At 72.5% G+C, this 43,646-nt stretch carries 42 protein-coding genes; 15 read left to right on the top strand and 27 right to left on the bottom strand.

The genetic code is table 11. From position 1 onward, the window contains the following. Positions 1-81: 81 nt before the first annotated feature. Positions 82-1,578, bottom strand: coding sequence for an MFS transporter (locus ACWGR4_RS41445; protein ID WP_380009242.1), 1,497 nt, complete (start codon positions 1,576-1,578; stop codon positions 82-84). Between the two features lie 100 nt (positions 1,579-1,678). On the opposite strand from ACWGR4_RS41445, the gene ACWGR4_RS41440 reads away from it, so the two are divergent. Together ACWGR4_RS41440 and ACWGR4_RS41435 are read left to right on the top strand one after the other, a co-directional pair. Next, positions 1,679-2,050, top strand: coding sequence for a MarR family winged helix-turn-helix transcriptional regulator (locus ACWGR4_RS41440; RefSeq protein WP_380009245.1), 372 nt, complete (start codon positions 1,679-1,681; stop codon positions 2,048-2,050). A gap of 202 nt (positions 2,051-2,252) precedes the next feature. Then, positions 2,253-2,909: an FMN-dependent NADH-azoreductase gene (locus tag ACWGR4_RS41435; RefSeq protein ID WP_452129091.1), complete on the top strand. Its 657-nt coding sequence runs from the start codon at positions 2,253-2,255 to the stop codon at positions 2,907-2,909. Positions 2,910-2,917: 8 nt separating this feature from the next. On the opposite strand, the gene ACWGR4_RS41430 is transcribed toward ACWGR4_RS41435, so the two are convergent. The 4 genes from ACWGR4_RS41430 to ACWGR4_RS41415 form a co-directional block, all read right to left on the bottom strand. Next, complete coding sequence (locus ACWGR4_RS41430; protein ID WP_452129092.1) at positions 2,918-3,904, bottom strand: L-tyrosine/L-tryptophan isonitrile synthase family protein; 987 nt, start codon at positions 3,902-3,904, stop codon at positions 2,918-2,920. 7 nt (positions 3,905-3,911) lie between these two features. Then, entirely contained in the window at positions 3,912-5,183 is a 1,272-nt protein-coding gene (locus ACWGR4_RS41425) for a cytochrome P450 family protein (RefSeq protein WP_452129093.1), read from the bottom strand. A gap of 81 nt (positions 5,184-5,264) precedes the next feature. Then, entirely contained in the window at positions 5,265-7,106 is a 1,842-nt protein-coding gene (gene asnB, locus ACWGR4_RS41420; protein WP_452129094.1) for an asparagine synthase (glutamine-hydrolyzing), read from the bottom strand. Between the two features lie 185 nt (positions 7,107-7,291). Then, complete coding sequence (locus tag ACWGR4_RS41415; protein WP_452129095.1) at positions 7,292-8,710, bottom strand: MFS transporter; 1,419 nt, start codon at positions 8,708-8,710, stop codon at positions 7,292-7,294. 107 nt (positions 8,711-8,817) lie between these two features. On the opposite strand from ACWGR4_RS41415, the gene ACWGR4_RS41410 reads away from it, so the two are divergent. Continuing rightward, a complete protein-coding gene (locus ACWGR4_RS41410) occupies positions 8,818-9,420 on the top strand; it encodes a helix-turn-helix domain-containing protein (protein ID WP_452129096.1) in 603 nt (200 codons plus the stop codon). A 235-nt stretch (positions 9,421-9,655) separates the two neighbouring features. Continuing rightward, on the top strand, positions 9,656-10,645 hold the full coding sequence (locus ACWGR4_RS41405) for a hypothetical protein (protein WP_452129097.1): 990 nt from the start codon (positions 9,656-9,658) through the stop codon (positions 10,643-10,645). A 75-nt stretch (positions 10,646-10,720) separates the two neighbouring features. On the opposite strand, the gene ACWGR4_RS41400 is transcribed toward ACWGR4_RS41405, so the two are convergent. The 4 genes from ACWGR4_RS41400 to ACWGR4_RS41385 form a co-directional block, all read right to left on the bottom strand. Then, positions 10,721-11,134: a DUF3052 domain-containing protein gene (locus tag ACWGR4_RS41400; RefSeq protein ID WP_380009273.1), complete on the bottom strand. Its 414-nt coding sequence runs from the start codon at positions 11,132-11,134 to the stop codon at positions 10,721-10,723. A gap of 122 nt (positions 11,135-11,256) precedes the next feature. Further along, a complete protein-coding gene (locus tag ACWGR4_RS41395) occupies positions 11,257-12,297 on the bottom strand; it encodes a TolB-like translocation protein (RefSeq protein ID WP_452129098.1) in 1,041 nt (346 codons plus the stop codon). Next, positions 12,294-13,658 (bottom strand): MFS transporter, encoded by a 1,365-nt coding sequence (locus ACWGR4_RS41390; RefSeq protein WP_452129099.1) that lies wholly within the window; start codon positions 13,656-13,658, stop codon positions 12,294-12,296. The genes ACWGR4_RS41395 and ACWGR4_RS41390 overlap by 4 nt, the downstream gene beginning before the upstream one ends. A 2-nt stretch (positions 13,659-13,660) precedes the next feature. Further along, positions 13,661-14,506, bottom strand: coding sequence for an alkaline phosphatase family protein (locus ACWGR4_RS41385; RefSeq protein ID WP_380009282.1), 846 nt, complete (start codon positions 14,504-14,506; stop codon positions 13,661-13,663). 721 nt (positions 14,507-15,227) lie between these two features. Between ACWGR4_RS41385 and ACWGR4_RS41380 the strand changes: the two genes are divergently transcribed. From ACWGR4_RS41380 to ACWGR4_RS41370, 3 genes are all read left to right on the top strand, one after another. Next, a complete protein-coding gene (locus tag ACWGR4_RS41380; RefSeq protein WP_452129100.1) occupies positions 15,228-15,989 on the top strand; it encodes a G1 family glutamic endopeptidase in 762 nt (253 codons plus the stop codon). A 238-nt stretch (positions 15,990-16,227) separates the two neighbouring features. Then, positions 16,228-16,995 carry a hypothetical protein gene (locus tag ACWGR4_RS41375; protein WP_380009288.1) on the top strand — a complete coding sequence of 256 codons (768 nt, stop codon included), beginning with the start codon at positions 16,228-16,230 and terminating at the stop codon, positions 16,993-16,995. Further along, positions 16,988-17,722 (top strand): class F sortase, encoded by a 735-nt coding sequence (locus tag ACWGR4_RS41370; protein ID WP_452129101.1) that lies wholly within the window; start codon positions 16,988-16,990, stop codon positions 17,720-17,722. Before ACWGR4_RS41375 ends, ACWGR4_RS41370 begins: the two co-directional genes overlap by 8 nt. A gap of 65 nt (positions 17,723-17,787) precedes the next feature. Here ACWGR4_RS41370 and ACWGR4_RS41365 read toward each other — a convergent pair whose 3' ends face one another. The 3 genes from ACWGR4_RS41365 to ACWGR4_RS41355 form a co-directional block, all read right to left on the bottom strand. After that, entirely contained in the window at positions 17,788-19,191 is a 1,404-nt protein-coding gene (locus ACWGR4_RS41365) for an NtaA/DmoA family FMN-dependent monooxygenase (protein ID WP_380009294.1), read from the bottom strand. Positions 19,192-19,252: 61 nt separating this feature from the next. Continuing rightward, a complete protein-coding gene (locus ACWGR4_RS41360; RefSeq protein ID WP_452129102.1) occupies positions 19,253-20,485 on the bottom strand; it encodes an LLM class flavin-dependent oxidoreductase in 1,233 nt (410 codons plus the stop codon). 264 nt (positions 20,486-20,749) lie between these two features. Beyond that, a complete protein-coding gene (locus ACWGR4_RS41355) occupies positions 20,750-20,884 on the bottom strand; it encodes a hypothetical protein (RefSeq protein ID WP_268812566.1) in 135 nt (44 codons plus the stop codon). A 194-nt stretch (positions 20,885-21,078) separates the two neighbouring features. Here ACWGR4_RS41355 and ACWGR4_RS41350 point away from each other — a divergent pair, with 194 nt between their 5' ends. Continuing rightward, positions 21,079-21,795, top strand: coding sequence for a GNAT family N-acetyltransferase (locus ACWGR4_RS41350; RefSeq protein ID WP_380009300.1), 717 nt, complete (start codon positions 21,079-21,081; stop codon positions 21,793-21,795). 175 nt (positions 21,796-21,970) lie between these two features. Here ACWGR4_RS41350 and ACWGR4_RS41345 read toward each other — a convergent pair whose 3' ends face one another. The 5 genes from ACWGR4_RS41345 to ACWGR4_RS41325 all read right to left on the bottom strand — a co-directional run bounded on the left by ACWGR4_RS41345 (position 21,971) and on the right by ACWGR4_RS41325 (position 26,334). Next, positions 21,971-22,204 (bottom strand): hypothetical protein, encoded by a 234-nt coding sequence (locus tag ACWGR4_RS41345; protein WP_380009303.1) that lies wholly within the window; start codon positions 22,202-22,204, stop codon positions 21,971-21,973. Next, positions 22,201-22,620, bottom strand: coding sequence for a hypothetical protein (locus ACWGR4_RS41340; RefSeq protein ID WP_380009306.1), 420 nt, complete (start codon positions 22,618-22,620; stop codon positions 22,201-22,203). Before ACWGR4_RS41340 ends, ACWGR4_RS41345 begins: the two co-directional genes overlap by 4 nt. 190 nt (positions 22,621-22,810) lie before the next feature. Further along, entirely contained in the window at positions 22,811-24,385 is a 1,575-nt protein-coding gene (locus ACWGR4_RS41335; RefSeq protein WP_452129149.1) for a sensor histidine kinase, read from the bottom strand. Between the two features lie 20 nt (positions 24,386-24,405). Continuing rightward, positions 24,406-25,101: a response regulator transcription factor gene (locus ACWGR4_RS41330; protein WP_452129103.1), complete on the bottom strand. Its 696-nt coding sequence runs from the start codon at positions 25,099-25,101 to the stop codon at positions 24,406-24,408. Positions 25,102-25,950: 849 nt separating this feature from the next. Next, the gene (locus ACWGR4_RS41325; RefSeq protein ID WP_380009315.1) at positions 25,951-26,334 is read right to left on the bottom strand and encodes a hypothetical protein; all 384 of its coding nucleotides are present in this window, start codon (positions 26,332-26,334) and stop codon (positions 25,951-25,953) included. A 452-nt stretch (positions 26,335-26,786) separates the two neighbouring features. Here ACWGR4_RS41325 and ACWGR4_RS41320 point away from each other — a divergent pair, with 452 nt between their 5' ends. From ACWGR4_RS41320 to ACWGR4_RS41310, 3 genes are all read left to right on the top strand, one after another. Then, on the top strand, positions 26,787-27,632 hold the full coding sequence (locus ACWGR4_RS41320) for an SAM-dependent methyltransferase (RefSeq protein ID WP_452129104.1): 846 nt from the start codon (positions 26,787-26,789) through the stop codon (positions 27,630-27,632). A 106-nt stretch (positions 27,633-27,738) separates the two neighbouring features. Continuing rightward, a complete protein-coding gene (locus tag ACWGR4_RS41315) occupies positions 27,739-28,242 on the top strand; it encodes a PH domain-containing protein (protein WP_452129105.1) in 504 nt (167 codons plus the stop codon). A 205-nt stretch (positions 28,243-28,447) separates the two neighbouring features. Next, positions 28,448-29,230 (top strand): SAM-dependent methyltransferase, encoded by a 783-nt coding sequence (locus ACWGR4_RS41310; protein ID WP_380009327.1) that lies wholly within the window; start codon positions 28,448-28,450, stop codon positions 29,228-29,230. 23 nt (positions 29,231-29,253) lie between these two features. Here ACWGR4_RS41310 and ACWGR4_RS41305 read toward each other — a convergent pair whose 3' ends face one another. The 4 genes from ACWGR4_RS41305 to ACWGR4_RS41290 all read right to left on the bottom strand — a co-directional run bounded on the left by ACWGR4_RS41305 (position 29,254) and on the right by ACWGR4_RS41290 (position 31,937). Then, positions 29,254-29,661 carry a VOC family protein gene (locus ACWGR4_RS41305; RefSeq protein WP_380009330.1) on the bottom strand — a complete coding sequence of 136 codons (408 nt, stop codon included), beginning with the start codon at positions 29,659-29,661 and terminating at the stop codon, positions 29,254-29,256. A 10-nt stretch (positions 29,662-29,671) separates the two neighbouring features. After that, positions 29,672-30,112, bottom strand: a complete 441-nt coding sequence (locus ACWGR4_RS41300) for a helix-turn-helix transcriptional regulator (protein WP_380009333.1) — start codon at positions 30,110-30,112, stop codon at positions 29,672-29,674. A gap of 191 nt (positions 30,113-30,303) precedes the next feature. Beyond that, entirely contained in the window at positions 30,304-30,630 is a 327-nt protein-coding gene (locus tag ACWGR4_RS41295) for a hypothetical protein (protein WP_452129106.1), read from the bottom strand. A 131-nt stretch (positions 30,631-30,761) separates the two neighbouring features. Next, positions 30,762-31,937 carry an isochorismate synthase gene (locus ACWGR4_RS41290; protein ID WP_380009339.1) on the bottom strand — a complete coding sequence of 392 codons (1,176 nt, stop codon included), beginning with the start codon at positions 31,935-31,937 and terminating at the stop codon, positions 30,762-30,764. A 503-nt stretch (positions 31,938-32,440) separates the two neighbouring features. On the opposite strand from ACWGR4_RS41290, the gene ACWGR4_RS41285 reads away from it, so the two are divergent. Then, positions 32,441-32,569: a hypothetical protein gene (locus tag ACWGR4_RS41285; RefSeq protein WP_452129107.1), complete on the top strand. Its 129-nt coding sequence runs from the start codon at positions 32,441-32,443 to the stop codon at positions 32,567-32,569. 231 nt (positions 32,570-32,800) lie between these two features. Here the strand turns inward: ACWGR4_RS41285 and ACWGR4_RS41280 are convergent, their stop codons facing one another. Then, positions 32,801-33,703, bottom strand: a complete 903-nt coding sequence (locus ACWGR4_RS41280) for an SAM-dependent methyltransferase (RefSeq protein ID WP_452129108.1) — start codon at positions 33,701-33,703, stop codon at positions 32,801-32,803. A gap of 51 nt (positions 33,704-33,754) precedes the next feature. Beyond that, positions 33,755-34,558, bottom strand: coding sequence for an RNA polymerase sigma factor (locus ACWGR4_RS41275; protein WP_452129109.1), 804 nt, complete (start codon positions 34,556-34,558; stop codon positions 33,755-33,757). A 666-nt stretch (positions 34,559-35,224) separates the two neighbouring features. On the opposite strand from ACWGR4_RS41275, the gene ACWGR4_RS41270 reads away from it, so the two are divergent. Together ACWGR4_RS41270 and ACWGR4_RS41265 are read left to right on the top strand one after the other, a co-directional pair. After that, positions 35,225-35,701 carry a hypothetical protein gene (locus ACWGR4_RS41270; RefSeq protein WP_452129110.1) on the top strand — a complete coding sequence of 159 codons (477 nt, stop codon included), beginning with the start codon at positions 35,225-35,227 and terminating at the stop codon, positions 35,699-35,701. Then, positions 35,698-36,435 carry a hypothetical protein gene (locus ACWGR4_RS41265; protein WP_452129111.1) on the top strand — a complete coding sequence of 246 codons (738 nt, stop codon included), beginning with the start codon at positions 35,698-35,700 and terminating at the stop codon, positions 36,433-36,435. The genes ACWGR4_RS41270 and ACWGR4_RS41265 overlap by 4 nt, the downstream gene beginning before the upstream one ends. 42 nt (positions 36,436-36,477) lie before the next feature. Here the strand turns inward: ACWGR4_RS41265 and ACWGR4_RS41260 are convergent, their stop codons facing one another. Together ACWGR4_RS41260 and ACWGR4_RS41255 are read right to left on the bottom strand one after the other, a co-directional pair. After that, complete coding sequence (locus ACWGR4_RS41260) at positions 36,478-37,131, bottom strand: GNAT family N-acetyltransferase (RefSeq protein ID WP_380009354.1); 654 nt, start codon at positions 37,129-37,131, stop codon at positions 36,478-36,480. A 170-nt stretch (positions 37,132-37,301) separates the two neighbouring features. Then, complete coding sequence (locus tag ACWGR4_RS41255; RefSeq protein ID WP_452129112.1) at positions 37,302-38,681, bottom strand: salicylate synthase; 1,380 nt, start codon at positions 38,679-38,681, stop codon at positions 37,302-37,304. A gap of 388 nt (positions 38,682-39,069) precedes the next feature. Here ACWGR4_RS41255 and ACWGR4_RS41250 point away from each other — a divergent pair, with 388 nt between their 5' ends. Further along, the gene (locus ACWGR4_RS41250; RefSeq protein WP_452129113.1) at positions 39,070-42,381 is read left to right on the top strand and encodes an amidohydrolase family protein; all 3,312 of its coding nucleotides are present in this window, start codon (positions 39,070-39,072) and stop codon (positions 42,379-42,381) included. Positions 42,382-42,418: 37 nt separating this feature from the next. Here ACWGR4_RS41250 and ACWGR4_RS41245 read toward each other — a convergent pair whose 3' ends face one another. Both ACWGR4_RS41245 and ACWGR4_RS41240 read right to left on the bottom strand, forming a co-directional pair. Beyond that, positions 42,419-42,769 (bottom strand): STAS domain-containing protein, encoded by a 351-nt coding sequence (locus tag ACWGR4_RS41245; protein ID WP_452129114.1) that lies wholly within the window; start codon positions 42,767-42,769, stop codon positions 42,419-42,421. A 226-nt stretch (positions 42,770-42,995) separates the two neighbouring features. Continuing rightward, complete coding sequence (locus ACWGR4_RS41240) at positions 42,996-43,595, bottom strand: TetR/AcrR family transcriptional regulator (protein WP_452129150.1); 600 nt, start codon at positions 43,593-43,595, stop codon at positions 42,996-42,998. Positions 43,596-43,646 lie beyond the last annotated feature (51 nt).

Here is a 43,646-nt window from a genome sequence, read left to right as displayed (position 1 = left end):
GCCCCGGATTCGTGTTTTCGAATCCGGGGCCGGCACCCGCCTCCCCGTTGCGGACGTCGAGCCGTCCGCGCGCCGTCCGGGCTACCGGACGTTCGCGATGGAATCGTCCTTGTCGATGCCGCGACGCTTGGCGCCGAGCAGCGGGACCAGGTTGAGCAGGAGTCCGACCACAGCCACGGCGGTGACCAGGTTGGCGCCGGGGCGGTAGGAGCCGAAGTCGGCGTCGCCGGCCTTGGCGCCGGTGGTCAGCGCGGTGACCACGGCGAGCACGAGGGCCGCGCCGACCTGGCCGGAGGTCTGCACCAGGCCGGAGGCGAGACCCTGTTCGGAGTCCTCGATGCCCTCGGTGGCCTGGGCCATGATCGCGCTGAACCCGAAGGCGAAGCCGCCGCCCAGGAGCAGCATGGTGGGCAGCACCGCGAACGCGTAGTTCGGCGTGGTGCCGGCGGTGGCGAGGAACCACACGTAGCCGAGGCTCATCGAGGCCATCGAGGCGATCAGCAGCGGCGCGGTGCCGTAGCGGTTGATCAGCTTGCCGGTGAACGGCGACCCGAAGGCCACGACCAGGCCGGCGGGCAGCAGCGCGAGCGCCATCCGCAGCGCGGACCAGCCCAGTCCGTCCTGGAGGTAGAGGGTCATCATGAACTGGAAGCTCATGTAGGAGCCCATCAGCGCGACCATGCTCAGGTTGGCCCGGACCACGGTGCCGACACGCAGGATGCCGAACCGCACGAGCGGGTGCGCGATGCGCTTCTCGACCAGGACGAACGCGGTGAGCAGGGCGGCGGCCAGGACTATCGAACCGAGGGTCAGCGGTGCGCCCCAGCCGCGTTCGGGAGCGGAGACGACGGTGTAGACGGCCAGCAACATGCCGCCGCTGAGGGTGATCGCGCCGACCACGTCGTGGCCGCCGGAGTCGGCGGGACGGTCGCGCGGGATCAGGAACCAGCCGCCGATCAGCGCCAGGATGGCGAGCGGCACGGGGATCAGGAAGGTCCAGCGCCAGCCGAACTCGGTGAGCAGGCCGCCGAGGATCAGGCCGGAGGAGTAGCCGCTGGCGCCGAAGACGGAGAAGACGGACAGCGCCCGGTTGCGGGCGGGGCCCTCGGGGAACGTCGTGGTGAGGATGGACAGGGCGGTGGGCGCGGTGAACGCGGCGGCCAGGCCCTTGATGAAGCGGGTGGCGATCAGCAGGCCGCCGCTGTCGACCATGCCGCCGAGCAGCGAGGCGCCGGCGAACACGGCGAGCGCGATCAGGAAGACCCGGCGGCGGCCGAGCAGGTCGGCGGTGCGACCGCCGAGCATGAGCAGCCCGCCGTAGCCGAGGATGTAGCCGTTGACGATCCATTGCAGGGATGTCGCCGACAGACCGAGTTCGTGGCCGATCGACGGCAGCGCGACGCCGACCATCGAGACATCGAGGCCATCCAGGAAGAGCACGAGGCACAGCACGGCCAGGACGCCCCAGAGTCTGGGGGTCCAGTGCGAACCGGACGGTGTTTCGGCCGACGAGGAGGACGAGGGGACGGAGTGCTCGCGGGAGGACGGTCCCGCGTAGGTCTCGACTGTTGAAGCCATGGGCAAGAACGTACATGCGCACGCATTGAATGTCTACGCATTAAATGTGGGTGCAATAAATTTGCTTGCATGTTACGACGGGCGGCGCTACCGTGACGCAATGAAGACGAAGGACCCGCTGATCGAGAGCTGGCGCGAGCTGTTGTCGCAGTACAGCCGGGTGGCGCACGAACTCGATCGCGCCCTTCAGGCCCGGCATGGCCTCACGATGAGTGACTACGAGGTCCTCGATCGCCTGGTCGACGCCGAGGGCTGCAAGTCCCGCATCCACGACCTCGTCGTCGATCTGCATTTGAGCCAGAGTGCCTCCTCACGCGCCGTGGCCCGCCTCGAGAAGTGCGGCCTGGTCCAGCGCGCGATGTGCGAGAGCGACCGCCGGGGCGTTTTCGTCATCGCCACCGACAAGGGCCGCGCCCTCCACGAGCAGGCCCGGGTGACCCAACTCGCCGTGCTCGGCGAACACCTGGTCTGAGACACCGGGTCCGCACACCGGGTCTGCACGCCTGGTCTGCACGCCTGGTCGGAGGGCGCCGGGCATGCTTGCCTTCACGCCGGCGTCAATGTCTACGGTCGTCATCGCCGGCCGCCGTGGGGCCGATCCCGGAATCGGATCGGCCGCGCGACGGCGTCCGGCACCGTGCCGAACCGACACCGCGACGATTCGAGGCCCGAGCGTGCCCTCCCTCCTGCATCTCGACGCGAGCATGCGTCGGACCGGATCCGTATCCCGGCTCCTGTCCGCCCACTTCGCCGCCCGTTGGCGCGAACGCCACCCGAGCGGCGCGTACACCTACCGGGACCTGGCCGCCCAGCCGATCCCGCACCTGACCCACGCGGTGCGCGAAGCGCTCGTCGACCCGGGCGCCGAACACGGCGCGCCGGCGGACGAATGGGCGCTGACCACCGCGCTCAACGCCGAGTTGCGCGCGGCGAGCACGGTCGTGATGGGTGTGCCGATGTACAACTACTCGATCCCGTCCACGATCAAGACCTGGTTGGACCGGGTCGTCTCCCCGGCCACCATGGCGGTGCCCGGCGGCGAACCCGGCCCCCTGGCGGGCACGTCCGTGATCGTGATCAGCCCTCGTGGCGGTTCGTACGCCCCGGGCACGCCGCGTGCGGGTTGGGACCACCAGGAGCCCTACCTGCGCGCCGTCCTGGGGGCCATCGGCCGCACCGACGACCTGACCACCTTCGTACCCGCCGAGTTGACGCTCGCCGCGGTCGTGCCGCAGATGGCCGCCCTGAAGCCGCTCGCCGAGCAGTCCCTCGAACGGGCCTACCGGACCCTGGAAACACTCGCCGGCCGGGATCCGGCGACGGCGGGGTAGCCCGTCGCTCAGTGGGCGGCCTGGTGGAAGTGGCTGGGTCGGCCGTCGTGGTGGACCAGGGTACCCAGGCGTGCGGCCTCGGCGCGGTGCAGTAGACGCGCGCGACCGTCCGCGCGGCGCAGCACGGTGGCATGCCACGGGGTGGCCCAAACATCGGGGGCATCCAAGAGGCGGATCCCGAACTTGTCGGCGCCGCGCCGTTGCGGGTGGATGGACAGGCGCACCGCGCGCGGGTGGTGTTCGGCGATCAGGTCGCTCCAGGCCCGGCTGCGCTGGATGACGCCGTAGGCCCGGTCGCGGCAGTCGCGTTGCAGCGCGGATCGGGTGCCGGGGAAGTCGGCGGTGTCCTCGAACAGGAACCGGGTAATGCCCCGGTACAGCCGCAACGTGTCCTCGTCGGACCGGACTTGGGCGCGTAGTTCGGCCAGGGTCGGGGCGTGGCGCGCGTGCAGCCAGGCACGTTTGTCCGCGTGTGTGCAGGGGCCGGCCGGGCCGGTCGGGTCGTCGCCGAGCACGTCGCGCAGGTCGAACACGCTCAGCCGGTCCAAGGCGTTGTCGGCGATGACGGCGCGCAGTTCGTCGGTGTAGGCGTCGACGTGCGCGTCCGGGACGCGGACGAGGTCGGCGAAGACGTGGCCGTCGGAGCAGATCAACATCCGGGCGCCGGGCGGGTGTACGGCCGCCACCGACGCGCACAGCCCGTCCAGGAAGGCCAGGCTCAGCCGTTCGCCCTCGTCGGGCAGATGTCCCAGGACCTTGGCGGGGTTGGGCGATTTGCAGGGGAATCCCGGCAGCGCGAACACGACGGGTTCGCCCCGGGCGACGAAGTCGGCCACTCGGTCAAGTTGTTCGGGGAAGTCGGCGACCGATTCGCGGCCCGGTTCGAGGTCGCGTTCGGCCGCACGGCGGTGTGGCAGGAGCAGTTCCAGGATCGCGGCACTGATCGCGGCGGTCTGCGCGGGACCCGGGCGGTCTCGGCGCTCGATGGCGTGCATGGCGTGGTCACGCCCGCTCGGTGTAGGTAACCGGCAGCGTGTCGACGCCGCGCGCGAGCACGGCGGGGATCCACTCGACGTCGTCGACCGGGACGGCCGGGGCCAAGCCCGGCAGGCGGGCGAGGAGCGTGCCGAGCGCGACTTGGAGTTCGACCCGGGCCAGCGCGGCGGCCGGGCAGAAGTGGATGCCGTGGCCGAAGGCGAGGTGCGGGTTGGGGCTGCGGTCGAAGTCGAGGATGTCCGGGTCGGGGAAACGTTTCGGGTCCCGGTTGGCCGCGCACAGCGAGACGATCACCGAGTCCCCTGCAGGGACGGCGGTGCCGTGCAGGTCGTCGTCCGCGGCGAGGAAGCGCCAGGTGGTGAGTTCGAAGGCGCTGTCGTAGCGCAGCAGTTCCTCCACGGCGGTGGGCAGGAGCGTGGGGTCCTCGTGGAGTCGGTCCAGGTGTCCGGGGTGTCGCAGGAGGGTGATCAGGGCGGTGCTGATCTGGTTGGTCACGGGTTCTTGGCCGGCGACCAGGAGTTGGAAGATCATCGAGTCCAGCTCGGCCCGGATCAGCCGGCCGGCGGCGTGCGCGGCAACCAGTCGGCCGAGCAGGCCGTCGTCGTCCGGGTCGGCCCGGCGATCGGCGACCAGGTCGGCGATGTAGCCCTGGAGTTCGCGTAGCAGCGCCTCGTATCCGGCCCGGCGCGGGTCCCCGGGACCGACGGGCTGCACCACCTTGCACCACTCGCGCCGGAACCGGGCCGCGAACTCCGCGGGCAGGCCGATGACTTCGGCGAGGACCCGGAGCGGGAAGCGGGCCGCGAAGCAGGCCACGACGTCCGCTCCCCCGCCGGCCGGCATGGCGTCGACGAGGTCGTCGGCGATCTTCTGGATCCGAGGTCGCAGCGCGTCGACCCGACGCGGTGCGAAGGCGTCGGTGACCAGGCGGCGCATGGTGGTGTGCCTGGGCGGGTCCTGGTGGAGCAAATGCACCTGGAGTTCGGTGTGTTGCGGCTCGGGCATGATCGAGGCGAGGGCCCGCCAACGGTCGTTGCCCAGGTCGTGGTTCTTGCCCAGTCGGGGATCGTTGAGGGTGGCGTGCGCCGCGTCGTATCCGGTGACCAGCCAGGCGCCCACCCCGCTGGGGAAGCGCACCCGATGGATCGGGCCGGCGTCGCGGAGCTTGGCGTAGAGGGGGTAGGGGTCGCGTTTGTACTCGCGCCCGTACAGCTCGACGGCGTGCGGGTCGTTCGTGGTGCAGTCGGGGCGGTTCGTACCGGGTTCGATCCGGGTCACGGGGTGTATCTCCCTGGCGGTGCGGTGCAGGTGCGGGGGCGGTGGTTGGGCAGGCGGCGTGGGTCGGGCGCCGGTCGGGGCTCAGATGGTGATCTCCGGTCGGTACAGGTCCAGCCACAGGCCGAGGTCGACCAACCGTTCCAGGCGCAACCGGTGCCCCCACCGCAGTTCGTGCGCGGGCGTGTCGAGGCAGGACCTGATCACCGTCTCGTCGACGAGCGCGCGGACCCGTCCGCCGTGCCCGTCGAGGGCGTCCCGGGCCAGGTCCTGCAATCCCCGGTTGTAGTCGGGGTGATGGGTGGCCGGGTAGTGGTTCTTGGGCCGCTCCCGGATCGAGCGCGGGGCGAGCGTGTCGCCGGCCGCGCCCCGCAGCAGGCTCTTCTCCCGACCGTCGAAGGAGTGCAGCGACCACGGCACGTCGTAGGCGTACTCGACCAGCCGGTGGTCGCAGTAGGGCACCCGCACCTCCAGCCCCTGGGCCATGCTCAACCGGTCCTTGCGGTGCAGGAGTTGGCGCAGCCAGCGGGTCAGCGACAGGTGCCGCAGTTCGCGCAGCCGGTGCTCCTCGGCGCTCTCGTGTGCGGCGTGTGGCACGGCGGCGAGCGCAGTGTGGTAGGTGTCCGCCCGGTATTCACCGATGCGCAGCGTGCGGGCGACGTCGGGATGCAGCGGCATCGCGGCCTCGTCGCCGGTGACCAGGAGCCAGGGGAAGGTGTCGGCGGCGCGCGCGGCGGGACTGTGGAACCACGGGTAGCCGCCGAAGACTTCGTCGGCCGCCTCCCCCGACAACGCGACGGTGGCGTGCCGGCGGATCTCGCCGAACAGCAGGTACAGCGAGGTGTCCATGTCGCCGACGCCGATCGGCGAGTCGCGGCAGGCGACGACCGCGCGTCGGTGCTCCGGGTCGAGCAGCGAGCGCGGGTCCAGGACCACGGTGTCGTGGTCGGTGCCGATGAACCGGCCCGCCTCGGCGGCGTACGGGGTGTCGTGGCCGGTGCGCAGTATGTCGGCGGTGAACGTGTCGGCCTGGTCGGTGTAGTCGACCGCGTAGGAGCGGAGCCGGGCGTCGGGGCCCTCGCGGTGCCGCAGTTCGTCGGCGAGCAGCGCGGTGACCACGGTGGAGTCCAGGCCGCCGGACAGCAGGCTGCACACCGGTACGTCCGCCTCCAGTTGGCCGCGGGCGGCGTGTTCGACCAGGGCGCGCACCCGTTCCACGGTGGTGTCGCGGTCGTCGTGGTGTGCGCCCACCGTCAGTTGCCAGTACCGGTGTTCGCGGAACCCGGCCCGGTCGAGGGTGAGGATCGAGCCGGGTTCGAGTTCGCGGATCCCGGTCCAGACGGTGGGACCGGTGTCGAAGAGCAGCCCGTAGGCCGCACGCAGTCCGTCCGCGTCCACGCGCGGTTCGATCTCGGGATGGGCGAACAGGGCCTTGGGTTCGGAGCCGAAGGCGATGCCGTCGCGTACCCGCGCCCAGTACAGCGGCTTGACGCCGAGACGGTCGCGGATCAGGACCAGGCGGTCGTACCGCAGGTCCCAGATCGCGAACGCGTACATCCCCTCCAGGTGTTCCGCGCACTCCTCGCCCCATTCGAGGTAGGCGCGAAGCACCGTCTCGGTGTCGCTGCGGGTGCGGAACTCGTGCCCGGCGCGGCGGAGTTGGGCGCGCAGCTCGTGGTGGTTGTACACCTCGCCGCTGTACCCGAGGACCACCCGGGGGTCCTCGGGCCGATCCGCCATCGGTTGCGCGCCGCCCGCGAGGTCGAGTACGGCCAGGCGTCGATGGCCGAACGCCGCGTGTGCGTCCGCCCATACGCCCCCCGCGTCCGGGCCGCGCCGGGTCAGGGTCGAGGTCATCGCCTCGACGACCGGGCGGAGCGGGCGCCCGTCGGGGCGGAGGCACACCCAGCCGGCGATTCCACACATGCGTGATCCGTCCTTCGGTCGAGGCGTCGGCTGCGGAGGGATCGGGGCGGGGGCGATGGCACCGCTCGGGCGCCCCCGCCCTCGTCGTTCCACCCGAGCAGTCGTCCGCCCGACCGACAAAGTTCCCGGGCCGCGCGGGCGGTTCGCGCGGGCGGGTTCACGCGGCTCGGTCCACGCGGCCTGGTTCATGCGGTCGGGGCGGGGCGCACGGTGGGGCGTCGGGCGAGCAGCGTGATGGCGAGCGCCGCCACGATCAGGGCTCCCGCCACCGCGAAGGTGATCCGGGTGCCGGCCGCCACCGCGTCGGGGCGTGCCGTGGTCACGTCGTGTGCGCCCGACGCGAGCGCGAAGACCGCGCCCATCACCGATGTGCCGGTGATCAGGCCGAGGTTGCGCGACAGGTTGAGCATGCCGGAGACCACACCGCGTCGATCGGGTCGGACGTCGGCCATCACAGCGGTGTTGTTCGCGGTCTGGAACACCGCATAGCCGGCGGTCGTCACCACGATCGGCGCCAGGTAGCCGGCCGGCCCGAGGTGTCCCGAGGTCAGCGCCAGGGCGAACGCGCCGACGGATATCGCGATCAGCCCGACGACGGTCATCCGCCGTGCGCCGAAGCGGTCCGCGATCCGGCCGGCCGGAATCCCGGTGAGCGCGGCGACGACCGGGCCGACCGACATGACGAGTCCGACGAGCGCGTCGCCGAGGCCCAGCGCCCGCGCGAGGTGGAACGGCCCCACCACGAGCGTGGCCATCATCACCGTCGACACCAGCGCACTCGTGGCCAGACTCGCGCTCAGCGCCGGCTCGCGGAACATCGCCAACCGGATCAGCGGCGACGTGACCCGCGCCTCGGTCCGTACGAACAGCACGACGCCGAGCCCGGCCGCCACGAGCAGCGCCGCGTTCAGCGCGCCGAACCCGCCGCGCCCGACAGTCATCGCGAGGGCGTACGCGCCGAGCGTTCCGGCCAGCAGCAGCGTGCCCACATGGTCGAAGCGGGGTCGGTCGGCCCCGGGCTCGCGGCGGTCACTCGGCAGGTGTCGGTGCGCAAGCAGCAGGGCCAGGATCCCCAACGGCACGTTGACCAGAAAGATCGCCCGCCACCCCGGCCCGGCGATCAGCGCGCCGCCGAGCGACGGACCGAGCGCGGTCCCGATCGCGGACATCGTGCCGAGCAGGCCCATCGCGCTCCCGGTCCGCTCCCTGGGCACCGTTTCGCCGACGAACGCCATGGTGAGCGCCATCATCACGGCCGCCCCCAGGCCCTGCGCGGCACGGGCCGCGATCAGCGTCTCCAGGGTCGGTGCCAGGCCGCACGACACCGAGCCCCCGGTGAACACACCGATCCCGACCAGGAGCAGTCGGCGGCGCCCGATCAGGTCGCCGAGCCGGCCGGCGCCGACGATCACGGTGGTGATGGCGAGGAGATAGGCCAGCACGATCCACTGAACGCGGGCGAAGGAGGCGGAGAACGTATCGGCCAGTGTCGGCAGCGCCACATTGGCGACGCTCGTGCCCAGCGAGGACAACAACATGGACAGGCACAGCCCGGCGAGCGCCCACCGCACCGAGCCCGAGGCCGGCCGCACATCGTGTGTCACCGGCGCATCCCGCGAAATCTCTGAGGTCATGGCGAGGAGGCTGCACCGGCTCCCCCGCCCCGGCAACTCGTGTTGCCAAGATGGGGACGGCGCGGTGGAATGCCCGCATGACGGACGACGCACTCCCCTACCGGACGGTCCTCGACGAGGTCGCGCCCCGCCTTCGGCGGCTGCGGGCCGAGCGTGGTCTCACGCTCGCCGCGCTGTCCGAGACGACCGGCATCTCCAAGAGCACGCTGTCCCGACTGGAGTCCGGGCAACGCCGACCCACGCTGGAGTTGCTGCTGCCGCTGGCGGGCGTGTACCGGGTGCCGCTGGACGATCTGGTCGGCGCCCCGGAGGTGGGGGATCCCCGGATCCGGCTGAACCCGCACCCGCTGCCCAGCGGCGGTACGTTCATCCCCCTCACCCGGACCCCCGGCCCGCTCCAGGCGTTCAAGATGATCATCCCGTTCCGGGGCACCGAGCCCACCTTCCGTACCCACGAGGGCTACGAGTGGCTGTATGTATTGGAGGGCCGGCTGCGGCTGATCCTCGGCGAGCACGATCTGGTCCTCGGCCCGGGCGAGGCCGCCGAGTTCGACACCCGGGTCCCGCACTGGTTCAGCAGCGCGGACGAACGGCCGGTCGAGGTGCTCAGCCTCTTCGGTCGCCAGGGCGAACGTATGCACGTACGCGCCAAACCCCGCGCCGCCACCGACTCCGAGTAACGACGGTCGCCGGTCGACCCCGCGCCGGCACACGCGCGGGCCCGAACCACCCCCACCGGCGGGTCCGGGATACTTTCCCGTTCGCAAGGCCCGCGCCCACCCGGGGGTTTCCCGGTCGGCATGGCAAATCCGGGCAACGGCCGGCCCGAACCCTCGCCGAGCACAAGCGCGTCGCGGTAGATTCCGCGCAGTCACGCGGCCGTGGCCGCACAGTGCTCCCGGTGAGAGCAGGTGCATGCCGATTTCTCCCTCACTCCCCCACGCCGGTGCCGCGAAGTCGGCCGACCTTGATCGGGCGTTGCGCTCGGGCCCGTTCGAACTCGCGCTGCGGATCGCGATCCGCGAGAGCGGACTGAGCCTGGAGAGCATCCAGCGCCGACTCGCCCACCGGGGCGTCCAGGTGAGCGTGTCCAGCCTCAGCTACTGGCAGCGCGGGCGCAGTCGCCCCGAACGGGCCGATTCCCTGGCTGCCGTACGGGCGTTGGAGAACCTGCTGCACCTGCGCACCGATGCGCTGATCGTGCTGCTCGGCCCGCGCCGGCCCCGAGGCCGCTGGGTCGACCACATCCCCGGATCGCTCGACGACACCGGCACGTTCGGGGATCCCGCGGTCGAGGGGGTACTGACCGACTTCGATCCGCGGACCAACGCCCGCCTGGAGTGCCTGCACAGTCGCATCGACGTGCACATCGGCCGGGCCCGCGAGGAGCAACGCATCGATGTCGTCCAGGTGTTGCGCGCGGTCGCCACCCGGGCGGACCGACTGATCCTGCTCACCGAGGCGAAGCCGGAGATGTCCCTCGGCGCCGACCTGGGCCTGTCCCGGCTGGTCGGCTGCCGGCTCGGCCGCCGTCGGGTCGATCGTGAACACGGCTTCGCCGCAGTCGAGTTGCTTCTCGACGTGCCGTTGCAGCAGGACGAGACGACCGTCGTGGAGTACAGCTACGCCTACGCGTCGTCCGTGGTCTCCACCGGCTACGCGCGGATGGTGCGCTTCCCCGGCCGGACCATGGTGTTGTGCGCGCGATTCGACCGCCGCATGATGCCGGTGCGGTGTACGGCCGGGTGGCGGCCCCGGCACGACGCGCCCGCGCAGGATCACCGCGAGATCCGGATCGCGGCGACTGGCCACGCCTGCACGGTCTTTCCCGAGGTGATCCCCGGCATCTACGGCCTGCAATGGGAGTGGGACGACGGGCCGGCGGACGACGTGGTACAAGATTGAGGTCGTGCGGCGGGCACGCCGAAGGGGTGCGGCGGCTCGATCGTCCGCCACACCCCCGCGTCGGTACCCGGACGGCTACTTCCCGGCGACGGCCAGCCGGGTGGCCTCCCAGTCCGGGCCGACGTCGACGGCCGGGGTCCGGCTCAGGCCGGTGTTGCGCGCGGCCTCCTCGACCGCGTCGGGATCGCCCGCGCCGTCCCGGCCGGGCCTGGGCGTGAGCAGCCAGACGGCGCCGTCCTCGGGGAGCAGGCCGACGACGTCGAGCAGTGTGTCGGCGAGGTCGCCGTCCTCGGCGCGGAACCAGAGCAGCACGGCGTCGGCGATGTCGTCGTAGTCCTCGTCGACGAGGTCGTGGCCGGTCAGCCACTCGATGCCCTCGCGAAGGTCGTGGTCGACGTCGTCGTCGTAGCCCAATTCCTGGACGATCTGGCCGGGTTCGAGGTCCAGCCGGACGGCGGGGTTGGTCTGCTCGTACTCGGTTGTGCTCATCGCTGCCTCCCGAATCACGACGCGCCTGTCACGTCACACAGTAGCCAAGCAGATACATACGGTGCTCGCGGTGATCCACGCGGGAGGTCGTCGCCGGGCGCCGGTGCCGGCGCGCCTTCCGGTCATCCCACCAGGGCCGGGGCGAGCGCGCTCGCGGCGAGCATCCGGGGCGCGCCGGTGCCGTCGGCCGGGACGGTCCACAGGTCGGCGCCGTAGTCGCCGGGCAGGGCGTACAGCAGGGTGGCAGCGTCGATCCACAACGCCTGGTCGTCGACGTTGCGTCGTTCGGCGGTGGCGCTCTCGGTCATCGTGCGCAGGTCGAGCACGTACAACCGCCAGGGTGCGTCGTCGGGCGCCTCGGGGGCGCGCTTCTTGTAGGCGATCCGGGTGCCGTCGGGCGACAGGGAGGGGCATTCGACGTTCTGGTGCAGCGTGGTGAGGGTGTGCGCGGCGACGTCGCCGGCGGCCAGCCAGGTGTGTCCGTCGGTGGCCACCGTCGCGTAGAACCGGTTGTCGTCGGCGAAGGTGACGCCCCAGATGTTGAGGTCGGGTGCCCGGTAGGGACGACCGTTCCTGGTCACCGCGAAGCTTTCCAGGTTCTCCTGGACGGTCCACGTGTGCGTGTCCACGATCGTGGTCCAGGTGGAGAACTCGGCACCCGCGTAACTGTCTCCACTGACGAACACCGTCCAGGCGACCATCCGGCCGGAGGGCGAGACGCGGGCCCGGGTCGGGATTCCGGCGGCCGGGAAGCTGCGCCTCTCGTGCAGGTCGGCGTCCAGGATCACCGCCCGGTAGGTGTCCACGAGCGGCCCGTGCTCGGCCCGCAGGCAGATCCCGGTGCCCGAAGCGGCGTGGAAACGCAGGCACTTGAGGCCGGACACGGTGCGCGGCCCGTCCGGTCGATCGGCGGGTACGCCCGCGATCTCGTCCCGGTGCGGCCCCCAGGCCATGCTGCGGAAGAGCAACCGCGGGCCGCCCGCCGCCGGGCCCAGCGCGAGCGGACCCGGGTGCACCGCGGGCCCGCCCGGCTGTTCCCGATCGCGCCGACCCGCACGTTCGGCGGCGTCCAGGACCGCCCACGTGCCGGCCGCGGCCAACACCACGAAGGCGACGAGCAGTACGGCCAGGCGGCGGGCGGCGGTCGTTCGGTCGACGGTCATCCGGGCTCCTCGTCGGTCGGGCGGGTAGGGGACGCGGCGACGGGCGGGCAAGTCCCCTGCGCGGCCGGCGGTTCGGCCCCCCGCAGCACGTGGCACGCCACGACCAGGGCCCCCACCAGCGCCGCCGCCATCAGGGACAACGCGGCCCGATCACCCCAGCGGGTCCACAGCGCGCCCAGGGTCAGGGAGCACACGAAGCGCCCGATCGCCTGCCCGGTGCCGACCAGGGCCAGGCTCGCGCCGCAGCTCCCCGGCGGCGCCGCACTCGCGGCGGCGGCCGGCAACACCCCGTCGGTGGCCGCGTAGTACAGCCCGTGCAGCGCGAGCACCACGACCGGCGCCGCACCGGCGAACCATCCGCCGTCCGCCCCGGAACGCAGCAGCAACACGTACGCCCCGAGCAGCGCCAGGTGTCCGAGCAGGAACATCCGCCACCGGCCGATACGATCGGCGACCGCGCCCAACGGGGCGGCCAGGAGCAGGAACACGGCGGCGGTGCCGATCGGCAACAGCGGGAACCACTCGGCGGACAGTCGATACCGGTGTTGCAGCAGCAGATACACGAACGAGTCGCCGACGGTGACCAGTCCGAGCAGCGCGGCGCACACGGTGAGCCGACGCAGCCGCGGTCGGGCCGACAGCGCCCGCACCCCGCCCGGGCCGGACGTCGCCTGCGGGGGCCCTGTTCCGACCTCGCTTGCACCCACGTCCGCGGAAGCCGGCCGCGGATCGCGCGGCACGAACAACACGAGCACCAGTACGCCGAACGCCGCCACGCACGAACTCACCACGAACACCGCGTGATACCCGTCGACGGCGACGCGCAGGATCAGGTACGCCAGCACCGGACCGGCGAGCGCGCCGACGGTGTCCATCGCCCGATGCACCCCGAACGCGCGTCCCCGCCGCTCGGGCGACGTGGCCGCCGAGATCAGCGCGTCGCGCGGCGCGGTGCGCAGCCCCTTGCCGGTGCGGTCCACCGCCAGTACCGCGCCGAGCAGGGTCAGGGTGTGTACGCACGCGAGCACCGGTTTGCACAGCGCCGACAGGGCGTAGCCGATCACCGCCACCACCTTGTACCGGCCGCCGCCGCGGTCGCCGAGAAACCCCCCGAGCAGCCGCATCAGCGCCGCCGAGCCGTTGTAGACCGCGTCCAGGACGCCGAAGCCGAGCGGCGACAGGCCCACCGTGGTGACGAGGTAGAGCGGCAGCACCGCGGTGACCATCTCCGAGGAGACGTCGGTGAGGAGACTGACGATCCCCAGGACGAGCACGGTGCCGGCGACGCCCCGGAGCCGCCCCGGTCGGCGGACCGGGGCGGCGTCGGACGCCGGGGAGCGACGGCTGTCCGCGAGGTACACGATCAGTTCCAGATGCCGCTGATGTACTGCGCGGAGGCGGACTTGCCCGCGTGCGCGCCCGTACCGGCCAGGTCCTCGATCGTGTGCAGGACGTCGTAGTGGTTGTAGGAGGTGGAGGTGGAGCTGCCGGCCTTGACCGGTTGGCCGTAGAGCACGGTCGGGATGTGGTTGCCGCTGTGCTTGTCGTCCTCGTCGTAGGTGACCACCAGCACGCTGTTGTGCGTCCTGGCCCAATCGGCATAGCCGCCCAGGTTCTTCTTCAGCCAGTTGTCGCCGGTGGACACCCCGCAGTCGTGCATGTCGCTGCACAGGTTCGGGATCACGAAGGAGACGTTCGGCAGTTTGGCGTAGTCGCCCGGGAACTGGCCGAAGGTGTGCGCACTGGAGGTGGGCACGTTGTCGAAGCCGAACCAGGGCACGTGCTTGCGGGCGTACTTGCCGCTGCTGCACGTGGTCGAGCCCTCGCTGGGCAACGATTCGCTGTAGCTGCCCCAGGTCTTGCCGGCGGCGATCACCTCGGAGGCCAGGTTGGCCGCGTGCGAGAAGCCGACCTGGTAGCAGGAGTCGCCGGTGATTCCCTGGGTGCTGCCGGAGAAGACGGCGAAGTAGTTCGGCTGGCTGGGGTGGGTGATCCCGTACGACGCCTTGAGCAGGGCGCCGCCGTTGGCCAGCGAGTTGATGAACGGGGCGCTGCCGCTGCCGATGATCTGCCCGTAGGCGTGGTTCTCCATCATCACCACGACGATGTGGTCCGGTGCCGGGGTGGTCGCGGCCGAGGCGGGGCCGGCCCCGGACAGGGTGGCCAGCGCGAGGCCGCCGGCGGCGGTGGCGGCGAGCGGGAGGGACACGCGGGAGCGGAACCGGGAGCGGGGGCGGGGCGTCCGGTCGCGGGAGCCGGACCGGTCTCGGGCGCGGGTACGGGAACGAGCCTCGGCGAATGCGAAAGGCATGCCTGTCTCCGATGAGTGAGTGGGGGAACCCGCCCGGCTCGCGACACGGGGTCGGTCGGCCGGGGCGTGGTGCCGACGAAGGTCCCGCACCGACGGAGCACACGTCAACGCGTCGCCGGGCGTCGGCCGGCTTTCTGTCGACGGCCCGGCAAATCTGTGGACGGCGCGGGAGCGGGGGCCGGGGGCTCGGGGTCGCCGGGTGCTCGTCGGGAGCGGGTCGGGGGCTCGTCGAGCGCTCCCCGTGCGTCCCCCGATCGCTCGTCGGGCGGGGCCAATTCCCTGGATTCGCCAGTGGACGCACGCCCCTGGCCGATTGCCGGTCCGTCCACTGGCGAATCCACGGAATTGGCCGCCGGGTTCGGCCGGTCGGGACGTATCGGCGCAGGTCGGAGCGGGTGTCGCGGGTGTTCGCCGTTGCCGGTCGAGGGCCGTCGTCGCCAGTGGACGGCGGGGCCTCGAAGGGCCGTTGACCGACCCCGCCGAAACGCGCCAACCTCTGGATCGCCACGGCGGCCCGCTCGTCCATCCGGGTCCCCGGGCACCGCCCCCGTCGGTCCGGCTCGCCTCGACGGGACCTTCGGGGGCGTCCACCCTCCCCCATCACTCCTCGGGAGTCATCGTGATCCCACGTGCCCGAACGCCCTTTCGGTCCTACGGCGGCTGCGTCGCGCTGCTGCTGTGTGCGCCGTTGATCGGCGCGGCACCCGCCGCGGCCGCCGCGTCGTCGGCTGCCGACACCCCGGCCGGGGCTCGCTCGGCCGCCGGTGGCACCTCCGGCAACTGGTCCGGCTACGCCGCCTCCGGATCCACCTACCACTCGGTCTCCGCCTCATGGATCCAGCCGTCGATCACCTGTGCCCATACCGGGGCGGTGTCGATCTGGGTCGGCCTGGACGGCAGGGGCAGCAAAACCGTCGAGCAGACCGGCACCCAGGCCGAGTGCAACCGGGTCGGCGGCACGCCGCGCTACTTCGCCTGGTGGGAGAACTACCCGGACCCGGAGTCGGTGTTCCGCGATCCGGTCCGACCGGGCGACACCATGACCGCCTCGGTGGTGTACAACCCGGGTTCGGACAACTACACCACCAAGCTGACCAATTCGACGCTCGGCTGGACCGAGACCAAGACGCTCGCGCGCTACCGGGGCGCCACCAACGGCAGCGCGGAGGTGATCGCGGAGGCGCCGAGCCGCAACGGCGCGCGCACCCCACTGGCCGACTTCGGCAGCGTTACCTTCACCAACGCCACGATCGACGGCCGTACGCTCGCCGCCGCATCGGCCGGGCCGGTCACCATGGTGCAGAACGGTGTCACGGACGCGACTCCCGGCCCGTTGTCGGCCTCCGGCGACGCGTTCACCGATACCTGGAAGCACTACTGACGTCGGTCCGACGGGAGTCGGCGGGTCGCCGGCCCGGCAGTCGGCGGGCCGCCGGTCGCGGGTGGTCGGCGGCGGCCGTGATAAAGGCACCGCCGACCATCGCCACGATCGCCCATATGTGTCAAAAAAGCTACAAAGAGTGATATTCGCATAAACCGGAGGCAACCCTCCGATGCGCCGCCGCGTTCCCCATCGGATCACCGATCACGCGCCGGCCGCGAAGGAGAGAACAACGCTGATGCGTACCACTCGTGTCCTTAGCAGCACGGTAGCCGCCGGCCTGTTGGCCGTGGCCCTGGGCGGCACGGCCGCCGCAGCCGAAGGTCTCGGCCCGCAGAGCAAGACCCTCAAGGCGCCGGCGACCGGCACCAGTGTTGGGTCCGACGAGGACCAGGCGGCGCGGAGCGCCGACGGCGTGGGTCGCTGCCCCCGGCCCACGCACGACTGCGAGAGCGGGAAGCCGGACCACAAGCCGTCCGACAAGCCCGACCACAAGCCCACCGAGAAGCCCACCGAGAAGCCGGACCACAAGCCGTCCGGGAAGCCGGCCGAAAAGCCCGACCACAAGCCGGATCACCGGCCCGCCGGCAAGCCGGACCACAAGCCCGATCACAAGCCGAGCCCCGGGCCGATCGTGATCAACAACGTCACGAACAACACCGTGAACACGTCGAACGTGACGGTCAATGAAACGACCAACAACACGGTGAACATCAACAACAACCACACGACGAACATCGTGCACAACCACAAGCCCGAACACCCCAAGCACGAGCAGCCCAAGCACGTGCACCACAAGAACGACAAGACCACGCCGCACCACATCGCCAAGCCGGCGGCCCAGCACGGGACGCAGACGAAGACCATGCCGGTCGGCGCCGTCGCCGGTGGCTCGGGCGGGACCACCGAGTCCGACGCCGGTCTGCTCGCCCTGGGCGGCGCGCTGGCCGTCGCGGGTGCGGGCGCCGGTGCGTTCGCGCTGCGTCGGGGCAGCCTGCGTGGCTGACACGTCCTTCCTTCGTCGCGCCGGCCACCGCCTCCTGCTGGTGGTGGCCGTCGCGGCGGTGGTGTGCGGTGTCGTGCTCGGCGTGATCGGCTACCAGAACCGTCGCCCGCCCGCGACGGCCACGGCCGCGCCCAAGGCCGTTGCCACGGCGGCCCCTTCCCCGGCCGCCGGCGCACCGGCCGATGCCGCCGATCCCGCCCGTCCCGCCCGTCCCGCCGATCCGGCCGGCCCCGCGGCGGCGCCGGCACCGCCGGAGGGCCCGGTCCTGGCCCGTTCCGAGCCGGTCACGATCGACATCGCGGAGATCGGCGTGCACGCCCCCTTGACCTCGGTCGACCTCGACGCCGACGGTGCCGTGCAGGTGCCGCCCGCCGACAACGAGCGCCACGCCGGCTGGTACGACCAGGGACCCACTCCCGGCGAACTCGGACCGGCCGTACTGGTCGGCCACCTCGACTCGGCCGCCGGCCCCGCCGTCTTCTACGAGGTCGGCACCCTGCGTCCGGGTGCCACCGTCGAGATCCGCCGAGCCGACCAGAGCACCGCGATCTTCACCGTCGACGCGGTGGAGCGCTTCACCAAGACCGACTTCCCGACCCAGCGGGTGTACGGCGACCTGAACCGCGCCGAGTTGCGGGTGATCACCTGCGGCGGCGAGTACGACGCCGACAAGGGCGGCTACCAGGACAACACCATCCTGTTCGCGCACCTGACGGGCTCGCGCTGACCCACCCTCGCGCGTGCCCATGCCCGGTCGTCGTCCGCGACGACCGGGCATGGGCATGTGGTGGCTCAGGCCACCCGGGTCGCGTCCGGTCGGGTGTCCGAGAGCGCGTGTGGTTGTGCCTCCGGTTGTGCGTCCGGGTACGGCAGGCCGAGGTTGTCGCGCAGCGTCGTACCGGTGTAGTCGGTGCGCAGCGAACCACGTTCCTGGAGCAGCGGCACGACCTTGTCGACGAACTCGTCGAGGCCGGTGGGGGTCAGGTGCGAACCGAGGATGAACCCGTCGGAGCCGTCCTGCTGGACGAACGTGTCGATCCGGTCCGCGACCTGCTCGGGAGTGCCGACGAACTCGGTGCGGCCGAAGACGTGGATCGCCAGGTCGCGCAGCGAGTACGAGTTGGCCTCCGCCAGTTGACGCCATTCGGCCACCCTGCGGTGCGCGTCCTCGGCGATCCGGGCCCGACCGCGGACCACCGGTGGGCCCTCGGGGTCGGGATCCACGTCCGGCAGCGGCCCGTCGGGGTCGTAGCCGGACAGGTCGCGGTTCCAGACCGTCTCCAGGAGGATCTGCGCGGTTCGTCCGCCGATCTGCCGCCGGGTGATGTCGCGGTGGCGTTCGATCGCGTCGGCCTCGCTCTCTCCCAGTACGAAGGACGCGTGCGGCAGCAGTTTGACCGCGTCGGCGGGCCGGCCGAGCCGGACGGCCCGGGCCCGGATGTCCCGGTAGAACTCCTGGGCCTCGTCGAGGCGGTGGTACGGGGAGAAGATCGCGTCGGCCCCGCCGGCGGCGAAGTCGCGACCCTGCGGCGAGACGCCGGCCTGGAGGATCACCGGCCTGCCCTGCGGGCCGCGCGGCGTGGTGAACCGGCCGGAGATGTCGAACTGCTTGCCCGCAAAGGCGAATTCACCGGCCTTGGCGTCGCGCAGGAACACCCCCGCCTCCCGGTCGGCGGCCACCGCGTCCGCCCCCCACGAGTCCCACAGTTCGCGGGCCGCGGCCAGGAACTCGCCGGCCCGGGTGTAGCGGTCGTCCCGGTGCAGGAAGCCGCCGCGGCGGAAGTTGGCGCCGGTGAAGGCGTCGAACGAGGTGACCACGTTCCACCCGGCCCGGCCGCCGGACAGGTGGTCGAGCGAACTCAACTGGCGGGCCAGCTCGTAGGGTTCGTTGAAGGTGGCGTTGATCGTGCCGATCAGGCCCAGGTGTTCGGTGACGGCGGCGAGCGCGGCGAGCACCGGCAGGGTGTCCGGGCGGCCGACGATGTCCTGGTCGAAGATCAGGCCGAGGCGTTCGCGCAGCGCCAGGCCCTCGGCGAGGAAGAAGAAGTCGAACCGGCCGCGCTCGGCGGTCTGCGCCAGGTGCCGGAAGGAGGCGAAGTCGATCTGGCTCCCGGCCCCGGGATCGGACCACAGGGTGTGGTGGTTCACCCCGCCCAGGTAGGCGCCGAGGATGATCTGCTTGTGCGGCTTGCTCATCGGGATGGGTTCCTTCGTACAAGTGGCGGAGCGGGTGGCGAGACGGTGGGGTGCGCCGGAGTCACGACGCGGCGGCGGCCGGCGCGGGCGCGGCGTAGCGGTTCGCGGGCCGCGGCAGGCCGAGGCGGGAGCGCAGGGAACCCGCGTCGTAGGAGGTACGGAAGACGCCGCGGCGCTGCAGTTCGGGCACCAACTCCTGGGTGATCGCCTGCAGATCGTGGGGCAGCGCGGCCGGGCGCAGGCGGTATCCGGTCAGCCCGGCGCGCTGCCAGTCCTGGAGCAGGTCCGCCAACTCGGCGGCGGTGCCGGTGAATACGAACGCGTCGCTCTGGTACTCCGCGCCGTCGAGGTCGTCGAGACGTGCCTTGCGCTCGCGCGCCGCCGCGGTGCTCTCGTCGAGGACGACGACCACGTCGCCGAAGACGTGTACGGTCTCCGACTCCCGTCCCGCGACCCGCTGTTCGGCTCGGATCTCGGTGACGATGGCCCGCGCGTGGTCGTGGTCGCGCGGGGTTACGTACACGACGTCGGCCGCGTCGGCGCCGAGCCGGTAGGGCACCGTGTCGTGGGCCAGCACGGTGACCAGCGGCTGCCCCTGCGGCGGGCGCGGCACGATCGACGGGCCGCGGACCCGGAACCTCGGCCCGACGAAGTCGATGTAGTGCAGCTTGTCGCGATCGATGAAGCGGCCGGTCGCCGCGTCGCGGATCTCCGCGTCGTCCTCCCAGCTGTCCCACAGTCGGCGCACCACCTCGATGAAGTCCCGCGCCTCGGCGAAGGTTTCCGCGACCGCGGCCACCGCCTCGGGCTGCCCGAGGTCCGCGAAGGTGAACGCCGGTTGTTCGCGCCGCCCGAAGTGGGCGTTGTCCACCGGCCGGGAGACCTGTGCCCGCCAGCCGGCCCGGCCCAGACTCACATAGTCGAGGGTGGCGATCGCCTTCGAGACGTGGAACGGCTCGGTGTGCGTGACGGTCGCCGTCGGGACCAGCCCGATGTGCCGGGTCGACGGCGCGACGCGGGCGGCGATCAACACCGCGTCCAGTCGACCGCGCACCTGGTCGGTCCGGTCGTCGATGCGGTCGTACGCGGTGGACTGGAGGCCGAGCGCGTCCTCGATGGTGACGAAGTCGAGCAGCCCGGCCTCCGCCTCCGCGACCAGGTCGGTCCAGTAGCGGGCGGTGAACAACTCGTCGGCGCGGGCGTCGGGTTCGCGCCAGGCGGCCGGATGCCAACCGGCGCCGTCGAGGGCCACGGCCAGGTGGAGGGGGGTCGCGGGGTTCGGTACGGATGACATGGGTTCGGTTCTCGCTTTCGACGGGCAGGGCGGGTGGCGGTGGTGAGGGTGGGTCCCGGCCGGGAAGACGCGCGCCATGATTCGGCCCGGGCGCGCGGCGGCGCCGGACAGCCCGCTGGGGCATGTCGAAGTTGCCTGCTACAGGCGGGAGTTCATGCGCGGAATCGGCCGACCACGAGCCCTGGCGCACGCGATGTCGCGCACGGAACGGGCGGTTTCGTGGAGCAGCCGGGTGGGCCCGGGTGGGTGGAGGGTGCTACCCGGTCAGTGACACAGGGAGCCGGCGGAGCGGCGCAGATCGATGAACAGGCGTCGGGTCAACCGCGCCCGGGGCGACATCGCGCCGGCGGCGGTGCGGGGGTACGCGGCAGGCGTGGCGCGGCGATTCGCCGTACTCATCCACCCGCTCATGCGATCGTTCCCCCGATATCGGTCGACGTCGCGACGCTAACGCAGCATGTCCGGTCTTGTCCATCGACCCGCTCGGCGCCGGCGTCGGGCGTCGTTTCGAACCGTGAACACCCTTTGACGGAGCGGGATCATGCTCGTAGCCTGCGAATCATGTCTCAGTCCCGATGGCCGGGCGGTGCCGCGTGAGCGATCTGCGGGTGTTGGACAACGCGGTCTACACGTCCCTGACCGGACCGCATGCCGGCCTTGCCGAGAGCAAGGGGCGGGTGCGGCGTTATCCCGTCGACGTATCGCCGTTCGCGGCGCTGCCGGACGATCCGGGCGCGGCGGATTGGGCGGATCTGGCCGCACTGGCCGGTCCCGGCGTGGTCGTACCACTGGCCGATGGGGAGACCCTGCGGCCGCCCGAGGACTGGGAGGTGGTGATGCGGCTGGCGGGCGTACAGCTCCTGGGCGACGTCGTGATGGGCATCCCCGACGACTCGCTGGTCCGACTCACCGCCGCCGATGTACCGGAGATGTCGGACCTGGTCGCCCGCACCGAGCCCGGGCCGTTCCTGCCCCGCACGATCGAACTGGGCACCTATCTCGGTGTCCGCCACGAGGGCGCGCTGATCGCGATGGCCGGGGAGCGCCTGCATCCGCCCGGCTGGACCGAACTCAGCGCGGTGTGCACCGATCCCGCGCACCGGGGGCGGGGGCTGGCGACGCGGTTGGTCCTGGCGCTGGTGGCCGGGATACGGGGTCGGGGCGAGACTCCGTTCCTGCATGCCTCGGCGGGGAATGCCAATGCGATACGGCTCTACGAGTCGCTGGGGTTCCGGCTGCGGCACACCCCGACCTTCCTGGCGGTACGGGTTCCGGCCGACGAGCCTGTTGCGGGAGTGAATGCGCGGTAGGTAGGCGGGGCGCCGGGTGGACGTGGGGCCGGCGGGCCGCGCGTGCGGCCCGCCGGGGTGTACGTACCGATCGTCGTGGGTCGGTGGGGCCGTGAGGTCCCGGAGTCCGCGAGAGCCCAGGCTCGTGAGGTCCCAGGGCCGTAGGGTCCGGGGCCCGCGAGGTTCGGCGGGGCCGTCAGCCCGGCGGGTCCTCTGCCGCCGTGGCGTCCTGGTCGGCGCGGTCGGCGGCTTTTTCCGCCTCGGCCACCGTCGAGGCCATGTCCGAGGGCGCGTCGGCGGGCGTGACCTGGCTGCCGGCCGGTTTCGACCCGTTGTCGCCGCCGTCGGAGCCGCCGCACCCGGTCAGAGTGACACCGAGGGCGAGCGCCGCCACGACGAGTCCGCCGATCCGGCGGCGCACGCTGCTCACTTGCCCGCGGCGGACGGCTGCGTGTCGCACCACGTCTTGACGTTCGCCAGGTCGGCCTTGCGCTGCTTGAGTTCCGGCAACAGACGCTGACGCGTCGTCAACTTGTCGTTCAGGTAGGTCTTCACGGCCGGGCGGTTGAGCTTGTCCGCCTCGGCGATGCGCGCCTGCAGGTGTGCGATGGACCCCTTGACGGTCGCGTCGCCGCCGAGCCGCTCGATCGCCTTGGTCAGGCGCGTGTCAATGGTCGGAACCCGCTTGCAGATGCCCGGCTTGTGCTTGTCGCCGGCCGGCATCGGGCCCGCCTGGGCGGCCGGTGCCGAGACCAGGGCGCCGACGGTGGTCAGGGCGGCGAGGGCGCCCAGAGTGGCGAGGCGCCGGGGCGCGCGGGTGCGCGAAGTGGTGGTACGGCGAGACATGGTGGATCTCCCGAGTTCACGGTTCACCGCCCCGCTGCGGGGTGGCGTGCCGCGAGAGTAGGTCGCCGATCTGTGGGGTTCTTGTGAGCCGTCTGTGCGGTTCTTGTGAAGCCGGACTCGGCCGGGGAATCGCCTGATCCCTCGGTCTCCGGGCCGCTTCGAGGCTCACTTCCTCCGGCCGCTTCGACGATCACTTCGCGGTGGCGACCGCCCCCGGTTCGCGGGTCAGCCAGTCGTGCCGGATCCCGTCGTCGCCGGCCGCGTCCGCCGCCGGGTGCCGCAGCGGGAGTACGACCTCGACGCGCGTACCGACGCCCTCGGGCGGGTCGGTGACCGTGACCCGGCCCCGGTGCAGCTCGACCTGCTGGGCGACCAGGGTCAGTCCCAGACCGGCTCCCGGGCTGTCCGGTCCGCGCCGGAACCGCTCGAACACCGCCGCGCGGCGGTCGACCGGAATCCCCGGGCCGGCGTCGTCCACCCGGATCCGGGCGCCGTCGGGTACCGCCTCGACGGCGACCCGGATCGGGGTCGGCCCGTGCGGGCCGCGCCCGTGCACGAGTGCGTTGCCGATCAGGTTGTCCACGACCAGGCGCAGTCCCGGACGCAGGCCGTCGACCCGGACCTCGCCGGAGCCGACCACCTCGACCTCCGCGCCGGGCTGTCGGAGCCGCGCGTCGTGGGCCGCCTCGTGGGCGAGTTCGACCAGGTCGACCTGTTCGAAGGGTTGCGCGTCGGCCAGGTCGCCCTGGGCGAGTGCGCGCAGCGAGGCGAGCAGGGACAGGATCCGCTCGTGGCCGGCGGTCAGGTCGGCCAGTACCTCGACGCGCTCGTGCGCCGCCAGGTCGGGGTAGGCCGCGAGCACGTCGAGATCGGTACGCATCCCGGTGAGCGGCCCACGCAGTTCGTGGTCTACGGTCGCGGCGAACGCGCGCGCCGTGTCCAGGGCGTCCCGGGTTCGCGCGGTCTGTACGTCGTAGCGCCCGAGCACGTCCGCGAGGGTGCGACCGAGTTCGTCTACTTCGGCCACCCCCGATGGGACGTGTACGTCGGGCCGCTCCCGGTCGTCCGGTTCGATCGCCGCCGCCCGTCGACGCAGCGCCCGCAACGAGCGGGTGGTCGTACCGGCGACGACCAGGCCGGCGAGGGCGGAGATCGGTACGGCGAACAGCGCGACCACGAACACCCGGCGGTGCAGCAGCGCGGTACGGGCCTCGGTCTCCGCCGTCGGCTGGAACACCCGCAGCGTCGCGGGCGCCCCGGAACGCGTAGCGCCCAGCGGCCGGGTGATCACGCGCCACGCCTTGCCGCCGGAGCGCACGGTGACCGGCCCGGACCGCCGATTCTCCGGCAGCGCCACCGCGGGCGGCGGTTGCGGCCCGGCGGCGACCGGCCCACCGGGTAGTTCGACGCGAACCCCGACGTCGAGCGCCCCGTCGAACAGCCTGGTCTCCCGGGCCCGCACGGCATTCTCCCGATCGTTCTCGACGGCACGCAGCAGCGCCCGCGCATCCGGAGCAAGCCGGTCGGCGCGCTGCCGCAACGTGACGTCCTGACGGTGAGTCACATCAGCGGTGACCCACCGCACGACCAGACTCCCGGCCGCGATCACGAGGAGGGGCACCAGGACGCCGACGGCAAGCGCGATCCGGGTGGACAACCGCATCGACAGTTGCCGGCGCCGGGGCAGGGAGGGCGCGCCCGAGGGACGGCGGTCGGCCTCGGTGGACCCACCAGCGGGGGTGGTCGGGGTGACCCCGCCCGCCATGCTCACCGCTTCCGCCGCCTTCACCGCCGGCCGTCCGACACCCGGAGCACGAAGCCCACCCCGCGCACGGTGTGCAACAGGCGCGGCCTGCCACCGGCCTCCAGCTTGCGGCGCAGGTAGCTCACGAAGGTGTCGACCACATCGGTCCGCACCTCGAAGTCGTAGCCCCACACCCGGGCCAGCAGCTGATCCCGAGTCAGAACCAGCCCGGCGTTGCGCACGAACACGTCGAGCACCGCGAACTCGCGAGCGGTCAGGCTCACCGGCTCACCGTCGTAGGTGGCCAGATACGCGGCACCGTCCAGGGTCAGCGGCCCCGCCCGCAGCACCCGATCCCCGGCCGGGGCCGGCGGTCGACGGCGCAGCAGCGCACGCAGCCTGAGTTCGAGTTCACGCAGGTCGAAGGGCTTGACCAGGTAGTCGTCCGCACCCGATTCCAGCCCGGTGATCCGATCGACGGTCTCGTCCCGAGCGGACAACATCAGCACCGGGGTATCCACCCCGCGCTCACGCAACGCGGCACACACCTCGATCCCGGTAAGCCCGGGCATGGCCACGTCCAACACGATCGCCTGCGGCGCCGCCTGCCCCCCGGCCCCCTCCCCGGTCCCGACCGCAGCCAGGGCCGCCGCCCCATCCGAGGCCAACTGCACCCGATAGCCGGCCAACCGCAGCCCCCGCTCAAGGGCGCGCCGAATGGCAGGATCATCATCCACAACCAACACCCGAGCCGCCCCCACGGCCCCCTCCCCCTCAACCACCCGCCATCACCCCAAACTCACCGGCCCTCCCAAAGCTGGTCGGACTCTACGCCGGGAGTATCCCCCGCCCACGCGGCTCCGGGGACGGGGGTGGCGGAGGGTCGAGCGAAGTGAGAGCCCGCCGGGGCCTGGCCGAGGGGGCGGGACGTTCCCGGCGGGCGGTGCGCTCGGGGTGGCGGGTGGCTGGTGCGGGGTTGGTCCGAGTCGGTGGTGGCCCGCCGCCGCCGGCGGCGGCGTGCCGGGCTCCGGGACGGCGGCTTCCGGCGAGATGGGCGTCTTGCTCGGCGAAAACCGGCCGACAGCAGGGCGGGGCGGGGCGGATGGTCGGGTCGATTCCGCCGGGGCAACTTCCCGAGGGGGTCGAGCGCTTTCGGCGAGCGTTGCGCTTGTGGTGCAGGCCGGCCGGTGCGGGGCTGGTCGGAGTCGGAGGCGGGCCGCCGCCGGCGTGCGGGGCTCCGAGACCTGGGGGCCCGGCGAGACGGCCGCATTGCTCGGCGAAAACCGACCTGCAGCGGCGGGCAGGGTGGCGGTCGGGTCGGGTCCTCCGGAGGGCCTTGCCGAGTGGGTCGGGCGGTCCCAGCGGGCGTTGCGCCTTGGGTTGCGCGGGCTGTGCGGGGCTTGGCTGAGTCGGTGGTGGGCCGCCGCCGGCGTGCGGGGTTCCGAGACCTGGGGGTCCCGACGAGGCGGGCGTTTTGCTCGGCGGAAAACCGGCCGGCAATGGGGCCGCCTCGCCGGAAGCCGTCGCCTCGAAGCCCTGCACCGGCCACCCGCATCCCAACCGGCAACGCGCCGGCCTCGGTTCGGTCAGCCGATTGGGGCGTCTCCTGGGAGGCCGGCGTCGATGGCGACGTTGCCTGGGGCCAGGCGGCAGACCACCCACTTGCCGTTTTCTCGGCGCAGGTCGACCCAGTAGGGCGACGGCGAATGGTCGGCGCCGGTGATCGAGACGTTCACCGTGGCCAGGTCGTCCTCCCTGGTGGAATTGACGAACGAGAACGTGAAGTCGGCGCCCTCGCCCGCCACCACCCGGCGGGTGTCCTCCTCGCGCGCGCCGTTGCAGGCGCCGTGAAATGCGGTGGCCGGTCGGCCTGCGGCGACCGCGTGGAGGTAGTCGCGCGTGGTGTCGTGCCACGGGCGGTCGAAGTCGGCCCCCGACACCGAGCAGGAGATCATCACGACGGCTGCCACAGCCGGTGTGGTGCCGCGCACGGCCCGCGACACCACCGTTCGCCACCAGGCGCAACGCCCCACGTTTCCCCCGCTCATCGCCACGATCGCTGGATCGTAGCGCGAACTCCCGTGAGAACAACCGGGCTTCACGTCGGCAATCGCACGGGCTTTGATCGACGCAGCGACGCGCGGTCTTTCACTGTCCGATTCGCGCTTCGGATAGGTGTGTTGGGCTCGAATACTTCGGGTTTCTCGGACAGCGCGAACGACACGTCTCCCTCTCCGCTTCCGTCTCCGTCTCCGTTTCCATCGGCGACCACGCCGAGACCGCCCACCCCCAAAAAGCTGATGATTGCCGAATCCCGGTCATCGGTGATGAAGCCGACTAACGTCGAATTCGGTATATCCGAGCGCATCTGCCGTCGGGCGACCCGGTGGCGGCGCATGAGTGGAGGGTGAAGGTGGCGGTGATGAGTCACGAGAGCGCGGTCGCGGCTGCCGAGGCGGCGCGGCGGTATTACGGCACGGGTGACGTCGACGGTTTCTATCGGGCCGTGTGGGGCGGCGAGGACATCCATACCGGCGTGTACGCCCGCGCCGACGAATCCGTGGCGGTCGCGTCACGCCGTGCCGTCGAGCTCGCGGCGGATCGGGTCGCCGGGCGGCTCGGGCCGGAGCATACGGTGTTGGACCTGGGCTCGGGGTACGGCGGGCCGGCTCGCTACCTGGCCGGGCGGTTCGGGTGTCGGGTCGTTGCGCTCAACATCAGTCCGACGCAGAACGCCCGGCATCGCGACACCAACGTCGAGGCCGGTCTCGACGGGCTGATCGAGGTCGTCACCGGGTCGTTCCAGGACATCCCGTATCCGGCGGGGCAATTCGACGTGGTGTGGTCGCAGGAGGCGTTCTGCCACAGCGGCGATCGGCGGCAACTCCTGGCCGAGGCCGCTCGTGTGCTGGCCCCGGAGGGGGACCTGGTCTTCACCGACCTGATGGCCGCCGACGGCACCCCGCCCGAGGCGCTGCGCTCTGTGCTGGCCCGGCTCGAGGTGGCCGAGTTCGCCACGCCGTCGTTCTACCTGCGCGAGATCGCCGCGCTGGGCCTGACCCATATCGACTTCGACGACCGCAGCGAGCAGGCGCTCACCCACTACCTGCGCCTGACCGAGGAGACCCGCCGGCGCGCCGACGAACTCCGCGACGTGATCGACCCGACCTACCTGGCCACCCTCCAGGAGAACCTGCCGTTGTGGGTCGACGCGTGCCGCAGCGGCCGGATGAGCTGGGGCATCTTCCACTGCCGCCGCGCCGCCTGAGATCCCGGCAACGTCGCACACCCCGTCGTTGCCGAAGGTGGGAAGACTTCTCAGGCACCCGTCAAAGCGCGCCGACGGGGCCGCTTCAGGCCTCTAACCTGGGCGAATGGACACGCTCGAATACCGGATCACCCCTCGGCGACGGGAGTGGATCGCCGCTGCCGTCGCAGCCGGCGTCGGGATCGCCGCGGCGCTGTGGGTGACCGTGGACCCGGGGTGGGCGCACTTCCTGCGCCGCTCGGTCGCCGGTGACGTCAGCCGCTGGTACATCCCGATCTGGATGGGCCTGGTGGTGCTCGTACTCGTCCCGCCCCTCATGGTGCGCGGCGTGGTGGCACGCACCCGGCTCACTCCCGAGGGCATCACCGACCGCGGCCTCTTCCGTACCCGGTTCGTTCCCTGGGCAGAGGTCACCGACCTCTCGATCCGGGCCATTGCCCCGAATTACCTCACCCGCCGCATCCGGGTCCGCCGCCGGCACGGCCGCCCCGTGTATCTGTCCGGCGTCCAGGACCGGGTGGCGGCGGACGGCCTGGCCGGCCCCTGCGCGGCCATGGTCGGCTACTGGCGCGAAGCCCTCGACCCGCACCCGGCGGCCCACCACCGCTGACCGGCACCGGGGCGGGGCCGGGCCGGACGGGCCGGGGGGCCGAACAGGCCCGAACAGGCCCGAACAAAGCAACGCGGTCGGCAAAGCGGACGAACGCCCCGGCGCGGTTGTCGGATTCGAAACTCGCTTATACGTTCCTGAGATGCAGGACCGTGTGCCTGCCGGCCCCAGCGCGTTACCAGTCGGAAGTCAGGAGTGGCCGAGGATGGTTCAGGTGGATACGACGGTGCCGCATTCGGCACGGATGTACGACTACGTGCTCGGCGGCAAGGACAACTACCTCGCCGACCGGGAGGCCGCCGAGGAAGCCCTCAAGGTGTGGCCGGGGCTGTGGACGAGCATGCGGGTCAACCGGGCCGTGATGCGCCGCATGGCGCACTGGTTGACCGCCGAGGCCGGCATCCGCCAGTTCCTCGACATCGGCACCGGCATCCCCACCTCGCCGAACCTGCACGAGGTGGTGCAGGAGACCGCCCCGGAGTCCCGGGTGGTGTACGTCGACAACGACCCCATCGTGCTCGTGCACGCCCGCGCGCTGCTGAGCAGCGCCCCGGAGGGCCGCACCTCCTACGTCGAGGCCGACATGCGCAAGCCCGACACGCTGTTCTCGACCCCCGAGTTGTGCGACACCCTCGACCTGAGCCAACCGGTCGCGGTGACGGTCATCGCGATGTTGCAGTTCGTCGAGGACGCCGCCGGGCTGATCGAGAAGCTGACCGCGCCGCTGGCCCCCGGCAGCTACCTGGCCATCACCGCCGCGACGGCCGACCTGGCCAAGGGCTCGACCGCGCTGGCCGAGGTGTACAACCGCCGGGGCGTGCCGATGTATCTGCGCTCCCGGGAGGAGTTGACCGCCCTGTTCGCCGACCGGTGCGACCTCGTCGAGCCGGGTGTCGTGCCGATGCAGCACTGGCACCCCGTCGAGGGGGAGGAGCCGGTCGGCGTCGAGGACACCAACATGTTCGCGGGCGTGGGCCGGCTGCGCTGAGCCGACCGCGAAGGCGAGCGGTGCTACCCCTTGGCCTGCTGGATCCGGACCATGTTGCCCGAGGGGTCGCGGAACGCGGAGTCGCGCGGTCCCCACGGCTGGTCGATCGGCTCCTGCAGGACCTCGGCTCCGGACGCTCGGACCCGCTCGAAGGTCGCGTCGAGGTCGTCGGTGCTGAAGACGGTCATCGGCAGCATGCCCTTGACGAGCAGTTCCTGAAGGGCGTCTCCGTCGGCCTGGGAGCGGCCGGCGTGCGGCTCGGAGAGCACGATCTCGAGGTCGGGCTGCGTGGCGCTGCCGAGGGTGACCCAGCGGAAGTCGCCGGAGGCGACGTCGTTGCGCAGTTCGAGGCCGAGCGCGTCGCGGTAGAAGCCGAGCGACTCGTCGACGTCGTTGACGGTGATGTGGCAGTACTGGAGTGCGATCTTCATGCGCCCAACGCTAGCCGGCGTCGTCGGGACCCGCTTCTCGAATCCTGCTCGGGCCGCCCCGGGCCGGCCGGGTCCGCACCTTGGCCACGCACGCGGGCATGGCCGCCACCGCCGGGTGTTCCCGGCCACGGTAGGCACTCGGGGTCTCGCCGACGATCTCGGTGAACCGTGAGCTGAAGGAGCCGAGCGAGGTACAGCCGACGGCCATGCACGCCTCGGTCACCGTCATCCCGCCGCGCAGCAGCGCCATCGCCCGCTCTATCCGGCGGGTCATGAGGTAGCTGTACGGGGTCTCGCCGTAGGCGGCCCGGAACCGCCGGGAGAAGTGCGCCGGCGACATGAGCGCCCGACGGGCCATCGTCGGCACGTCGAGCGGTCGCGCGTAGTCCCGGTCGATCAGGTCCCGCGCACGCCGCAGGTGGGCCAGATCGGCCAGCTCTTCCGGAGTCATGCCGCCCACGCTACCGCCGGTTGCCGACATACCCGACGACCTGCGCGAACGGGACCGTGAACGGGGCCGCGAACAACACCCGGAGGACGCCGCCGAGGCGGAGCACACCCGCCTCGGCGAAGGCGACCCCGAGCGCGAGCGCAAGCGCAAGCGCAAGCGCGAAAGCGAAGGAGCCGGCGCCGGCGACCCGCTCAGCCGAACATCACGCTGTGCGGAATCGGCTCCCCGAAGTCCGCCGACTCGCCCGGTGCCAGCACGCTCAGCGGCTCCTCGCAGCCCCGGTCCGCGAACAGGCGGGCGCCTGCGTCAGTGCCGTTCTCCGCCTGCACCGCGCCCTGGAGCAGGAGCCGGCACTCCCCGTTCGCCGGGTTCTCGATCGTCAACGCACCCGAGTCCGGGGAGACGTAGGTGAACGTGCCCGTGGCGGCGTACGCGCCGCTCGTGGACATCGCGGTACAGAGCACGAGCGCCGCACCGGTGGTCGCGGCCATCCGGCCCAACCGCTTCAGCGAGTACATACGGATCTCCGAATCGGGGTGGTCGTCACGGGACCCGGGAGGGCCGGGTCCCGTGACCGGTCTACCTCCCCACCACGCAGCAACCGACCGGTTCGTCCGGATGAGGGCGTGTCTCGCGCGTCGGCGTGCGTTCACGCGTGGCGCGGTGGCATCGGGACCAGGCGGTGTTCCACCGGGAGCGGGCCGAGGGCGTCGAGCATGGTGGCGAACTTGACGCTGGTCTCCGCGAGTTCGGCCTCCGGGTCGGATTCGGGCAGGATGCCCGCGCCCGCCCACAGCCGGATGCCGTAGCGGCCGACCACCGCGCAGCGCAGCGCGATGATCCAGCGGCCGTCGCCGTGCCGGTCCATCCAGCCGACGAGGCCGCTGTAGTAGCCGCGCGGGTGGGTCTCCAGGCGGTCGATCAGGGTCCGGGCCGCCGCGCGGGGCAGTCCGCACACCGCCGGGGTCGGGTGCAGCAGCGCCGCGAGCGCCAGCGCGCTGGGCACCGGTGGGCGCAATCTGGCCTGGATCCGGGTGGACAGGTGCCACACCCGTGCGGTGGCCACCACGCCCGGCCGGTCGGGGATGTCGAGCCTGGTGCACAGCGGGGTCAGCACCCTGCGCAACTCGTCCACCAGCAGGGCGTGTTCGCGCCGCTCCCTGGCCGAGCCGAGCAGCTCGGCGGCCCGGGCCCGGTCCAGTGCGGGATCGGGGTGTCGCGGTGCGCTGCCGCCCATCGGGTTGAGCAGGAGTCGGTCGCCGTGTCGGGACAAAAGCAGTTCCGGCGAGGCGCCCACCAGGGTGCGCCGGGGCCCGCGCACGCCGGGGCGGTGGGCGTCGGGTCCGGGCGCGCACGGGTCGAGGTCGAGCCGGAAGACGTGTCCGCCCGGGTTGTTGCGGTACAGCCGATCCAGCGTCACCGTGGGGTCGAATCGGCCCGCCAGGGTCAGGCTGCGGGCCAGCACCACCTTGCGCGCGTCGCCGGCCCGCAGCCGCCGCACCACCTCGGCGACCGCGGTCAGGTAGGCGGGGTCGGTGGCCGACGGTCCGGCCGGCCGGGGCGGGGCCGTTCCGCAGGTCGCGACGGTGGTGCGGGCCGTGCTGTACATGCGACCGACGGCCAGCACGGCGGGGGTGTTCTCGTCGAAGGGGAGCGCGCCGACCACACACCGGCCGGGCCCGGCATGCCGCAGGGCCCGCTCGGCGCTCTGCGCGACGCGGACGAACTGGCCCGGGCCGGGCCGGACCCGCAGCGGCGGCCCGGGGTGGGCGCGCAGCAGGTGTCGGGAGGTGGCGAGCAGGAAGCGGGCCGGGCCGAGGGGCATCGTCGACTCCTGTTCCGCGCGACGCCGACCGGCCGTGTACGGGCGGCGCCGCCGCCGACGTGGCAGCTGTACGGGATGTCGTGGCGGGCGGGGTCGACGACGGGAACGGCCCGCGCGGCTCACCGCCGTCCCGCCAGTGCAACATCCGGCCACGGGTCGGCGGCAGGGCGCGCGGGGGTGGTGTGCTCGCGTCCCGAAGCACGGCGGCCCATCCTGCGCGCCGGACGGAATCGGCCGTGCCCTACCCCGCCCCCGACCGGTACGGACGGGGGCGCCTCGCGGGGCGTTCCGCCTTGCCCCGCAGGTGGATTCGCGCGTTCCGTACCGGACCGCCGACCCGGCCCGTTCGCCCGGATGCCGCCTTCCGGTCACCGACTCCCGCGGCGCGCAAGGGAGTTCCCCGCGCGCCGGGATGCTCCGGTGCGCCGGTGGCCGGCACTGGAACCCGCCCTCGGCGGCGCACATCGTGGAAGGGCCATCCGGACGACCGGCAAGGGAGAGCCGTGATCCACATCGGCGACACCGGCCCCGTACACCGTCGCGTGACCCGTGTCGTGGTGTTGGGCGAGTATCGGGCGGATCGCCTCGTCGGGCCGCTGCGCCGGGCCCCGGATCGGCCCGCGCCGGCGTAGTCCTGGTCGTCCCCCGCCACGCCCCGGCCCGGGCCGCGGCCGACTCCAAACCCTTCCGGCGCGGGCCCTGTCCATCCGCCCAGGCCCGAGCGTGACCCAACTCGCCGCCGGGATCCGCGCCTTGGCCACGGGCAGCGGGACCGTACCGACCCTCCCGCGAGTTCGACCGCGCCGGGCGCCCGGAATGCCGGAGTGCCGACGACCCGCGTCGAGTGCGCGTCCGCGGTGCGTTCACGGCTTGCGGGCCACCGCCCCGTAGCAGGAGACGAGCGCGGGTTCGGCGGACGGCTCGGCGGTGGGGTGCCATCGGGACACCGGGACCACGCCGGGCGCCTCCACATCCCAGCCGTCCAGAAGTTCGGCCACCTCGGCGCGGCTGCGCGGGCGTACGGTGATGCCCGCGTCGGCGTAGGCGCGGACCAGGCCGGCCCAGCCTTTCGGGTCGTAGTCGCCGGTCACGTGCGCGATCACCAGCCGACTGCCCGAGGGCAGCCGCCGGGTCAGCCGGCGCAGCAGGTCGAGCGGGTCCTGGTGGTCGGCGACGAAGTGCAGGATCGCCACGAGCAACATCGCGACCGGCTCGTCGAAGTCCACCGAGCGCACGAACTCCGGGTGCTCGAGGATCGTTTCGGGTCGGCGCGGGTCGGCGTTGAGGTAGGCGGTGCGGCCCCGGGGCCCGCTGGTGAGCAGGGCTTGGGCGTGCGCGAGCACGATGGGGTCGTTGTCCACGTAGAGCACCCGGGCCTGGGCGCGCACGGCCTGGGCCGCATCGTGCGTGTTGCGGCCGGCGACCGGGATGCCGCTGCCCACGTCCACGAACTGCCGGATGCCGGACCGGGCCAGGTGCTCGACCGCGCGCAGCAGGAACCCGCGGTTCTCCTCGGCGGTGATCCGCAGAGTGGGAAAGGCCGCGAGCGCCGCCTCGGCCGCCTCGCGGTCGGGGTCGAAGTTGGTTCTGCCGCCCAGGTAGTAGTCGTACATCCGGGCCGGGTGGGCTCGTTCGATGCCGATCTCCAAGGGCCTGTCCGTGCCGCGTCCGGGCTCGTCCGCCACCGTCGTCTCCCCCTGGTTGCCGACCGGATCCTCCGCGCGGTACCGGTCGTCGTCCGCCCGATCATCGCGAACCGGCCCCATCCGCGGGGCACATCGGGGAACTACCCGAAATCGGGGGGACATCACCGCGCGTCAGTCCGGGTCCGGGAGCTCCGGCAGGCCCAGGGTGCGGGCGATCGTCTCCTTCGCGTGGCGCACGTTCGAGCGCACGGTGGCGGCGGTCATGCCCAGGAGGCGACCGGCCGTCTCGTCGGAGTACTCCAGCACGTAGCGCAGCGTCATCGCCTCGAACTGCCGGTCCGGCAGCCGGGCGATGGCCCGGAACAGGCCGATGGGCCCTTCCAGTTCGGCGAGTTGGTCGCGGGACAGGTGCAGGACGCGGCGGGCGGCTGTCGCGGTGTCCGGGTCGTCCTCGCTCAACCCCTGCATCAGCAGCGCGATCGCGTCGCGCCGGAGTTCGCGCACGGTCTTCTCCCGGATGCCCAGCAGCCGGGCGGCGTCCTGGTTGCTCTGTCCGAGGACCCGGGTGAGCAGGAAGACCTCGTGGTGGTCTCGGGGCAGTTCGTGCACGGCGGTGAACAGCGCGATGCGGTGTTCGAGGGTGTCGAATACCTTCGGCGGCAGGCGCAGCGCCTCGAAGGCGGTCGGGTCGAAGGCGGCGGTGGACACGAACGCCGAGGTTTTGCCGCTGCGTTGCATGTGGCGGACGATGTGCCGGCGCAACATGCGCCAGGCGAGCGGTTCGACGGGTCCCGACGCGCGCTCCCATACCGTGGCCAGTTCGATCAGGCTTTGTTCGACGACTTCCGCGGCCGGCTCGCGCGCGCCCAGTTCCAGGTGTGCGACCCGTAACCACAGGGTGGCGTGCCTGCGGTGGAACCGGACGAAATCGGGCGGCAGTTGGCCTTCGGCGGATCGTTCCCCCGGGTTCGTCACGACCCGTCCTTCCTGTTGCGCGGTGGGGTCCGGCGGGGAACTCCCGTCCCCGGCCCGGGGAGGGGCATCCGCGAGCCGGGTTCGAGGACCCGCAGAGGGTGGTTCTGCGTCTCCACGCGGAGACCTCTCTGTTGGCTCCCCGGCCCGTGTGGGTCGGGGCGTCGATGCGGGGCGCGGCGCGCTCCCAGGCACAGCAAACCCTGTGGAGAGCCCGGGTGTGCAAGATGAAGGCTAACTGCACGTAAGTACGTATTCGCTGTCCGTTGATCGAACGGGCCCGGTTTTGACATGTTTACGATCATTTATCCGGGATCGACGAGCCCCGTCGCACGGTGACCGCGCCGCGGTCGCGAGTCGATCCCGGCGGTCGGGGGACCCGGCGAACCCGGTTGCGCCGGGCGGGTACCGAGTGTGCCGCATTCGGGGGCCGCGGTCCGCCGTTCCGCGCGGCGAACCCCCCGGATGGGACAAAATACTTCCCGTGCACTTGCACAGACGGCCTCCGCGTCCGCTTGGCTGTGTGTCAAGTCCCCTCGAGCGCATCCCGAAGTCCTGTCGATGTCCGCATCGACGACCTTGCGGATCCGGTCTCGACACGCGCCCCGAACAGGCAAGGACACCCGTGAGCGACCATCGGCGCCCAGACCGTCCCCCTCCGACCCGCCCATGAGCCCCACCGACGCCGCGATCGGCGGCGAACCCCGCACGCTGCCCGTGTCGTTCCACGGCTACCGTCAGGCACACGCGGGGACCTGGCTCGACTACGCGCGCGTGCACCTCGACGACCCGGACCGGGCCCGGACCCTCGTCGCCCGAGCGCTCCTCGACCTCGCCCGCACGTGGGCGCACGCGCTGCGCCGCCCCAACGTGCACGCGTACGCCTGGGCCCTGTTCCGGCGACATCTGGACGAGTACGGCCCGCACCCGGCGCGGATCGCCGTCGCGGCGTCGCCGCACATCCCGTCGCTCCCGGGGCGGCAATACGACGTACTGATCCTGCGCACCCGACTGCGCTGCTCCGCGGAGCAGGTCGCGGACCTGCTCGGTACGACCGCCGACGGCGTGCGCTGCGATCTGCGGTGGGCGCTGCGCCGATCGGCCACCCATCCGGGCACGACCGACCCCAGCGAGGACATCCCGTGAGCACTCACCCCGACCGTCGCGAACACCGGCCGACCATCGACGAGATGCTGGGCGCGGAAGGCGTCCTCGCGCACGAATACGACGACTACGACCACGCCCAGGCGGAACGGGCCATCGCCGCCGCCCTGTTCGGCGCGTCGACCCCGGCCGAGGCCGGTACGGACACCGACGCCGAGTCCGGCCCCCGGGCCGTCCGCGAGCGCGCCGCCCACGAACTCGCCCTGGCCGCGGCCGTCGTGCTCAACGCCGACCAGGCCACCGACGCGCTCCAGCGCTTGTCCACGCTGCACGAGGGCGGACCGGACGGCGCGCTGGTGTTCGCCTCGCTGCTGTATCTGGCCCACCACGGGGACGGCGCCCGCTTTTGGTGGCAGGTCGCGGCCGGCTGCGGCAACCGCACCGCCGCACACTGCCTGTACCTCCTGCACCGCAGCCACGGCCAGACCCGCGACGCCGTGCACTGGCGCCGCCGGGCCGAGCGCATGAGCGCACCCGACGCGCCGTGCGAAGTGCCGTGCGCCGCCCGCCCGCTGCTCACCGATCCCGTACGGCACGCGTTGATCGCCGCCAGTCATCGCGGCGCCGATCCTCGGCTGCCGCCGGCCGTCGAGCGGGTCATCCACGGCCTTCCGGTGGACGCGGCCGCGCCCGACTTCGGCGAGGTACCCGTGCCCGACCCCACCCTCTCGCGCGAACTCGCCGTCGCCACCGCCCGGGGGACCCCCCGACGCTGACCCCGGCCCGGGGCGCGCCGCCGCTCGGCGCGGTGGCGCCGCTCAGCGCGGTGGCGCCGACAGGGGGCGGGTGCCCAGGGTGCGGAACAACTCCTTCGTCATGGCCCGGTTGATCGCCGGGTCACGGCCCTCGACATAGGGGATGCGGGGCGTGTACCCGGTCGCCGCGAACAGCGCAAGCGCACGGATGTTGCGCGCGCCGGTCTCCACCACCAGGCGCCGCGCCCCCGCCTCGGCGGCGGTGTGCTCCAGGGTGGCCAGCAGGCGGCGACCACAGCCCCGGCCCCGATGTTCGGGCACCACATACAGCCGCTTGATCTCCGCCGTGCGACTGGGCAGGGTGCGCCAGCCGCCGCATCCGATCGGCTCGGTGCCGGCGTAGGCCACCACCAACAGGCCCTCGGGCGGCTCCAGATCGCGCGGTTCGGTGGTGTCGGGGTGGTCGGCGAAGCCGTAGAGCGCGACCTGCTGGGCGTAGAGCGCGTGCAGCAGACGCTGGGTGTCGGGATGCGTGTAGGGACGCGGCACGAGGCGTATGTCGCCCGGACCGCTCGGGGCGTCGGCGCCGAACGGCCCGTGGTGGCCCGGAGCGGCCCCCAGGACGGCCCCGCCCTTGGCGCGGTGCGCGAAACCGATCAACGACCTGCTCCTCTCCCGCCGACTCGCGAACCAGTGCTGCGGGACATTCTCCGGCATGTCCCCACGCGACGGACAGTGGTCGAGCCGAACATGCTGCAACCGAGACTTCGGCGATCCGCACAAGGCCCCGGCGCCGCAGGCCGGACCGGCCCCGAAACGGGGCGGTATCCCTCCCGGGTGACGAAGACCACGATCCGCCACGGACCGGCGAGCGCCCACACGAAGGGTCAGCGCAGCTTCGGGGAGCCGTTCGGCAGGGGGACGATGTGGGGCGCCGTCGTGGTCAGTTGGTGGCAGGTCTCGCGGTATTCGCCGGGCGGCCGGGAGTCGCGGACGATGCCGGCACCGGCCTGTAGCCACGTGGTGTCGTCCCGGGTGTGGATCATCCGCAGGGCCAGCGTCGCGTCCAACTCCCCGGCCCGGCCGGCCCGGATCACGGCGCCGCCGTAGAGACCGCGCGGGCCCGGCTCGTGGGCGTCGATCACCGCGTAGGCCGCCGCCCTGGGGACGCCGGTCGCGGCGAGGCCGGGAGTCGTCGCGACGAGGGCGTCCCAGGCGCTGTGCGGCTGTGCCAGTCGGCCCGACAGGCGCGAGCCGATGTGGTGCACGTTGCCCCGCTCCCGGACCGCCATGAACTCGTCCACGCCGACACTGTCCGGCTCGCACAGGGCACGCAGTTCGGCCTCGGCGGCACGGACCGACAGTTCGTGCTCGTGCACCTCCTTGGCGTCCCGCAACAGCGCGCCGCGCCGTCGGGCGTCGAAGGCGGGGTCGCCGTCGCGCGGACACGTGCCCGCGAGCGGTCGCACGGTCACGGTCCGATCGCCGGCAACCTCCACCACGATCTCCGGGCTGAACCCGACGGCCCGAAGTCCCGGCAGATCCAGCAGGAACGACCGGGCCGGCGTATTCGCCCGGCGCCCCCGCAGGTAGGTGGCCGGAAAGTCGACGGCACAGGGCACCGCCACCCGCCGGGACAACACCACCTTGTCCGCCTCGCCCGCCCGGATCCGCCCCACCGTCGCCGCCACGGCCGCCGTGAACGGCGCGGGATCGTCGTCCTCGACGTCGACCGGCCGACTCGGCGCGGCCGTCGCCCGATCGCCGTCGAGCACGATCCGCGTCACCCGCCGCAACTCCTCGATGTCGCACGCCCACACGGTCAGCGCCGTCTCGTCCACCCCCACCTCGATCCGAGGCACCGTCAGCCGCCCGAGCAGATCCGCGCCCACCGGCAACCCGGCCACGGCCCGCCCGAGTTCGAAGCCCACCCACCCGTACAGCCGCCAGTCCTCGATCGGCAGCCCGCCCAGCACCGCCTCGATCGCCCGCGCCGGCGACCCCTCCCACGGCACACGAGTACATCGCCCCTCACTCGTGCCGACCACGGCGTCGGCATGCACGGCCACCTCCGCGACGGCGCCGCCGGCGAACCACCACCGCCCCTCCCCCTCGTATACGACCGACTCTTCGAACCCCCCGGCCTCGGCCAACCGCACCACGACGTCGAGCGGATCGAACTCCCCCTCGTGGCGCACCCACAGTCGGCGCGGGTCGGTCGCGGCGGCAGCGGCGGGCGCGGCAGCAGCGGCGGAGTCGATGGTCATGGGATGCACCGTCCTCGGATACTGCGGCCGGCCCGGGCCTCGACGCGTCGCGCGCGGCGCCCACCCGACCGCACGGATAGAGCAATATCCACTTAGGTTAGCCTTACCTAACAAGAGACGCCAAGGCAATATCCAGGCGTCCCGCCGACGCTCGACAACCCCTCCAGACAAACCAACTCGGCTGCATGCCACGCGAGTTGGGTAACCCGTCCATGCGGCACCCACTCGCCCGCGCACACCGATCGGCCCGCAAGCCCACACCGCGACTCACCCGTTGGGATGGTTTCTTCGGCCTCCCGCGCCGCATCGACGATCGCCATACCGGACAAACCGATACGTTGCCGAAGTCCGCCCTCCCGACCCCGTGCGTCGTATACCAGGAGGCTCCGTGCAAAGCATCGACCCGGCCGACAAAGGCCGTTCGTCCCGTTCGGGACTCACCAGGCGCCGGTTCGTAATCGCCGCCGGCGGTGTCGCGGTGGGTGGCGCGCTGATCGGCGACGCGATCGGGCCCGGCGCCCGGCCCGCCCACGATCCGTTCGCGGAGGTCGCCGCCGGCCGCGACTCGTTGTCCTTCACCGCCGCCACCAACGGCGCCGCGACGCTCGATCCCGTCGGCGGCGGCCTGGTCGCCGAGGTGCAGAGCGTGTTGTGGGCGATCCCGCCCGACGGTGGCCCGGCCCGTGCGCTGACCGCCCCCGAACTGGAGCCCGGCCGCCCGGTGTTCGCCCCCGACGGCCGACTCCTGGCCTTCTCGGCGTGTCGGGACGGCCGGTTCCACGTCTGGACGATGCGCCCCGACGGCGGCGGACTTCGGCAACTCACCGACGGCCCGTGGGACGACCGCGCGCCCGCCTGGTCCCCGGACGGCACCAGGCTGGTGTTCGCGTCCGAACGCGACGGCGACCCGATCACGGGCAGCCCCTACCGCCTCTGGGTCCTCGACGTGCGCGGCGGCGCGCTCACCCGGATCACCGGACTGCCCGGTCAGGACGGCCCGTTCCAGGACGGCCCGTGGGAGGACTTCGATCCGACCTGGGCCCCCGACGGCACCCGGATCCTGTTCGTCCGGGCCGCCGCGGGCGGCACGTCCCCGGACGCCCGCACCGTCGCCTCGGTGCCCCCCGACGGCACCGGCCCGGTGACCGTCGAGCACACCGAGACCACGCCCGGCACACAGATCATGACCCCGGCGCTGTCCGCCTCCGGGCGGTTGGCGTATCTGCGCACGATGGGCGGGTCCGACAGCGAACGGCCCGACGGGGAGTGCTCCCTGATCGTCGACGGCGCGCGGGTCCCGATCGATGGCGACGTGCTGCCGGTGCCGCCGCGCTGGAGTGCGGGCGGCGAGCTGCTGCTCAACGTGGACGGACGGTTCCGGCTGCTCCGCCCCGAGGACCCCACGACGGCCGTCGAGTTCGCGTTCGACGCCACCCTGCCGCTCGACCGGCCGCGATACCGCGCCAAACACCGCGAGTTCGACACGGACCGGGTGCGGCCGGTGCGCGGCATCCATCTGCCGGCGCTGTCCCCCGACGGCCGCGAGGTCGTCTTCGCGGCGCTGAACTCCCTCTGGATCGCGCCGACTTCAGGTGGCGGAGTGCCGCGCCGGGTGTTCTCCACCGCGCCCACACGCTACGTCATGGCGCCGACCTGGACCGGCGACGGCCGGGGCCTGGTGTTCGCCGACGACCGCGACGGCCTCTACGCGGTACGCCGCCTCGACCTGGCGTCCGGCACCGAAACGGTCCTGGCGGCCGGCGGGCGCACACACCCGGCCCTGTCCCCCGACGGACGCCGGCTCGTCAGCCTCGACATGTCCGGCAACCTGGTCCTGACCGACCTGGCCGGCGGCACCGAACGGGTCCTCGCGCCGCCGCTGTCGGGCAGCGGACTGCCGGGGCGGCCGAGTTGGTCGCCGGACGGCCGCCGCGTGGCGCTGTGCGATCGCAACCGGCTCAACCGGCGCTTCCGTGAGGGCTACAACCTCATCCGGGTGATCGACATCGACGCGCCCGCCGGCGACGCGCACGAGGCACCCGGCGCGAGCCGGCTGTACGCGGTCGCCCCGCACGCCTCGATCGCCGACCGCTACGACTCGGGGCCGGTCTGGTCCCCCGACGGGCGCTCGATGGCGGTGATCGTCGAATCCGCCCTGTGGCTGCTGCCCGTTCGCGCCGACGGCGCTCCGGACGGGGAGGCGCGACAGCTGACCACCGAGACCGCCGACCATCCGTCCTGGTCCGCCGACGGCGGCCGACTGCTCTACCTGACCGCCGGGCGGCTGCGCCTGTTCGACGTGGCCGCCGGCACCGCCCGCACCGTCCGGGTGCCGCTGGACCACCGCCACCCCACCCCGGCCGACCTCGTCGTCCACGCCGGACGCCTGTGGGACGGCACCGGCGAGCGCACCCGGGACGACGTCGACATCCTCGTCCACCGCGGCCGGATCACCGCGATCGAACCGCATCGCCCCGGCCGCCCGTCCGCCGCCCCACCCCTCGACGCGTCCGCGCGCACCGTGCTCCCCGGCCTGTGGGACGCGCACACCCACCCGTGGCAGTACACCTTCGGCGGCCGGCAGACCGCCACCCAACTCGCCTACGGCATCACCACCGCCGTTTCGCTCGGCGGCTTCGCCTACGAACAGGCCCGGCTCAAGGAGGCGATCAACGCCGGCGAACTGGCCGGCCCCCGCCTGCTGAGCACCGGCGAACTCCTCGACGGGGCACGGGTGGCGTACAGCATGGGCCGCAGCCACCGCACGCCGGCCGGGCTCACCCGGTCGCTGGCCCGCGCCGCCGCGCTCGACTGGGACTTCGTGAAGACGTACGTGCGCGCCCCCACGTGGCTGATGGCCGAGGCGGCGCGGTACGCCCACGACGAGTTGGGCGTACCCGCCGGAAGTCACCTATGTTCGCCCGGAATCGAGGTGGGCCAGGACCTGACGACCCATCTGAACGCGACCCAGCGCATCGAGTTCGGCCGCGCCGTCTCCGCGACGGGCCACTCGTACCAGGACGTGCACGAGATCTACACCACCGGCGACTTCGCCATGATCGCCACGCCGTTCACCGCACTGCCCCTGATCGGCGCCGACCCGGCCCTGGCCGCGGACGACCGGGTCACCGTGCTGATGCCACCCTGGCACACCGCGCTGGTTCGCCAACTCGCCGGCCGCCCACCCACACCCGCCCAACTGGCCGCGCTGGGCACCGAGATGGACACCTACCGTCGCATCCTGAGCGCCGGCGGCCGGGTCGCCCTGGGCACCGACGCGCCCCTGGTCCCGGTGGGCCTGCACCTGCACCTGGGACTGCGCGCGCTGCATGCGCACGGCCTGTCCCCCGCCCAGGCACTGCGCACCGCCACCGTGCTGCCGGCCCGACTCTTCGCCGTGGACCGCGACCTGGGCACGCTGGAGACGGGCAGACTGGCCGACCTGACCATCGTGGACGGCGATCCGTTCACCGACTTCGACACCCTGGTCCGCACCGTCTCGGCGGTACGCGGCGGCACCCCCTTCCACCGGGACGACCTGGTCCGCTCCTTCCCGGCGCCCGCCGCCTCCGCGCCCGCCGCCGGCCAGGCCCGGGTGACGCCGCCCGGAGCAGGCCACCACGCCCGCCCCGAACCCGAGCCCGCCGACGGCTGGTTGGCCATCGCCCTGGAGTTGCAGCGGGACGGCTGTTGCGGCTGACACCACCGAACCGCCGGCGGGCGAGGACGCGAGTCGATCAGGGATCGGCGGAGCGCGGCGCTTCGGGCCGTCGACGCAGCGTGAACAGATGCGTCGTCCCGGTGATGTCGAGCAGGCGGCGGGCCCATTCGCCCAAATCCAGGGTCAGCGTGGTGCCCCGCGCGCCGGCCCGGGTGCGCGCGTGCAGCAACGCATGCACGATCGTGCTGTCGCAGAAGGTCACGTCCGCCAGGTCGACGTGCACGTGCTCCGCGCCGCTGTCGAGCAGCCGGCCGAGCGCCCGACACAATCGCGGACCGGTGGCCACGTCGATCTCGCCGGCGACCCGGAGCAGGACCGGTTCCCCGTCGGCAGTGACGTGCAGGCGCAGCAGTTCCGAGGCGGGCACGGGTTGTTGGTACCGCTCGGGTCGGCTCGGCCGCGGCGGTGGCGCGGAGGATCCACCCCCGCCGCGGGGCTCGGGGCGACGCGGTCGTCGAGACATGGTCGACTCCCTTGCGTACCGTATGCGTGTTTCGTCGACATCTGTCGGGTTGGTCTGCTCCCAGCATCGGACGCCCCGAAACCCGCGTCAATGAATTCCGGAACCTTCTTCCGAAGGTGCGCAGCGATGATCAGCGCGGGACCCCCGACACCACACCCGCCAGGAAGGTGCGCACCGCCCGATGCACCGTCTCGCGAGTGGGCGGTGTGCCCTTGCGGTCGGCGAAGAGCAGGTGCCCGGTGCCGACCAGCATGGGCGCGAGCATGTCGGGATCGGCGTCCGGGACGAGCCGGCCCAGGGCACGCTCGGCGGCGAGATAGCCGGCGATCATCGCCGTGGCCTCGGTCAGGATCGGCACACCGGTGGGTGTGGTGCGGCGCAGCCGGGCGCGCAGTTCGTCGCGGGAGACGACCAGGCCGACGATGGCCACGGCGACCGATCCGAACAGGTCGATCAACGCCTCGGCGAGGTGATCGGCGACGTCGCCCGACCCGGCCAGGCCGTGCAGCGCAGCCGCGCGGCCGTCGATCCGGGCCACCCGGTCGCGGACGAGTTCGGCGAGGAAGTCGTCGAAGTCGGCGAAGTGCCGATGCAGGACACCCTTGGCGCAGCCCGCCTCGGTGGTCACCGCCCGGCTGGTCAGCGCGCTCGGCCCGTCCCGGAGCAGGACCCGCTCGGCCGCGTCGAACAGTTGCTCCCGCACGTCGCGCAGGGCCACTCCCGTCGGCATCGTCATTCGCCCCTTCCGGCTCGATCGCCCCACGCCCCGCATCCGGCGCTC

This window comes from Embleya sp. NPDC055664 (genome assembly GCF_053618075.1).
This window is presented reverse-complemented; position numbering and strand designations above follow the sequence as displayed.

Coding starts and splice junctions, on each gene's coding strand:
- ACWGR4_RS41445 (WP_380009242.1), bottom strand. CDS start 1,578: ATGGCTTCAACAGTCGAGACCTACGCGGGACCGTCCTCCCGCGAGCAC.
- ACWGR4_RS41440 (WP_380009245.1), top strand. CDS start 1,679: ATGAAGACGAAGGACCCGCTGATCGAGAGCTGGCGCGAGCTGTTGTCG.
- ACWGR4_RS41430 (WP_452129092.1), bottom strand. CDS start 3,904: ATGCACGCCATCGAGCGCCGAGACCGCCCGGGTCCCGCGCAGACCGCC.
- asnB (WP_452129094.1), bottom strand. CDS start 7,106: ATGTGTGGAATCGCCGGCTGGGTGTGCCTCCGCCCCGACGGGCGCCCG.
- ACWGR4_RS41410 (WP_452129096.1), top strand. CDS start 8,818: ATGACGGACGACGCACTCCCCTACCGGACGGTCCTCGACGAGGTCGCG.
- ACWGR4_RS41405 (WP_452129097.1), top strand. CDS start 9,656: ATGCCGATTTCTCCCTCACTCCCCCACGCCGGTGCCGCGAAGTCGGCC.
- ACWGR4_RS41400 (WP_380009273.1), bottom strand. CDS start 11,134: ATGAGCACAACCGAGTACGAGCAGACCAACCCCGCCGTCCGGCTGGAC.
- ACWGR4_RS41395 (WP_452129098.1), bottom strand. CDS start 12,297: ATGACCGTCGACCGAACGACCGCCGCCCGCCGCCTGGCCGTACTGCTC.
- ACWGR4_RS41375 (WP_380009288.1), top strand. CDS start 16,228: ATGCGTACCACTCGTGTCCTTAGCAGCACGGTAGCCGCCGGCCTGTTG.
- ACWGR4_RS41365 (WP_380009294.1), bottom strand. CDS start 19,191: ATGAGCAAGCCGCACAAGCAGATCATCCTCGGCGCCTACCTGGGCGGG.
- ACWGR4_RS41360 (WP_452129102.1), bottom strand. CDS start 20,485: ATGTCATCCGTACCGAACCCCGCGACCCCCCTCCACCTGGCCGTGGCC.
- ACWGR4_RS41355 (WP_268812566.1), bottom strand. CDS start 20,884: ATGAGTACGGCGAATCGCCGCGCCACGCCTGCCGCGTACCCCCGCACC.
- ACWGR4_RS41340 (WP_380009306.1), bottom strand. CDS start 22,620: ATGTCTCGCCGTACCACCACTTCGCGCACCCGCGCGCCCCGGCGCCTC.
- ACWGR4_RS41335 (WP_452129149.1), bottom strand. CDS start 24,385: ATGGCGGGCGGGGTCACCCCGACCACCCCCGCTGGTGGGTCCACCGAG.
- ACWGR4_RS41320 (WP_452129104.1), top strand. CDS start 26,787: ATGAGTCACGAGAGCGCGGTCGCGGCTGCCGAGGCGGCGCGGCGGTAT.
- ACWGR4_RS41315 (WP_452129105.1), top strand. CDS start 27,739: ATGGACACGCTCGAATACCGGATCACCCCTCGGCGACGGGAGTGGATC.
- ACWGR4_RS41310 (WP_380009327.1), top strand. CDS start 28,448: ATGGTTCAGGTGGATACGACGGTGCCGCATTCGGCACGGATGTACGAC.
- ACWGR4_RS41305 (WP_380009330.1), bottom strand. CDS start 29,661: ATGAAGATCGCACTCCAGTACTGCCACATCACCGTCAACGACGTCGAC.
- ACWGR4_RS41300 (WP_380009333.1), bottom strand. CDS start 30,112: ATGACTCCGGAAGAGCTGGCCGATCTGGCCCACCTGCGGCGTGCGCGG.
- ACWGR4_RS41295 (WP_452129106.1), bottom strand. CDS start 30,630: ATGTACTCGCTGAAGCGGTTGGGCCGGATGGCCGCGACCACCGGTGCG.
- ACWGR4_RS41290 (WP_380009339.1), bottom strand. CDS start 31,937: ATGCCCCTCGGCCCGGCCCGCTTCCTGCTCGCCACCTCCCGACACCTG.
- ACWGR4_RS41280 (WP_452129108.1), bottom strand. CDS start 33,703: ATGGGGCCGGTTCGCGATGATCGGGCGGACGACGACCGGTACCGCGCG.
- ACWGR4_RS41270 (WP_452129110.1), top strand. CDS start 35,225: ATGAGCCCCACCGACGCCGCGATCGGCGGCGAACCCCGCACGCTGCCC.
- ACWGR4_RS41260 (WP_380009354.1), bottom strand. CDS start 37,131: ATGCCGGAGAATGTCCCGCAGCACTGGTTCGCGAGTCGGCGGGAGAGG.
- ACWGR4_RS41255 (WP_452129112.1), bottom strand. CDS start 38,681: ATGACCATCGACTCCGCCGCTGCTGCCGCGCCCGCCGCTGCCGCCGCG.
- ACWGR4_RS41240 (WP_452129150.1), bottom strand. CDS start 43,595: ATGCCGACGGGAGTGGCCCTGCGCGACGTGCGGGAGCAACTGTTCGAC.